Annotated in this window: 46 protein-coding genes; 12 read left to right on the forward strand and 34 right to left on the reverse strand. The window is 45.9% G+C overall.

The features are described from left to right. Nucleotides 1-231 precede the first annotated feature (231 nt). The 8 genes from fusA to fkpA form a co-directional block, all read right to left on the reverse strand. Nucleotides 232-2,331 carry an elongation factor G gene (gene fusA, locus R8N47_RS21805; protein WP_005382794.1) on the reverse strand — a complete coding sequence of 700 codons (2,100 nt, stop codon included), beginning with the start codon at nt 2,329-2,331 and terminating at the stop codon, nt 232-234. Between the two features lie 75 nt (nt 2,332-2,406). Next, nucleotides 2,407-2,877 (reverse strand): 30S ribosomal protein S7, encoded by a 471-nt coding sequence (gene rpsG / locus R8N47_RS21810; RefSeq protein ID WP_005382796.1) that lies wholly within the window; start codon nt 2,875-2,877, stop codon nt 2,407-2,409. A 101-nt stretch (nt 2,878-2,978) separates the two neighbouring features. Continuing rightward, nucleotides 2,979-3,353: a 30S ribosomal protein S12 gene (rpsL, locus tag R8N47_RS21815; protein WP_004399892.1), complete on the reverse strand. Its 375-nt coding sequence runs from the start codon at nt 3,351-3,353 to the stop codon at nt 2,979-2,981. A 177-nt stretch (nt 3,354-3,530) separates the two neighbouring features. Then, the gene (gene tusB / locus R8N47_RS21820) at nt 3,531-3,806 is read right to left on the reverse strand and encodes a sulfurtransferase complex subunit TusB (RefSeq protein WP_005382799.1); all 276 of its coding nucleotides are present in this window, start codon (nt 3,804-3,806) and stop codon (nt 3,531-3,533) included. Nucleotides 3,807-3,813: 7 nt separating this feature from the next. After that, nucleotides 3,814-4,170: a sulfurtransferase complex subunit TusC gene (tusC, locus tag R8N47_RS21825; protein WP_064354366.1), complete on the reverse strand. Its 357-nt coding sequence runs from the start codon at nt 4,168-4,170 to the stop codon at nt 3,814-3,816. Continuing rightward, entirely contained in the window at nt 4,167-4,562 is a 396-nt protein-coding gene (gene tusD / locus R8N47_RS21830) for a sulfurtransferase complex subunit TusD (RefSeq protein ID WP_017633744.1), read from the reverse strand. The genes tusC and tusD overlap by 4 nt, the downstream gene beginning before the upstream one ends. Continuing rightward, nucleotides 4,559-5,281 (reverse strand): transcriptional regulator, encoded by a 723-nt coding sequence (locus R8N47_RS21835; RefSeq protein ID WP_005382804.1) that lies wholly within the window; start codon nt 5,279-5,281, stop codon nt 4,559-4,561. The genes tusD and R8N47_RS21835 overlap by 4 nt, the downstream gene beginning before the upstream one ends. A gap of 143 nt (nt 5,282-5,424) precedes the next feature. After that, complete coding sequence (gene fkpA / locus R8N47_RS21840) at nt 5,425-6,207, reverse strand: FKBP-type peptidyl-prolyl cis-trans isomerase (protein WP_017821751.1); 783 nt, start codon at nt 6,205-6,207, stop codon at nt 5,425-5,427. Nucleotides 6,208-6,335: 128 nt separating this feature from the next. Between fkpA and R8N47_RS21845 the strand changes: the two genes are divergently transcribed. Further along, entirely contained in the window at nt 6,336-7,322 is a 987-nt protein-coding gene (locus R8N47_RS21845; protein ID WP_017633742.1) for a WD40 repeat domain-containing protein, read from the forward strand. After that, on the forward strand, nt 7,319-7,546 hold the full coding sequence (locus tag R8N47_RS21850; protein ID WP_005381455.1) for a SlyX family protein: 228 nt from the start codon (nt 7,319-7,321) through the stop codon (nt 7,544-7,546). Before R8N47_RS21845 ends, R8N47_RS21850 begins: the two co-directional genes overlap by 4 nt. 83 nt (nt 7,547-7,629) lie before the next feature. On the opposite strand, the gene R8N47_RS21855 is transcribed toward R8N47_RS21850, so the two are convergent. From R8N47_RS21855 to kefG, 5 genes are all read right to left on the reverse strand, one after another. After that, nucleotides 7,630-8,571 carry an isoaspartyl peptidase/L-asparaginase family protein gene (locus R8N47_RS21855; RefSeq protein ID WP_031812779.1) on the reverse strand — a complete coding sequence of 314 codons (942 nt, stop codon included), beginning with the start codon at nt 8,569-8,571 and terminating at the stop codon, nt 7,630-7,632. Nucleotides 8,572-8,702: 131 nt separating this feature from the next. Then, complete coding sequence (gene slyD, locus R8N47_RS21860; RefSeq protein WP_005381451.1) at nt 8,703-9,254, reverse strand: peptidylprolyl isomerase; 552 nt, start codon at nt 9,252-9,254, stop codon at nt 8,703-8,705. Nucleotides 9,255-9,346: 92 nt separating this feature from the next. Further along, nucleotides 9,347-9,547, reverse strand: a complete 201-nt coding sequence (locus R8N47_RS21865) for a YheV family putative zinc ribbon protein (protein WP_005381449.1) — start codon at nt 9,545-9,547, stop codon at nt 9,347-9,349. A gap of 33 nt (nt 9,548-9,580) precedes the next feature. Beyond that, nucleotides 9,581-11,377, reverse strand: a complete 1,797-nt coding sequence (gene kefB, locus R8N47_RS21870; protein ID WP_017633740.1) for a glutathione-regulated potassium-efflux system protein KefB — start codon at nt 11,375-11,377, stop codon at nt 9,581-9,583. Then, nucleotides 11,361-11,954 carry a glutathione-regulated potassium-efflux system ancillary protein KefG gene (kefG, locus tag R8N47_RS21875; RefSeq protein WP_064354367.1) on the reverse strand — a complete coding sequence of 198 codons (594 nt, stop codon included), beginning with the start codon at nt 11,952-11,954 and terminating at the stop codon, nt 11,361-11,363. Before kefG ends, kefB begins: the two co-directional genes overlap by 17 nt. Nucleotides 11,955-12,163: 209 nt before the next feature. Between kefG and R8N47_RS21880 the strand changes: the two genes are divergently transcribed. The 6 genes from R8N47_RS21880 (at nt 12,164) to crp (ending at nt 17,777) form a co-directional block, all read left to right on the forward strand. Continuing rightward, nucleotides 12,164-14,083 (forward strand): ABC transporter ATP-binding protein, encoded by a 1,920-nt coding sequence (locus R8N47_RS21880; protein ID WP_064354368.1) that lies wholly within the window; start codon nt 12,164-12,166, stop codon nt 14,081-14,083. After that, on the forward strand, nt 14,080-14,568 hold the full coding sequence (locus R8N47_RS21885; RefSeq protein WP_005381440.1) for a TIGR02444 family protein: 489 nt from the start codon (nt 14,080-14,082) through the stop codon (nt 14,566-14,568). Before R8N47_RS21880 ends, R8N47_RS21885 begins: the two co-directional genes overlap by 4 nt. An 87-nt stretch (nt 14,569-14,655) precedes the next feature. Further along, the gene (locus R8N47_RS21890) at nt 14,656-15,663 is read left to right on the forward strand and encodes a hydrolase (protein ID WP_064354369.1); all 1,008 of its coding nucleotides are present in this window, start codon (nt 14,656-14,658) and stop codon (nt 15,661-15,663) included. Between the two features lie 33 nt (nt 15,664-15,696). Continuing rightward, nucleotides 15,697-15,909: a YheU family protein gene (locus R8N47_RS21895; protein WP_005382815.1), complete on the forward strand. Its 213-nt coding sequence runs from the start codon at nt 15,697-15,699 to the stop codon at nt 15,907-15,909. A 125-nt stretch (nt 15,910-16,034) separates the two neighbouring features. After that, a complete protein-coding gene (locus R8N47_RS21900) occupies nt 16,035-16,904 on the forward strand; it encodes a phosphoribulokinase (RefSeq protein WP_005381434.1) in 870 nt (289 codons plus the stop codon). Nucleotides 16,905-17,144: 240 nt separating this feature from the next. Continuing rightward, nucleotides 17,145-17,777 (forward strand): cAMP-activated global transcriptional regulator CRP, encoded by a 633-nt coding sequence (crp, locus tag R8N47_RS21905; RefSeq protein ID WP_005381432.1) that lies wholly within the window; start codon nt 17,145-17,147, stop codon nt 17,775-17,777. A 136-nt stretch (nt 17,778-17,913) separates the two neighbouring features. On the opposite strand, the gene R8N47_RS21910 is transcribed toward crp, so the two are convergent. The 6 genes from R8N47_RS21910 to R8N47_RS21935 form a co-directional block, all read right to left on the reverse strand. Then, a complete protein-coding gene (locus R8N47_RS21910) occupies nt 17,914-18,705 on the reverse strand; it encodes a DUF1338 domain-containing protein (protein WP_064354370.1) in 792 nt (263 codons plus the stop codon). Between the two features lie 248 nt (nt 18,706-18,953). Continuing rightward, nucleotides 18,954-20,411, reverse strand: coding sequence for a succinylglutamate-semialdehyde dehydrogenase (astD, locus tag R8N47_RS21915; RefSeq protein WP_064354371.1), 1,458 nt, complete (start codon nt 20,409-20,411; stop codon nt 18,954-18,956). Nucleotides 20,412-20,439: 28 nt separating this feature from the next. Next, complete coding sequence (astA, locus tag R8N47_RS21920) at nt 20,440-21,459, reverse strand: arginine N-succinyltransferase (protein ID WP_005381422.1); 1,020 nt, start codon at nt 21,457-21,459, stop codon at nt 20,440-20,442. Nucleotides 21,460-21,568: 109 nt separating this feature from the next. Then, a complete protein-coding gene (locus R8N47_RS21925; RefSeq protein WP_064354372.1) occupies nt 21,569-22,780 on the reverse strand; it encodes an aspartate aminotransferase family protein in 1,212 nt (403 codons plus the stop codon). A 361-nt stretch (nt 22,781-23,141) separates the two neighbouring features. Next, entirely contained in the window at nt 23,142-23,729 is a 588-nt protein-coding gene (locus R8N47_RS21930; RefSeq protein ID WP_031780782.1) for an aminodeoxychorismate/anthranilate synthase component II, read from the reverse strand. Between the two features lie 189 nt (nt 23,730-23,918). Then, nucleotides 23,919-26,873, reverse strand: a complete 2,955-nt coding sequence (locus tag R8N47_RS21935) for an ExeM/NucH family extracellular endonuclease (RefSeq protein ID WP_064354373.1) — start codon at nt 26,871-26,873, stop codon at nt 23,919-23,921. A gap of 544 nt (nt 26,874-27,417) precedes the next feature. Here R8N47_RS21935 and R8N47_RS21940 point away from each other — a divergent pair. Further along, a complete protein-coding gene (locus tag R8N47_RS21940) occupies nt 27,418-27,792 on the forward strand; it encodes a hypothetical protein (protein WP_064354374.1) in 375 nt (124 codons plus the stop codon). A 56-nt stretch (nt 27,793-27,848) separates the two neighbouring features. Here the strand turns inward: R8N47_RS21940 and trpS are convergent, their stop codons facing one another. The 5 genes from trpS to nsrR all read right to left on the reverse strand — a co-directional run bounded on the left by trpS (nt 27,849) and on the right by nsrR (nt 33,638). Further along, nucleotides 27,849-28,865: a tryptophan--tRNA ligase gene (gene trpS, locus R8N47_RS21945; protein ID WP_005381398.1), complete on the reverse strand. Its 1,017-nt coding sequence runs from the start codon at nt 28,863-28,865 to the stop codon at nt 27,849-27,851. A 116-nt stretch (nt 28,866-28,981) separates the two neighbouring features. Continuing rightward, on the reverse strand, nt 28,982-29,668 hold the full coding sequence (locus tag R8N47_RS21950) for a phosphoglycolate phosphatase (RefSeq protein ID WP_005382834.1): 687 nt from the start codon (nt 29,666-29,668) through the stop codon (nt 28,982-28,984). A gap of 110 nt (nt 29,669-29,778) precedes the next feature. Beyond that, nucleotides 29,779-30,522 (reverse strand): 23S rRNA (guanosine(2251)-2'-O)-methyltransferase RlmB, encoded by a 744-nt coding sequence (rlmB, locus tag R8N47_RS21955; RefSeq protein WP_064354375.1) that lies wholly within the window; start codon nt 30,520-30,522, stop codon nt 29,779-29,781. Nucleotides 30,523-30,589: 67 nt separating this feature from the next. Then, complete coding sequence (gene rnr / locus R8N47_RS21960) at nt 30,590-33,097, reverse strand: ribonuclease R (RefSeq protein ID WP_017821742.1); 2,508 nt, start codon at nt 33,095-33,097, stop codon at nt 30,590-30,592. Between the two features lie 115 nt (nt 33,098-33,212). Then, nucleotides 33,213-33,638: a nitric oxide-sensing transcriptional repressor NsrR gene (gene nsrR / locus R8N47_RS21965; RefSeq protein ID WP_017633731.1), complete on the reverse strand. Its 426-nt coding sequence runs from the start codon at nt 33,636-33,638 to the stop codon at nt 33,213-33,215. A 157-nt stretch (nt 33,639-33,795) separates the two neighbouring features. Here nsrR and hmpA point away from each other — a divergent pair, with 157 nt between their 5' ends. Continuing rightward, nucleotides 33,796-34,980 carry an NO-inducible flavohemoprotein gene (hmpA, locus tag R8N47_RS21970; protein WP_025768792.1) on the forward strand — a complete coding sequence of 395 codons (1,185 nt, stop codon included), beginning with the start codon at nt 33,796-33,798 and terminating at the stop codon, nt 34,978-34,980. Between the two features lie 80 nt (nt 34,981-35,060). Here the strand turns inward: hmpA and motX are convergent, their stop codons facing one another. Both motX and R8N47_RS21980 read right to left on the reverse strand, forming a co-directional pair. Continuing rightward, nucleotides 35,061-35,696 (reverse strand): flagellar protein MotX, encoded by a 636-nt coding sequence (gene motX / locus R8N47_RS21975; protein ID WP_005381388.1) that lies wholly within the window; start codon nt 35,694-35,696, stop codon nt 35,061-35,063. A gap of 216 nt (nt 35,697-35,912) precedes the next feature. After that, a complete protein-coding gene (locus R8N47_RS21980; protein WP_005381385.1) occupies nt 35,913-37,229 on the reverse strand; it encodes an adenylosuccinate synthase in 1,317 nt (438 codons plus the stop codon). 172 nt (nt 37,230-37,401) lie between these two features. Between R8N47_RS21980 and R8N47_RS21985 the strand changes: the two genes are divergently transcribed. Then, on the forward strand, nt 37,402-37,587 hold the full coding sequence (locus R8N47_RS21985) for a DUF2065 domain-containing protein (protein ID WP_005381383.1): 186 nt from the start codon (nt 37,402-37,404) through the stop codon (nt 37,585-37,587). A 64-nt stretch (nt 37,588-37,651) separates the two neighbouring features. Here the strand turns inward: R8N47_RS21985 and hflC are convergent, their stop codons facing one another. The 8 genes from hflC to tsaE form a co-directional block, all read right to left on the reverse strand. Next, nucleotides 37,652-38,632 carry a protease modulator HflC gene (gene hflC / locus R8N47_RS21990; RefSeq protein WP_005381382.1) on the reverse strand — a complete coding sequence of 327 codons (981 nt, stop codon included), beginning with the start codon at nt 38,630-38,632 and terminating at the stop codon, nt 37,652-37,654. A gap of 2 nt (nt 38,633-38,634) precedes the next feature. Beyond that, complete coding sequence (hflK, locus tag R8N47_RS21995; RefSeq protein ID WP_005381381.1) at nt 38,635-39,840, reverse strand: FtsH protease activity modulator HflK; 1,206 nt, start codon at nt 39,838-39,840, stop codon at nt 38,635-38,637. Between the two features lie 45 nt (nt 39,841-39,885). Then, nucleotides 39,886-41,175: a ribosome rescue GTPase HflX gene (hflX, locus tag R8N47_RS22000; RefSeq protein WP_005381380.1), complete on the reverse strand. Its 1,290-nt coding sequence runs from the start codon at nt 41,173-41,175 to the stop codon at nt 39,886-39,888. A 38-nt stretch (nt 41,176-41,213) separates the two neighbouring features. Further along, nucleotides 41,214-41,477, reverse strand: a complete 264-nt coding sequence (gene hfq / locus R8N47_RS22005) for an RNA chaperone Hfq (protein ID WP_005381379.1) — start codon at nt 41,475-41,477, stop codon at nt 41,214-41,216. Between the two features lie 194 nt (nt 41,478-41,671). After that, nucleotides 41,672-42,604 carry a tRNA (adenosine(37)-N6)-dimethylallyltransferase MiaA gene (miaA, locus tag R8N47_RS22010; protein ID WP_005381378.1) on the reverse strand — a complete coding sequence of 311 codons (933 nt, stop codon included), beginning with the start codon at nt 42,602-42,604 and terminating at the stop codon, nt 41,672-41,674. Further along, complete coding sequence (mutL, locus tag R8N47_RS22015; RefSeq protein ID WP_054575295.1) at nt 42,601-44,613, reverse strand: DNA mismatch repair endonuclease MutL; 2,013 nt, start codon at nt 44,611-44,613, stop codon at nt 42,601-42,603. Before mutL ends, miaA begins: the two co-directional genes overlap by 4 nt. Nucleotides 44,614-44,631: 18 nt before the next feature. Continuing rightward, a complete protein-coding gene (locus R8N47_RS22020; protein ID WP_005381374.1) occupies nt 44,632-46,341 on the reverse strand; it encodes an N-acetylmuramoyl-L-alanine amidase in 1,710 nt (569 codons plus the stop codon). Continuing rightward, a complete protein-coding gene (tsaE, locus tag R8N47_RS22025) occupies nt 46,335-46,799 on the reverse strand; it encodes a tRNA (adenosine(37)-N6)-threonylcarbamoyltransferase complex ATPase subunit type 1 TsaE (RefSeq protein WP_005381372.1) in 465 nt (154 codons plus the stop codon). The genes R8N47_RS22020 and tsaE overlap by 7 nt, the downstream gene beginning before the upstream one ends. A gap of 276 nt (nt 46,800-47,075) precedes the next feature. Between tsaE and queG the strand changes: the two genes are divergently transcribed. Continuing rightward, nucleotides 47,076-48,203, forward strand: a complete 1,128-nt coding sequence (queG, locus tag R8N47_RS22030; RefSeq protein ID WP_064354376.1) for a tRNA epoxyqueuosine(34) reductase QueG — start codon at nt 47,076-47,078, stop codon at nt 48,201-48,203. Nucleotides 48,204-48,899: the final 696 nt, after the last annotated feature.

Consider the following 48,899-nt stretch of genomic DNA (forward strand, 5'->3'; position numbering starts at 1 on the left):
TGTTTTACCGTGGTCAACGTGGCCGATAGTACCAACGTTAACGTGCGGTTTCGTACGTTCAAATTTTTCTTTAGACACGATCGTGTTCCTTCCTAGTTATGATTCGTCGTGATCATTATTGATCGACGACGCGCCAGAAATTGTTATTTTATGCGCCAACGCCCGTTAGCGCAATATTTGGACGCCCTGATCTCGCAAAAAGTCGTAAACTTTTTGCAGTTCAATCGTCAATTAGTAACCACGCTCTGCAATAATTTTATCTGCGAAGTTTTTCGGCACTTCAGCGTACTCGTGAAACTCCATAGAGTAAGACGCACGGCCTTGAGTTGCAGAACGTAGATCAGTTGCGTAACCGAACATTTCGGATAGTGGTACTTGAGCACGGATGATCTTAAGACCAGCCACACCTTCGTCCATGCCTTCAATGATACCGCGACGACGGTTTAGGTCACCAACAACGTCACCCATCCAGTCTTCCGGAGTGGTTACTTCGACATTCATCATAGGTTCTAGAATCACAGGTTGTGCTTCTAGTGCACCTTTCTTGAATGCCATCGAGCCAGCGATCTTAAACGCCATCTCGCTTGAGTCTACATCGTGGTAAGAACCATCAAATAGTGTAGCTTTAATATCTAGTACAGGGTAACCCGCTAGAACACCACTATTCATTTGCTCTTCGATACCTTTCGATACCGAACTGATGTATTCCTTAGGAATCACACCGCCCACGATTTCGTCTACGAATACGAAACCTTCACCAGGCTCAGAAGGCTCAAGTTTGACCCAAACATGACCGTATTGACCACGACCACCTGATTGACGAACAAACTTACCTTCAACTTCCGCTTTACCACGAATGGTTTCACGGTAAGCAACCTGAGGTTTACCAACGTTACAATCAACGCTGAATTCACGCTTCATACGATCAACGATAATGTCTAGGTGAAGTTCACCCATACCTGAGATCAGAGTCTGACCTGATTCGTCGTCCGTTTCCACGCGGAATGATGGATCTTCCGCTGCTAGTTTACCTAGCGCGATAGCCATTTTCTCTTGGTCTGCCTTAGAACGAGGCTCTACAGCAATCTGAATAACTGGTTCAGGGAACTCCATGCGCTCTAGAATCACTTTGTGGTTCTGATCACACAGCGTGTCACCTGTGGTTACGTCTTTCAGACCGATAGCAGCTGCAATATCACCAGCGCGAACTTCTTTCACTTCTTCACGCTTATTCGCATGCATCTGAACGATACGACCGAAACGCTCTTTCTTCTCTTTTACTGAGTTGTAAACAGCGTCACCCGAGTTTACAACACCGGAGTAAACACGCATGAAAGTTAACGTGCCCACGAATGGGTCAGTCGCAATCTTAAACGCTAGCGCAGAGAAAGGTTCGTTGTCGTCAGCATGACGCTCAACTTCATTTTCTCTTTCGTCGACACCTTTAATTGCAGGTACGTCAACTGGCGATGGCAAGAACTCAACTACTGCATCCAGTACCGCTTGAACACCTTTGTTCTTAAACGCACTACCACAAGTAGCCAGTACGATTTCGTTATTTAGTGTGCGAGTACGTAAAGCTTGTTTGAGCTCAGCTTCAGTCAATTCACCTTCTTCAAGGTACTTGTCCATCAGCTCTTCGCTAGCTTCAGCAGCGGATTCAACCATGTGGTTGCGCCACTCTTCAGCAAGTTCAATCATGTCAGCTGGGATGTCTTCGTAAGTAAACGAAGTGCCTTGATCGGCATCATTCCAGTTGATCATTTTCATCTTGATAAGGTCGATGACACCTCTGAACTCATCTTCCGCACCAACGTTCAGCTGGATTGGAACAGGAGTCGCACCAAGACGATTCTTAATTTGGTTCACAACGCGTAGGAAGTCTGCGCCCGCACGGTCCATCTTGTTTACAAATACCAAACGTGGAACGTGGTATTTGTCTGCTTGACGCCATACAGTTTCAGACTGAGGTTCAACACCAGATGAGCCACAGAACACAACCACAGCACCATCAAGTACACGAAGAGAACGCTCTACTTCGATAGTAAAGTCAACGTGTCCAGGGGTATCAATGATGTTTACGCGATGCTCAGGGAACTGTGCTTCCATACCACGCCAGAATGTAGTAGTCGCAGCGGATGTGATAGTGATACCACGCTCCTGCTCCTGCTCCATCCAGTCCATGGTTGCTGCACCATCGTGAACTTCGCCGATTTTGTGAGAAAGGCCAGTGTAGAACAGAATACGCTCAGTTGTGGTTGTTTTTCCTGCATCTACGTGAGCACAGATACCGATATTACGGTATAGCTCAATAGGAGTTTTACGAGCCACGATTGTATCCTCTTACTAAGGTGTACCTTAGAGTATAGAAAAGTGCTGCGAGAGAACCTCGCAGCACAGAAGGTATTACCAACGGTAATGAGCGAACGCTTTGTTTGCGTCAGCCATGCGGTGAACGTCTTCACGTTTCTTAACCGCAGTACCTTTGTTCTCAGACGCGTCTAGCATTTCAGCAGCTAGGCGTTGAGCCATAGATTTTTCACCACGCTTGCGCGCAGCTTCAACCAACCAACGCATAGCAAGTGCGTTACGGCGAACCGGACGTACTTCTACAGGTACTTGGTAAGTTGAACCACCAACACGGCGAGATTTAACCTCTACCGCTGGGCGAACGTTTTCAAGAGCTTCTTCAAAAATAGCTAAGTGGTCTTTACCAGACTTTTCAGCCATAGCATCTAGTGCAGTGTAAACGATTTTCTCTGCAGTAGATTTTTTACCGTCAACCATTAGGATGTTAACGAATTTTGCCAGCAATTCAGATTTGAATTTTGGATCTGGAAGGATCTTACGCTGACCAATGACGCGACGACGTGGCATGGATTTATCTCCGTTGTCTTCTTCAGGTTTTATCCAAAACTTTTCAGTTTTTTCAAAAAATTAAAAATAATTTAGTGTTTGGCCTTACTTAACGGAATCCATTAAGACTTAGGACGCTTCACACCGTACTTAGAACGACCTTGTTTACGGTCATTTACGCCAGCACAGTCTAGTGCGCCGCGAACAGTGTGGTAACGCACACCTGGAAGGTCTTTAACACGACCACCACGGATTAGAACAACTGAGTGCTCTTGAAGGTTGTGACCTTCACCGCCGATGTACGATGTAACTTCGAAGCCGTTTGTCAGACGTACACGACAAACTTTACGAAGTGCTGAGTTAGGTTTTTTAGGTGTAGTAGTGTAAACACGAGTACATACACCACGTTTTTGTGGGCACGCTTCTAGTGCAGGCACGTTGCTTTTAACAACTTGCTTTGCACGTGGCTTACGTACCAACTGGTTAATAGTTGCCATTAACTAGCTCCTGATTTACTTGAAAGTAAGCTTTGTGAAAAATCTATCCCCAACTGCCAATGCAGTTAGGGACGCAAAATTCTATGCAGCAGTGAGAGGTGTGTCAAGAAATATACGGATCTTTTTTGTTCAATTAGAACAATTCATCCGTAAAGCTTTGTCGACAGCAAATCTTGTTCAATCCCAAGTTAGGGATTTATCCTGTTTTGCTGTTAGTTCAACGAAGCCTGAGTAATTCACAATCGTCAGGGATGGACTGATACGATTTGCAATACCGCGAGCTTGCGCATCGCTCTCCAACACAAATACGCTGCGGTTTTTTAGATGGGAAAATGCTTTATGTTGCGAGTTAGCAGCGTACACTGCATCTTCTATAAGTAAGATGTCATCCTGTTCACTGCATAAGGGCATGGCGTCTTCTAGAGCAGAGACTGTTTTTATGATGTGTAACATAACTTCCTCAAAAAGACAGTAGCTTGCCAGCGTGTTGTAACTTATCTTTGAGCTGTTCTGAGCTTAACGCTTGGGCTTCAAGGACTAAATCCGCTTGCGCCAAACCTCGCTGGGTTAACGACTCTGAACACACAAAGACTTGTTCGATGTCGTATAAATCGAAAAGCTTTAACATCGGCGCGTAATCTTTACTCAAAATATTGTTGGGGTCTTGTCCGAGTAGAAGCTGGTATACCCCGTCACCCATGAAAATGACGCTGATATCTTCACAGTAAGCCGACGCGGCTAACAGTGCATCCACACCTTCACGACCAGCTGCACTGCCATGTGGCGCACTACGAAATAGATAAGTTAACTGACTCAAAACTGTACCACTCTGTCTTGGGTTAACATCGCTTCAGCTAGGCTACCTAAGCCTGCTTGTTCAAAACCATCGGCTAGATTGTTCTGAACCAAACCATGTTGATTCGCTTCTTCTTCACTTACAATCCCGCGACGCAAAGCGGCCGCGACACAAGTTTCTAGGCGAACACCATGCTCTTTAGCCAAAGACTGCCACGCCTTATTGAGATCAAATTCATCGTTGGCTGGCACACTCAAAGCAGTACCATTAGTCACACCATCTTGATAAAAGAAGACGCTCACTAGCTGATGGCCTTGCTCTATCAACGCTTTGGCGAACTGATAAGCACTGCGCGCTGACTGGCTGCCATAAACGGGACCATTCACCACTAACGTGTAAGTCAGTTTACTCACCTTTCATCATCCTCGGTTTTACGTTGACGAATGTACAAGTAAACGGTGTGTTTTGAAATATTAAGGCGATCCGCAACACGGTTGATGGCATCTTTAATATCGAAGATACCTTTGTCGTACAACTCCATCACGATCTGGCGATTTTTGGTGTTGTTAGACACGGATTTATCCGCATTGATCTCTTCGATGGTGCGTTCAACAGTTTGGTCCACCAGCTCTTCTACGTCACTAGCAAAGTTGACCGAGGAAGCCGCTTCTTTCGCTTCTTGCGTCGGCATGAAAGACTGAAGAACTTGCGAGAAAGGCGCATCCAAGTTGACGTTGATACACAACAAACCAATCACGCGATTTTCGCCATTACGAATGGCGACAGTAATCGACTTCATCAACACGCCACCTTTTGCACGGGTAAAGTACGAACGTGAGAAGTTGCGCTCCGAGCCTTCGATGTCTTTTAGCATCTTAAGCGCTAAATCAGTGATTGGTGAGCCGACTTGGCGCCCCGTATTTTCACCGTTAGCGATTTTAATTGCAGAGGTATTTAAGTCTTCTAGAGAGTGAAGAACGATTTCACAAAATGGACCTATCAGGCTGGCGATACCATCCACGACCGCCTCATAAGATCTTAAAATGATTTTGTCGTGCTCGGTAAACGGCATCACGTTAACGGATTCCATTTCGAGCAACATCTCCGCGTTTATTGTTTCTGTAGTTGTCATAAGCCTTCGAGCGAAAAATCAACAAATTGGTGTAAGTTTATCAGAAAATTTGAAAAGCAACCTAGCAAACTCACCAACTAGTGACCTAGAACAAAAAAGGCCCGTTAAACGGACCTTTTTCAATAACTTATCGCAGCTTATTGTTATTGCTCTGCGTTGTCGTTCTCAACTTTTAGCAGCTCAACTTCAAATACTAGCGTTGAGTTAGCAGGAATGCTTGGTGTGTCTTGGTCACCGTATGCTAGCTCTGGCGGGATAACGAATTTGAATTTAGAACCCACAGGCATTAGCTGAACACCCTCTGTCCAACCTGGGATTACACGGTTAAGTGGGAACGTTGCAGGTTCACCACGATCGTATGAGCTGTCGAACTGAGTACCGTCGATCAGAGTACCTTTGTAGTGTACTTGAACCGTATCAGTGTCTTTTGGCTTCTCACCTTCAGCTGGTGTCATTACTTGGTATAGAAGACCTGTATCTGTCTTCACTACGCCTTCTTGCTTCTCAAACTCAGCTCGGAAATCATCGCCAGCTTTTTTCGCTTCAGCTGCTTTCTCAGCCGCTTGTGCTTGCATCTTTTCTGCAACACGCTTGTCTAGAGATTCTAGTGCTGCACGTGTTTCTTCTTCATTCAATTCAGCATTGCCTTTGAAGACGTCTTCGATACCTTTTAGTACCAAATCTTTGTTAAGATTAATGCCGATTTCGCTTGGCTTGTCGATGCTTGTGCTTAGGTAGTTAGCAAATGAAACACCGATTGCGTATGCCGCTTTGTCGTCGTCGGTTTTAAAGTGAACCGCTTTACCGGTTTCTGCTTGAACTTGTTCTGCTTGAGGTGCGGTTTCTGTTTTAGTTTCTTCTTTCTGACAACCTACCGCTAGCATAACTGTTGCAGCAAGTAGCGACACTTTTAAAACTGATTTCATTAAATTCTCCCAATAATGGCTCTGCCATTGGTTGTTGTGCACAAATCTTCTATGAGACTAGTGAAGACAATCGTTATACCAATATACTAGCTATATGTCTTAAGACACAAACCGGATTATTAGATGTGATGCAAAGAATTTTTCATTTATTCCTATATTTAATTGTCATCACCACGTTAAATGGTTGCTTTTTCGCCGAGCGTGAAGTGCAGCGTTGGCCGATAGAACCTCAAGGTGCGACGAGCTTCGCACTTAGCAGAGATGGACGGTTTGCTCTGCTCTATTCTCAACAACGTCATTTGATGTTGTGGGACCTAGAGCAAAATGAACAACTAGCCAATCTGGGTGAACTCGATGCCGATGCCAATGTGGTTTCCCATATCCGCATATCTGACAATGGTCGCTACGCAATTACAGCAAGCCAAATGAACTTCGCAGTTTGGGACCTAGGCTGGACGCAATCCGAAGGCCTTTGGTCTATCTCTGATGCGCTCATTCGCGACGTTGATATCACCAGTAATGGTGAACAAGTTCTGCTTGGGTTATCCAACGGTAAAGCAATTTATGTCAACTTAGTCACCGGGCGTCGCATGGAGTTCCTTGCGCATCGTGAAAAAGTCAATTCCGTGGCCATTTCTCCTAATGGGCGCTTCGCCCTAACCGGAGGTAATGACTATAAAGCGTATCTGTGGGATACCGAAACCGGACAAGTACTACGAACCTTCGAACATGAACAACGAATTGTTCGCGTGGCCCTGCAAAGAGATGGAAAATTAGCAATGACATCTGATGGCGGAAACCAAGCGATTGTTTGGAATTTAAAAACTGGACAAGAAGTCACACAGTTGAGCAGTTGGTCACGCCAATTAATTTTCTCTACCGCACGATTTTCTGACGACGGGACTCAACTAGTCACAGGAAGCCCTTCTGGCCGTGTGTCGATATGGGATACTCAAACCGGAAAACGAATGAGTGGATTTGAAGTGGAGCCCAAAAAAGACACTCGCCCTCCCCGTGCGGTCGTGTATGATGCAGCCTTTGATTCAAAACAACGTGTAATTACTGCTACTTCAGCAGGTATTGCCCAAGCTTGGCAGTTAGAGAACGGATCATGACAGAAAAAATCATTCAGCAATTGGAAGCACGCATTAATGACTTAGAATGTCAGCTTGCGTTCCAAGAACAGACTATTGAAGATCTGAACGGAGCTTTATCGCAGCAACAACTGCAAATTACCAAGATGCTCGATCAGATGAAATATGTGGTAGGTAAAGTAAAAAATATGGACTCGTCGAATTTAGCCGATCCGTCAGAAGAAACCCCACCACCGCATTATTAAAATGCAGGCTCAAATAGCATAAAGCCCAGAACATGTTCTGGGCTTTGTTGTATTAATTACTTAAGAAGGTACTCAAGAGGAAGCTATTCGTCGGCGTAGATTTTAACGCTCAGCTCGCCTTGCGTATTAATGCCTGCTCGGTACATGCCAGAACTGTTCATCGCAAAGTGCATCTCACCTTTAGCATCAATGGCAATCAAACCGCCCTCTCCGCCCATCTGTTTGAGATCACCTTGGATAATGTGTTCACAAGCCGTATGAATATCTTCTTGTAAGTAACGCATACGTGCTGCAACGTCTTCCGCAACACGTTTACGAATAAAGAACTCGCCGACACCCGTAGTGGAAACTGCCACGACGCCATTTTCGGCCACCGTACCACAACCAATAAGAGCCGAATCTCCGACTCGGTTGTATTTCTTATTCGTCACGCCACCCGTACTGGTGGCAGCGGCTAAGTTGCCTTGTTGATCTAACGCTACCGCACCAACCGTACCGTGCTTACGGTCATCTGGGTAACGAGATTCCGACAAAGCAAACAGTCCTTTCTCACGCATAGACAGCAACTGCTCATAACGGCGATCAGTAAAGAAGTAATCTTGCTCGGTATACTCATGGCCTTGCTCAAAAGCAAACTTCTCTGCGCCCTCACCCACCAACAGCACATGATTGCTGTTTCGCATCACGTCACGAGCGAGCTCAATTGGGTTTCTGATATGACGAACCCCAGCGACCGCGCCTGCTGCAAGGTTTCGCCCATCCATCACAGAAGCGTCCATTTCAACCATTTCGTTGTTGGTCAGCACTGAGCCTTTACCCGCATTAAAGTTAGGAGAGTCTTCCAATACTTTCACTGCCGCTACGACGGCATCTAAGGCTTCACCGCCCGTGTCTAGAATTTGATGTCCCGCTTTTACCGCAGCTTCTAAATCCGCCAAGATGGATTGTTGCAGCTCATCGCTCATCTGTTCACGCAAGATGGTGCCCGCACCACCATGAATGGCAATCGAGAAAGGTTTCGTCATCGCTTTGTCCAACTGTTATTCCTTGTATGGTTGGCACTACACCTTAGATAAACAAAAAGCGCAAGTTGAAAACTCAACTTGCGCTTTTCAAAGCTTTGCTAGATAAGATTATCTAGTGAAGGAGCTTATGATTAGTGAGAACCACAGCTACCGCCGCCACAGCAGCCGCCTTCTTCTTCGTGATCGTGGTCATGATCGTGACCACCACAACAGCCACCACCTTGGTGGATGTGACCGTGTTCGATCTCTTCTGCTGTTGCTTCACGTGTAGACATAACTTCTACTTCGAAAGTTAGTGTTTGACCAGCTAACATATGGTTACCGTCAACAACCACTTCGTTGCCGTCAACTTCTGTTACTTCAACAGGGATTGGACCTTGGTCAGTGTCAGCTAGGAAGCGCATGCCCACTTCGATTTGCTCAACGCCTTGGAACACGTCCGCAGGAACGCGCTGTACTAGCGCATCGTTGTGCTCACCGTAAGCTTCTTCAGGAGCTACCGTTACTGAGAACTTGTCGCCAGCCACTTTACCTTCAAGTTCTTTTTCAAGACCTGTGATTAGGTTGTTGTGACCGTGAAGGTAATCTAGAGGTGCTTCTGCTGTTGATTGATCAACAACGACACCGTCTTCCATCATTACTTTGTATGCAAGGCTTGCAACAACGTTCTTTTCAATTTTCATACTAACTCCAGGGAGATTAATTGACTTAACCTGAATGGGGTTAAGTACTGAGATATCTGGGTGTATTATGGGGATCAATTATCGAAGTTCAATTACTCCGGCTTAAAAATTCCGATCATTTCCTGATCTGAGTGTTTATTTTTCTCTACAGATTGTGGTTTACGCTGCTCTGTAAACTCACACTCGACACACTCAACTAATTCGATGTTATTTTCAATCCACCAGCGCAGGGTATCTTGCTGGCTGCAATTTGGGCAGCTAGCGCCGGCAATAAAACGTTTCTTGATTTTCACGCTATTTCCTTAGCTTGAGTCTTGGCTCAAGTACTACTTCCAATGATTAGGTGACTGATGGTCGCTCTCCATTTCACGACCAAATATTTCTTCTAGCTCTTTGCGGGCCTCTTTCGCTCTTTGAGCTAATTTCTTATCTTCATTGTGTTGAGGCAATAAGTCCTTAAGCATAGCATTATCTAACTTGCGAAAATGTGCTTCTGCCCGCTTTGCTTGATAAGGATGCATACCCAGTTCTACGAGCGCTTGGCGACCGAGATCTAGCGCCCCTAAAAATGTTTCACGAGAGTAATTCTCTACACCATGACTCATTAACTGGTAAGCCTCGACACGGCTTCTTGCTCGGGCTAACAACTTAAGTTTCGGGAAGTGCACGCGACAAATGTCCACGATGGCCATCACCTCATCAGGTGAATCAGTACAAATAATCAATGCTTCCGCTTTATCAGCGCCAGCAGCCCTCAATAGGTCAATTTGTGTAGCATCGCCATAAAACACTTTGTAACCATACTTACGTAATAGGTGGATTTGGCTGGCATCACTTTCTAATACTGTCACTTTGATTTTATTGGCATACATTAAACGTCCGACGATCTGACCGAAACGTCCAAAGCCTGCAATGATAACGCGTGGTCGGCGATCCACGACTTTCGTGGTCATGCCCTCTTCTTCTTGATTCAGGGTATGAGCAAACCACTTCTTTTGTCCCATCAGCAAAAGAGGAGTCGTCACCATGGATAGACTGACCACCACCAACAGAAACGCCACTTGCTCTTTGGACAAAATGCCCTCTTGGCTCGCCGCGGTAAATATGACAAAGGCAAACTCACCGCCTTGGCTCAAAATTGCAGCCATACGGCTTCTCGCTTTGGCTCCGACACGGGCAGCTCTCGCCAATGCATACAAAACCAAACCCTTAACCACGACCAAAGCCACCACCGCACCGAGAATCTCTAAAGGATGTAATGCCAATAACCCCAAGTTTACCGCCATGCCCACCGCAATAAAGAATAACCCCAACAACAGACCTTTAAATGGCTCGATAGCGATTTCCAACTCATGGCGATACTCACTCTCTGCCAGCAAAACGCCTGCTAAAAAAGTCCCCAATGCCATCGAAAGGCCGAGCTTTTGCATCACGACCGAAATGCCAAGCACGACTAAAAGTGCAGCAACGGTAAAGAGCTCACGAACGCCGCTCATCACGACAAAACGAAATAGCGGACGTAGTAAAAAGTGACCTCCAATCAACAGTGCTACCACACTGCCTAAAATAGTGAAGACATCCAACCAACTTCCACCACTATGCCCGCCTGCTAGCAAGGGCAACATCGCCAGCATCGGGATCACTGCAATATCTTGAAAGAGCAGCACCGCAAAACCAGATTGCCCCGTTTCGGTACCATTAAGCCCTTGCTCTTCAATGACTTTAAGCGCAATCGCCGTCGAGGACAGCGCCAACCCCATCCCGATCACTAAACTCACTTGCATGCTTACGCCAAACATACTGACGACACTACCAATCACGGCGGTCGTGACCACAACCTGCGCACCGCCTAAACCTAAAATCGGCCCTCGCATCTGCCACAATTTTTTAGGGTTTAATTCCAGCCCTATCAAAAACAGTAACAACACAACCCCAAGCTCGGCAAAATGCAAAATGGCATCAACGTCGCTAATTAAGCCAAGCCCCCATGGGCCAATCAACACACCAGCGAGTAAATAACCTAAAACCGAGCCAAGCCCGAGGCGCTGAGCAATCGGCACCGCAATAACCGCAGCCGAAAGAAAGACCACACTGCTTTGAAGAAACTCACTGGTGATCGCCATACTGACCTCCTCGATCTGCCGCTTGCCCGTTTTCAAGTGGGTTACTCAGCCATCCACGGTATAACTCGGCATGTTCGTAGCGTTCAATATCCGAAACATTTCTTGACCAATACAACACCAGAGGTTCAATCCAGTGCATTTGGCATAGGGCTGCCGTCAGTTCAAACGGTTGCAAGATTTGCTCAAGTGGGTATTTGTTGTACCCCTTCGCGCTGAAGGCTTCTTCTTTACCACCTGTTGTAATGACACTGCGCCAGTATTTTCCTTCTAGCGCCGCACCTCCGCCAAACGCAAAGCCTTTACCTAACACTCGGTCTAGCCACTCTTTTAATAGGGCTGGACATGAATACATATAAAGTGGATGGTGAAATACGATCACATCGTGAGCGAGCAACAACTCATGTTCGTAATTCACATCAATAAAGAAATCAGGGTAAACACCGTAAAGATCGTGCACAGTGACGTGATCAAGCGACTGAGCTTTTTTTATCATCACTTGATTGGCAATCGAGTTATGTGGCTCTGGATGAGCATAAATGACCAGAACTTTTGGGAGAATAGACGGTGCAACAGCCAAATGGTCGTCCTTGTGGTTATTTTTATCCGTTATCAAATTGTTATACTTTTTTGTACAGCATAATGCAATTAAAGCGAATCAATCGACTTTTCCGGCCAATACCCCTACTATTCACCGCTAGATATATACCCAAGTGGCTTTAAAAACGATTGAAACCACTTCGCTATGTAACCAAGCAACGCGCACTGCGCAAAGTGAATGAAAACTTTATGATTACCTTCTCTGATATTCAGTTACTGCGTGGCGGTAAACCTCTTTTAGACCAAGCTTCTGCGACTATTCACCCTGGCGATAAAGTCGGTCTTGTGGGCAAAAACGGCTGCGGTAAATCAACGCTGTTTGCCCTACTGAAAGATGAACTGTCAATTGATGCTGGCTCATTTAGCCAACCTCAACACTGGGAGTTGGCCTGGGTCGCACAGGAAACGCCTGCGCTAGAGCGCACTGCACTGGAATACGTCATTGATGGTGATCGCGAGTACCGAGCACTCGAAAAGCAGTTGGCTAAAGCAGAAACACAAGACAACGGAACCCTAGTTGCCGAGATACACGGTAAAATTGAAACCATTGGTGGTTACAGCATTCGCGCTCGCGCGGCAGAACTGCTCGATGGTTTAGGGTTCAGCCAAGAGCAAATGAGTTGGAGTTTGACCCAATTCTCGGGTGGTTGGCGTATGCGTCTTAACTTGGCTCAAGCGCTATTGTGTCGTTCTGATCTACTGCTACTCGACGAACCAACCAACCACTTGGATTTGGATGCGGTAATGTGGTTAGAGCGTTGGCTACAAAACTACCCTGGCACGCTGATTCTGATCTCGCACGACCGAGACTTCCTTGATCCAATTGTTGGTCGCATCATTCACATCGAGAATCAGCAGCTGAACGAATACACGGGTAACTACTCGTCATTCGAAAACCAACGTGCGCAAAAAATGGTGTTACAACAAGCGATGTTTGAAAAGCAACAGAAGCAGATGTCGCACATGCAAAGCTACATCGACCGCTTCCGTTACAAAGCATCAAAAGCACGCCAAGCCCAAAGCCGTATCAAAGCTTTGGAGCGCATGGAAAAAGTACTGCCAGCTCAATTCGATAACCCATTTAGCTTTCAATTCCGTGAGCCAGCTGCGCTGCCAAACCCAATCATGATGATGGATGAAGTATCTGCAGGTTACGGTGACAACCTCATCTTAGAGAAGATCCGCTTGAACTTGGTTCCTGGCAGTCGTATTGGTCTACTCGGCCGTAATGGTGCGGGTAAATCGACATTAATCAAGCTGCTCTCTGGTGAACTTAACGCGCAAGGTGGTGACCTAACTTACTCACAAGGCGTGAAAATTGGTTACTTCGCTCAGCACCAGTTAGAAACGCTTCACCCTGAAGAAACACCGCTGCAACACATGATGCAAATCGCACCCGATCAAACCGAACAGCAGCTACGTGATTACCTAGGTAGCTTTGGCTTCCAAGGTGACAAAGCACTAGAAAAAGTTGCGCCGTTTTCTGGTGGCGAAAAAGCCCGTTTGGTATTGGCTTTAATTGTGTGGCAAAAGCCAAACCTGTTGCTACTTGATGAACCAACCAACCACTTGGATTTGGACATGCGTCAGGCATTGACGATGGCACTGCAAACGTTCGAAGGTGCAATGGTGATTGTTTCGCACGACCGCTATTTACTGCGCGCTACGACCGATGACTTGTATTTAGTGCATGATCGACAAGTTGCTCCGTTCGACGGTGACTTAAATGACTATTACAAATGGTTAACCGAACAACAAAGAGCGGAACGCAAAGAAGCGCAGGCCGCGCAGCCAAGCAAAGATACGGCCAACAGCGCAGCTGCGAAGAAAGAGCAAAAACGTCGCGATGCAGAGTTTCGAAAACAGACAGCGCCAATTCGCAAAACGCTGACACAACTAGAAAATAAAATGGATAAGTTAGGTGCTGCACTGGCCGAAGCTGAAGAACAATTGGCGGACAACTCACTGTATGCGGCCGAAAATAAAGCTAAACTTAACCAAGTGCTGGCACTTCAAGCTTCTAGTAAGGCTGAGCTCGAAGAAATTGAAATGGAATGGATGTCTGCTCAAGAAACGTTGGAGCAGATGGAGCTAGAGTTTAATCAATGAGTAATCAACACGCTGAATACACACTCACCCTAGAACACCTTTGGCAGTTTAGTCTGCAGTTTTATGGTGTGCGAGAAGTGAAAGAGGCGTGCTTATCATTGCAAAACAACTACCACGGTAACGTGAACCTACTCCTGCTGCTCAGATGGCTCGATGAGCAGCAACTCATTTTCCAAGAAAAAGACTGGCCCTTGGTGCAAGACTGTCTAGGTAGAAGCGAAACTTTACTTCACTCCTTTCGCGACCTTCGTCGCCACCTTAAGTCTCAAGTCAATGACGCTTTGTATCGTGAGACCTTGCAGTTTGAGCTGCAACTAGAAAAGCAGCAACAAGCGGATTTGGTGGACTGCATTAACTCACTTACACTACTCAAAAATGATGGTGACCCACTGACGTTGAGATACTGTCGTCAACTCGGTGGGGAGCATTTGCAGCAAGCCTTTGCTATTCCGGTGCCAAACATTCAACCACCAAAACGCCCATAAATCTGTAGAATACCTATAATCTTTATAAAGGATTATATTAATAAGTTCTTCAACGGACACCGAAGGACCGCATAAGAGCAGTTAGGTATGACACAATTTTTCGCAGCCGCCGGGATCAAAAACCCGCATCTCCAAACACTTTTGCCGCGTTTTATTCGCAAAAAAGCGTTATTTACGCCGATTTGGCAAACCCTCGATACATCCGATGGCGACTTTCTCGATCTCGCGTGGAGCGAGAACCCAACCCAAGAGCCTGCACAAAAAAAGCCGATTTTTGTTTTATTTCATGGATTAGAGGGGTGCTTCTATAGCCCTTATGCCAATGGGTTAATGAATGCATTTGCTCAATCTGGATGGCTGTCGGTGATGATGCATTTTCGTGGCTGCAGCGGTAAACCAAACAAAAAAGCACGAGCTTACCACTCGGGTGAAGTGACGGATGCTCGTTACTTCCTAGAGCACCTTGAACAACGTTTTCCTGATAATCCCAAAGTTGCAGTTGGTATTTCTCTTGGCGGTAACATGTTGGCGAATTATTTAGCCCAATATAAAGACCACCCTATTTTGAATGCAGCGACTATTATCTCAGCGCCTTTAGACCTAGCGGCGTGTGCAAACCGTATAGAACAAGGCTTTTCAAAAGTGTATCGCCGTTATCTGCTTTCTTCACTGAAACGTAACGCGTTACAAAAGCATCATCTACTGCATGGCGAGCTTGCGCTGTCCTACAACTCAATAAAACGTGTCACACGATTGTATGAATTCGATGATTTGATTACCGCACCATTGCATGGCTTCAAAGACGCACAAGATTATTACGACCAATGCTCTGGCTTAAGTAAACTACAGCAAATCACGCTACCCACACTGATCATCCATGCCAAAGACGATCCGTTCATGACCGACGATGTGATCCCGAAGTTTGTTCTGCCAGATAACATTGATTACCGTCTCTTTGAACACGGTGGCCATGTTGGCTTCCTGACAGGAACGGCGTTAAAACCTAAGTTTTGGTTGGAGGAAGCGCTGCCCGCGTATTACGAAAGTATCGCCGCAGATTACCTTTCTGCTGTATCCAAGCAACGAACGCAGTAAACTAGCCGCTCATCATAAAAGTTAGAGGTATTTATGATCATTCCATGGCAAGACATTGCGCCGGAAACATTGGAAAACTTAATTCGTGAATTCGTCTTACGCGAAGGAACGGATTACGGAACCGTCGAGGTTTCTTTGCAAGACAAAATTGATCAAGTCAAAGCTCAATTGGAAAAAGGTGAAGCGGTTATCGTGTTCTCTGAGCTACACGAAACCGTCGATATTCAACATAAAACAAAATTTTAGACCCTTCACATTTTACCGTATCCCACTCGATGACAAGGTATTGTTACGTGCTATAGTGGGATATCGACCGTGCAGTAGTAACTCTACTGCACATTACAGGTAAGTAATTTTCGACAAGGTTTGTCATGTCAGCTAAACACCCAATTATTGCGGTTACTGGTTCGTCCGGTGCCGGCACGACCACTACATCTGAAGCCTTCCGTAAAATGTTCAATATGATGAACGTTAAACCCGCATGGGTTGAAGGCGATAGCTTCCATCGCTTTACTCGCCCAGAGATGGACATCGAAATCCGCAAAGCCCGCGAGCAAGGTCGACACATTAGCTACTTTGGCCCACAAGCTAATGACTTCCCGGGATTAGAAGAGTTTTTCCGTAAGTTCGGGCATGACGGCACTGGCAGCGTGCGCCGTTATCTGCACACGTTTGACGAAGCGGTTCCCTACAATCAAATGCCAGGCACGTTTACACCGTGGCAAGACTTACCCGAAAACAGCGACGTGCTGTTTTATGAAGGGTTACATGGTGGCGTGGTCGATGGCGATGTTAATGTTGCTCAACATGTGGATTTCTTAATTGGCATGGTGCCGATTGTGAACTTAGAGTGGATCCAAAAATTCGTACGTGACACTCGCGATCGCGGCCATTCGCGTGAAGCGGTAATGGACTCAATCGTGCGATCCATGGACGATTACCTCAACTATATCACTCCGCAGTTTTCTCGTACTCACATCAACTTCCAGCGCGTACCGACCGTTGATACTTCCAACCCACTTAATGCAAAAGGCATCCCTAGTTTGGATGAGAGTTTTGTGGTGATTCGCCTACGCGGTATCAAGAATGTCGACTTCCCATATCTGCTGGCCATGATTGATGGCTCATTCATGTCACGCCACAACACGATTGTCGTACCCGGCGGTAAGATGAGCTTTGCAATGGAGCTCATAGTTCGGCCTATCCTACAACAGCTCATCGAAACAGGGAAAATTGGCTAAAAACCTGCCTGCGAAGATGTTTACTTTTCATACCGTGATCATGTGCACAGTTTTGCTTACAAAATCTCAATCATGGCACGATTAAAATCAAGAAATCGTTTTCGAAAAAGGATACTATTTCTTACCGAAACACAAGAGAGCTTGCAGCATATAAAAAGTGCTCTTATTCTAGTAGGCCTAATTCAGGCTTAGCTAAAATATGGATAGCGCAAGCGTACCCTGCAGAGGAAGTGAGATATTATGGTTCTAGGTAAACCTCAAACCGACCCAACATTAGAGTGGTTTCTTTCACACTGTCATATTCATAAGTACCCTTCAAAGAGCACGCTAATTCACGCGGGCGAAAAGGCAGAAACTTTGTACTACATCGTTAAAGGTTCTGTTGCGGTTCTTATCAAAGACGAAGAAGGTAAGGAGATGATCCTTTCTTACCTAAACCAAGGAGACTTTATTGGTGAACTTGGTCTATTCGAGGAAGACCAAGAGCGCACAGCTTGGGTTCGTGCTAAATCTCCTTGTGAAGTTGCTGAAATTTCTTTCAAGAAGTTCCGTCAGCTTATCCAAGTAAACCCAGACATCCTAATGCGTCTTTCTGCGCAGATGGCTCGTCGTCTTCAAGTAACTAGCCAAAAAGTGGGTGACCTGGCGTTCCTAGACGTAACTGGTCGTATCGCTCAGACGCTTCTGAACCTTGCAAAACAACCAGACGCAATGACTCACCCAGACGGCATGCAAATCAAGATCACTCGTCAAGAAATCGGTCAAATTGTTGGCTGTTCTCGTGAGACAGTAGGTCGTATCTTGAAGATGCTAGAAGAGCAGAACCTAATCTCTGCTCACGGTAAAACCATCGTGGTTTACGGTACTCGTTAATCTCGAACTAGAGTGACACGAACAAAATTATAAAAGCCACCAATGGCAACATTGGTGGCTTTTTATTTACTCATGACCAAATGAGATAGGGTGCAGCGAACACTAATGAGTAAGCTTAACAGGTTAACCCTAAAACTTAGCCATTCGTACTTTCAAAGATTTTGTCAGCTGAAGCGGCCACGAAACCTGGGTACAAATCACCATTTTCCATCGGATAGCGCTTAGCAAATTCATAAAACCCGCCAGGGATAATTTCAGTGCCTTCGCTAAAACGAACCGCTACTTTATCTGCCATGGTCGATGACTGCTCTAGCAACACCTCAGGAGTGCCCTTCACTTCACCACCATTTTCATTAATGGTAAACCCAGCGGTACGCAGATGATCGTTTACCTGCTTCACTTCTTCATATTCATTGAGCTGGTTAACGCTCACCGTGAAGTGGTTTGCTCCGTAACCATGCGCCGCAAGCCAAGATGCGTACTCACTTTCTTTAGCCAACGTTTGGTAATCAGCAAAGCTTAAATCCCACAAGCGTCCACCATGTAAGAATGCGCTATCTTTCAGCTTGTCAGCATCGATTTGTGCCACCAAATTTTTCACAATCTCTTGTAGCTCAGGCGAGCACTCTTCAACTTTTAGCTCACTAATAAATACTTTAGGTTGCTTCGGATCTGGGTGCTCATAGTGCTTAGCAACCAGCTTTTTGCTTTCGAAAATGTAATCACCACACGCCTTGTAACCAATAGCTACAAATGGCTTAGCTAGAGTTTCAATACCAAGAGGCGCGATATTGAAGGTACGTAAAGCTATATGATCATTAATCAGAGGCTCATCTTCTTGAAGCAGCTGATGCACTTTAGCAGCCGAAGGGCAAAGACGTTGAATGTAATCTTGCCATAGCGATTCAAATAACACATCGGGCGTCATAACGACTCCTTGTTACGAGATGTAGAGTTTAAAGGTAAGCGGAAGTTGGCTGCTCGTTCACAACAAAAGTTGTCCAGAATAATGAACGAGCAACCATCAACCTGTGACGGTAAATGCCAGTCAGTCAACACGCTTTTCCGAGTCTTTGCTCACTTTTCGTGTTCTGCCAACGATCACTACAACCCATACCTAAATGATGCGCCGGCAAGGTGAGCCGCAATGCATAGTTGCGACTCTATTATTAAAACTTATAGTGCTACACCTGGACTCAATGTTGCAGGCAAGACAGTTTCTTGACCTTCCATTGATGCCATTGGGTACGCACAGTAATCTGCTGCGTAGTAAGCGCTTGGGCGCAAGTTACCCGACGCCCCCGGACCACCAAATGGCGCATCACCGCTTGCCCCAGTAAGCTGGCGGTTACGGTTCACGATTCCTGCACGAATGTGGTCAACGAAGTATTCCCATTCTTGGTCGTCGGTTGAAACCAAACCAGCAGATAAGCCAAAGCGCGTATCGTTTGCTAGCGCCACGGCTTTGTCTAATCCTTCGTAGCGCACCACTTGCAGAAGTGGGCCGAAGTACTCTTCATCTGGTAACTCAGCAATGTTCGTTACATCAATGATGCCTGGAGAAACAAACGCCGCCTCTCCTGCTTTCGCTTCAATCAAGCTTTCACCGCCAAGAGACTGTAGATTAGCTTGTGCATCAAGAATAAACTTGGCTGCCGCGACCGAAATTTGCGGTCCCATAAATGGCGCAGGTTCTGCAAATGGTTGGTCTACGCGAATATTGCGTGTCGCTTCAATGAGTGTGGTGATAAGCGCATCGCCTTTTTCACCCAATGGCACATACAAACGACGAGCACACGTACAACGCTGCCCAGCACTGATAAACGCTGACTGGATGATGGTGTAAACCGTGGCATCCAAATCACCATATTTATCAGAGATCACCATCGGGTTATTACCACCCATTTCTAGTGCGAGCATCTTGCCCGGTTGACCCGCAAATTGACGGTGTAATACATGCCCCGTATTCGCGCTACCCGTAAACAGTACGCCATCAATGCCTTTAGCGTCAGCGAGGGCGATACCAGTTTCTTTCGCGCCTTGGACAAGGTTAATCACGCCTTTCGGCAGACCGGCTTCTTCCCATAGCTTCATTGCCAATTCACCCGTCCATGGCGTTTGCTCAGACGGTTTGAAGACTACCGTGTTACCAGCCAATAGCGCAGGCACAATGTGACCATTTGGTAGGTGGCCTGGGAAGTTGTAAGGACCAAACACCGCCATCACGCCCAATGGGCGGTGGCGCAATACGATTTGGTTGCCTGCTGCTTCACGGCTCGCCTCACCAGTGCGGTCATGATAAGCGCGAATAGAAATCGCAATTTTACCTGCCATCGCTGCCGCTTCGGTACGTGTTTCCCAGATTGGCTTGCCGGTTTCTTTGGCAATCACTTCAGCGATTTTTTCGCTGTTCTCTTTTACTTTCTCAGCAAAAGCCAACACGATCGCCTCACGCTTTGCAAATGGACGCTTTTTCCAGTCAATAAACGCTTCACGCGCTGCAGATACCGCCTGGTTCACCTGCTCTGCCGTTGCACCTTTGCCTTGCCAGATTACTTCTTGGTTGTACGGCGACAGAGACGTAAATGCTTCACCCTGACCTTGTACCCACTCACCTGCAATCCAATGTGTCATTGTTTCTATCCTTAAATTCTGTCGTCTGTTACTGCGGAAGAAGGCGAACGAAATCCCCTTCTTCAACCGAAAGTGCATCCGCAACGTCTGGTGCAATCATCACGCTTTGTGTTTCTGCGTCATACGCCGCTTTAGTGACTGTCGCACGGAAGTTCTCGAAAGATGAATTACACATCAAGAAGTCTTGTGTGCTGGAATGTTCAGAGATTTTGACTTGCGCACGGAATGAATGACGTACCGACTCAATATTACGCAGATCACACTCAACCGTTGGGCCACCGTCGAAGATGTCGACGTAGCCTCGGTTGGTAAAACCTTCACGCTCAAGCAGCTTCAGCGCTGGACGCGTGTTGTCATGTACTTGACCAATCACGGCTTGCGCTTCTGGGCTGAGCAGATTGATGTAAATAGGCAGTTTCGGCATCAAGTCGGCGATAAAGCCTTTCTTGCCGATACCTGTCAGGTAATCTGCAAGAGTGAAATCGATAGAGAAGAAATGCTCTTGAAGCCATTGCCAGAATGGTGAATTACCCTCGTCGTCTGAAACGCCACGCATCTCCGCAAAGATCGTTTCAGAGAAGCGCTCTGGGTGCTCTGCCATCATTAGGAAACGACACTTCGACATTAGACGACCATTCAGACCTTGGCGGAATTTCTCACGCAAGAACAAGGTACAAATTTCGCTGTTACCCGTGTAGTTATTACCAAAAGTAAGCAGTTTAACGACGTTGTTAACGCCAAGCTTTGGCGACGAGTGCACAACTTTACTAATGTGATATGAGTAAAATGGGACATCCCAGCCGATAGATGCTTCGATTCCGGTGGTACCCGCAACCTCACCCGTTTCAGAGTCAAAGCCAACCATCAGGTAGCCTTCATCGCCTGGTTCTGCCACATCTGGCTTACCAAAGCTGTACTCTGAATGTTTGATTCGATTGGTTAACAGTTCTTCGTTAACCGGTAGAGATGTAAATCCGTGACCAGACTCCACCGCACAAGTGTGCAGTGCGTCGTAATCCGACATCGCGATAGGGCGAACTACTAGCATCAATACTCCCTCCAGATGCAAGAAGATCCTAACTATATTGTAGGAACAATTCCCCCATCAGAGATCCTTGACGGGGGTGTCTGCGTTGACGTTTAAACTGATATCGCGCTTAAACTAAAGTCGCGATCGCTTTATCCAGTTTCGCCAAGCCTTCTTCAATTTCTTGTTGTGTGATAACGAGTGATGGTGTGAAACGTACGACATTGGCACCCGCAACCAATACCATGAGACCTTGTTTACCTGCAGCAACCAGCACGTCACGCGCACGGCCTTGCCATTCTTCATTTAGTGCAGCGCCAAGTAATAGGCCTTGACCGCGCACTTCTGAGAAGATGTTGTACTTCGCGTTGATCTTCTCTAGACCTTCACGGAACATTGCTTCGCGTTCTAGTACACCAGCCAAAACCTCTGGCTTAGTGACTTCATTTACAACCGCTTCTGCAACCGCACACGCTAGTGGGTTACCGCCATATGTAGAACCGTGAGTGCCCACTTTCATGTGCTCTGCCAATTTTGCTGTCGTTAGCATTGCACCGATTGGGAAACCGCCACCAAGTGATTTCGCAGTACTTAGAATATCTGGCGTGATACCTAAACCTTGGTAAGCGTAGAAGTTACCTGTTCGGCCATTACCAGTTTGCACTTCATCGAAGATCAGTAAGGCGTTGTGTTTGTCACACAGCTCGCGAACCGCTTGAGCGAACTCAGGCGTTGGTGGCACGATGCCGCCTTCACCTTGTAATGGCTCCATCATGACCGCACAAGTACGATCAGACATGTGTGCTTGTAAAGCTTCGATATCGTTGTAAGGAAGGTGTGTCACGTCGCCTGGCTTAGGACCGAAGCCGTCAGAGTATGCCGCTTGGCCACCAACCGTTACGGTAAAGAATGTACGACCGTGGAAACCTTGTTTGAATGCAATGATTTCAGATTTCTCAGTACCATGAACGTCTGCTGCATAACGACGTGCCAGCTTCAAAGCGGCTTCGTTTGCTTCTGCGCCAGAGTTAGCAAAGAACACACGCTCAGCAAAACTCACTTCTGTTAGCTTTTTCGCCAGACGAAGGGCTGGTTCGTTCGTCATAACGTTACTTAAGTGCCAAAGCTTGTTAGCTTGCTCTGTTAGTGCGTTTACCATTACTGGATGACAATGGCCAAGACAGCTCACTGCAATACCACCAGCAAAGTCGATGTATTCATTACCTTCCTGATCCCAAACACGTGAACCTTTACCTTTAACAGGGATCATTTCCATCGGGTTATAGCAAGGTACCATTACCTCATCGAATAAACCGCGCTCTACTTTAATTTCCGTTGTCATTGCACATTCCTTCTTGATACCGCATGCGTAGCAGATAAGCGAATTTAACCGGCTCTCTTTGCCAGCAAATAATGTTTTGCATTTAAGCTATTGCGGCATTGTATTTACATTTAATTAACCATTTCAATAGTGATTTATTCTTTTCGTTCTCGAAAGCAACTTCCATTAATCACTGCTTATGACTATTTATGCATCAAGAAAGTAAAATAGAGAAGTGATTTTTTATAAATGTTATGTAATACAGGGGATAGAAGGTTTAAAAAGACATGAATAGACAAAGAGACTCGAGAGAATCGCATAGTTTTGCAATCTGCTCACCTCAGCAAAAAGATGAATGATTTGTTAAGAAAAGTGATCGCGATCAGATCGCTTTGCGTGCTAAAAAGTTCGCAAGCAACTCGTGACCTTGCTCAGTTTTGATTGATTCTGGGTGGAACTGCACCGCATCAATTGGCAAGGCTTTATGTTGGTAACCCATTATTTCATCCATGCTTCCGTCCGGCAGTTCTGTCCATGCAGTCAGTTCAAACACGTCGGGTAAAGTACCGTTTTTCACCACAAGAGAGTGATAACGGGTTACCGTGAGTGGGTTATTCAGATTTTTAAACACACTACGACCGTTATGACGAATCGGTGAGGTCTTACCGTGCATCACTTGTCGTGCACGTACCACTTCACCCCCAAACACTTGCGCTATCGCTTGATGGCCAAGGCAAACACCCAATATTGGAAGCTTACCAGCGAAGTGTTCTATCGCTTTCAGTGAAATACCTGCTTCGTTCGGCGTACATGGCCCTGGCGAGATCACCAAATGAGTTGGGTTGAGCGCCTCAATGCCTTGGATATCGATTTCATCGTTACGCACCACCTTTACGTCTGCACCAAGCTCGCAGAAGTATTGGTAAAGGTTGTAGGTAAAAGAGTCGTAGTTATCGATGATCAACAACATAAAGGGTCGGTTGCTCCAATCCGTTTTGGCAATGCTTACGTAGTGAATCGCCACGTTCGTGACAATCAAGGGCGGTATTTTGCTATACCAAGCAAGAAAGGCAAGTTTTTGCTGAATAAAAAGGCCAGCATAGGCTGGCCTTTGGTCTTTACAGTTATTTAGGAACTGTTTGTCAGGAAGTAAATTCGCTTAGCGGCGACGACGGAATAAGCCGAGACCTAGCAGCGCAAATAGAGCACCAAAACCAAACGAACCACCATCTGAATCCTTCGACCCTTCTGTTCCAGCTTCAGTTTGCGTCATTGAAACATCACGAACAGAGCTAAACTTCACGATATTACCTGTCGAGTCAGTCACTTTCTCTTCTAACTGATAATTACCTTGCTCTGGCGTTTGTTCAAACTCAATATTCACGCTACGCGCATCAATATCAGCTTGAACTAAGGTTTGGCTAGCCGAGTAAGCTTTCGTATCGCTGCTTGCCGCAGCCGCTTGTGTGGATGGCGTTAAGTTCACCGTAACAATATCGCCCACAACCGCCGTTGGTGGTAAACGGACATCGACGGCTAAGTTGTCACCTGCTTTAGGTAAATCGATGTCATCATCTGGTAAATCAATCGCGATGATCACTGGATCGTGGTCAGAGGCAGAGAACGCATCTTTGTACTTCGGCATATCACCTGTGTACTTGCTGCTGTATTCGAACAAGTTACTCTCTAGTGAGTTGATGTGCCAATCTTCAATTGCTACCACTTTTTGCGCTAGGCTGCTGCTTGCCAATGCGTGGTCCAAATTACCCAGCTCGCCCGAATAGGTGTAAGAAAACGTATCAGTGCCGTGCAGCAACGTGTTTAAATTGTGCAGACCGTAACCTTTTTCAATTTTGGTCTTCTCTACTTGAAGTTCACCATCACCAATGGTTGTGTAAGCAGCAGTATAAATGTCACGGCCGTATTTCTCTTTCGAGTAATCAGTCAGTGTCAGAAGTGGGTCTTCCATGCCATAAGCATTGAGGTCGCCCATGAGCAATACATCGCCTTTCACCTCTTTCAACGCTTCACCCACTGCGTGCGCAGCAGAAACGCGGAAGTTGTTACAGTTGCCTTGCAGATCCGCTGGCTCAGAATCTTCTACACCAGCAATCCACTCTTCAATACACTCAGAGCCTTTCGACTTAAAGTGGTTTACGACAATAGACAAATCTTCACCCGTCTCTTTCACCGTAAAGGTCTGAAGTAGACTGTGGCGTTGGTACTTATCGTAAGCAGGGTTACTTTCTGTGCCCTCTTTACGAGTAATTGTGTTTTCTGCAATGTGCTGCTCTGGCGTGATGATCACTTTTGCAGCGTCTTTTGGCGTTACAGCGTTAGCACGATATAAAATCGCCACCATGATCGCATCACTGCCAAAGTATTCGTCTTGGTATTTGTCTTGCTCTTCGATTTCGACATACGTGTAATGATCTTCAGCGTCATCAATCTCAGCATTTAGGGCATCAACTAAGTTTTGGATAGCACTGCCATCACCAAAGCCGTTGTTTTCCACTTCCATCAAACCAATAACGTCTGCGTCCATCTTGTTCATCGCCGCAACGATTTTCGCTTGCTGGATCAGGAATTCGTCTAGATTAGTCGCACCACGGTTTTGTCCGGTTGGGTTTTCATGACCACTGTCAGCCACGGAGTTGAAGTAGTTCAGTACGTTGAAGCTTGCAATACGCAAATCTGAGTCCGCAATCGCTGGGGCATCTTTACGAGCCACATCGAAACCCTCACCTGAAGTCACAAAGTTGGTGTTATCGACTTCATTGGTCGCAATCAGGCGGTATTCGTTGTAGCTGTAAGCCACCACGCCTTGCAGACCTTCTACTCGCGAACCAAGGCGAATGTGCTGCTCTGAAGAGCCATCTTGGTCTGCATCTTTAGCAAAATCTGGGTAGTATGGGATTTGTCCGTTTGGTGCTTTGCCATCTGATTCTAGGTATACGCGGTTCGCTGCGTTGTCTTTTGCTAGCTTAACGGCTGCATCGCTCTCTGCCGCGTGTAATTGAGTCGGCTTTAACAATGGCGCTTCATGAGAGAGCATCATATTGTTACGACGTGAATCGTAGTCGTAAGAGAAGTTTCGAGTTACAAACAAGTCACTTGCCGAGGTCAACTCAACTTGCATCCCTTCATGACGCTCAAGCGCATCACGTAGTGTCTCACCTTCTTTGATAACAAGATCGGTAACTCGAGGGGTTTCAGAGGTGCCTGTTTTCACATAGCTGTTAGCATCAGAAGCAAGCTGAGTATTGCTGTAATACTCTTGAACTTTACCTTTCACACAAACAACGTCACCAGCTTTCAGCGCCGTGTCTGCCGCGTCAGTATGAATGAACAAGCCTTCTGAGGTCTTGTCGTTGTTGTCGCTTTCTAATGCTTGTAGGTAGAAACCTTTGGTGAGGCCAGTAGTAACAGCAGTCACGACACCCGTTACGAAATGATCTTCGTCAGTAATGTATGGGTAACCATCAATGAATGGAGACGTATCGCCTTCACCTTGAATATCTTGGATGGTAGTGAAGTTAGGTTGCTGACCGTCGACTTCACAAGCGAATGGTGCTGGTGGCTCAGTCGCATTTAGCTCACCAAGGCCGTCAATGTTGTCTTTCTCAAATGCCGTCCACTGAGATGCATCATAAGTAGCAGAAGGGGTTAGTGCATCACTGTTACGAACTAATGTGGTGTCTTTACCAAAATCTACGTCACCCATCACACCGATGATGTCGTGCACTTCACCATCTTTAAGCAGTGCGATCGGGTCGTCACCGTTAAAGTTCGCAACGCTTTTATCTGTGATATCCGAGACAGCTTTGATGGTATCGCTCGCGTCACCATGCGCCAGTACATACACTTGGTTAGCTTGTAGCGTCACTTGGCTAAGGTCGAATGTGCTACCCCAAGTACCACCACCGTTTGATGATTTCGCCAACTCGTAGCCAGTGAGTGTCACCGCAGTATCACCCGTATTAGCGATCTCTACCGCTTTATTATAAGCGCCGCCTTCTACGTATTGGGAAATAATAATCTCTGCGTTCGCGTTTGCACTAAGTGCACTGGCGATGGTTAATGCGAGTATTGAGGGTTTGATTAACGTGTCCATTGTCATACCTGATATTTATGTAAATGCAAACTTAGCTCTGGTTAGAGCCTGCCATTTGCGTCTACTATCAGGTTTATTTATGAAATAAATAAGAATGAGTAATTAAAGCCGTGAAATGAATCACATGTGAATATAAGAAAATATGCCAGAGCATCCCATTCAAACATTTTTTGTAATAAATACAGAGCGCTATTGATAAACAAGTCAGAATTTAGATTGATTACTCAGTTTACTTTTTCACTTCATGTTAAGGAGTAGAAAATACATCACTTGTTGAGTTGCTTATTAACCCAACCGTTCCTGTTACAAATAAAAAATATAATTAGTCACTAATTTAGAATGCTTTAATTTTCACTTGTATCACTGTTCAAGCCCAAGAATCTATTACTCGCTTCGTTCTCTCTTATACAGGCCCCTCATACTTCAAAGTTTTCATGATTTATTCAATAACTTTTCATTACTCACTAGCCAAAAACATACACAAAAGATATAACACCTGCGCGAGACAATAAGATCTCATTAGCTGTAAACCCAGGAACGACAAATGAAAACAATTCAACGCAGTGTGCTAGCTCTCTCCCTACTTGGCTTGATAGCGGGGTGTCAGTTGACCGCCAGTGAGCCACTTCAACCTACGGCGAATCAAGACATCATCGAATCAGCCAAAAATGAACTGGATGGTATTGAAGAGCTAGAAGTCAGTGACGAGGGTGTTATTACCTTTACTCAGCGTCTAAGAACGCCAGGAACCTACTGGATTCCAGCGAGAATTAAAGAACTCAGCTACGATATATCATGCGTACAGCTTAGTTACTTCATTGATAGAGGCATGGTTGTGAAGTCTGCCTTTCTAGGAGCTCGAGGACGTGTTGAATATTACGACATGGAACGCTGTATGAAAGACACACCATTTCAGTAATACAGGCATAAAAAAAGCTCCACCAAAGTGGAGCTTTTCGTATTCGTTCTTAGCAACTATGGGCGAGCTACAAAACCTACTGCTTCGTATGCTTTCTTAAGCGTTTCAGCCGCTCGTGCCGAGGCTTTCTCAGCGCCTTGCTGCATTACCTCGTCCATGTAAGCACGATCAGCGCGAATACGGTGATATTCTGCTTGAATTGGCTCAAGCATTGCTACAACTGCCTCACCAACATCTTTCTTAAATGGGCCATACATTTCTACGCCTTGGTACTTCGCTTCAATCTCTTCGAAGCTCATGCCTGTCGCCGCAGAGTACAGACCCATTAGGTTAGCAATGCCCGCCTTGTTCTCGATATCATGACGGATACTTGGTGGCGTTTCGGTATCGGTTTGCGCTTTGTTGATCTTCTTAAGGATCGACTTAGGCTCTTCCAGCAGCGTGATAACGTTCTTACGGTTGTCATCAGATTTAGACATCTTCTTCGTTGCGTCTTGAAGGCTCATTACACGCGCATTTACTGTCGGAATGTAAGGCTCTGGAACTTGGAAGATTGGCTGCTCTGGCGAGTAAATATTGTTGAAACGCGTTGCGATATCGCGCGCTAATTCTAGATGTTGCTTCTGGTCACTGCCTACAGGTACTTGGTGCGCACCGTAAAGCAAAATGTCAGCAGCCATCAACACCGGGTAGTCAAATAGACCGACGTTTACGTCATTCGCGTAACGTGCCGATTTGTCTTTAAACTGAGTCATACGGCTCAGCTCACCCATTTGAGTGTAGCAGTTAAGAAGCCAACCTAATTGAGCATGCTCTGGTACATGTGACTGAACAAATAGCGTGCTCTTCTTCGGGTCAACACCAACTGCCAGACAAATTGCCAGTGCGTCTAGAGTTGCTTCATGCAGCGCTTTAGGGTCCTGACGAACCGTAATCGCGTGAAGGTCTACCACACAATATTGGCAATCATAATCGTCTTGCATCTGCTGCCATTGACGTAGAGCACCCAAGTAGTTACCGATACTTAGTTCACCTGAAGGTTGAACACCACTCAATACAATGGGTTTGCTCATTAGAATGATTCCTTTGACTTCTTAATCTAATTAAATGAAAAAAACCGTGCAGTAATAGGTGCACGGTTTACTCAGTGTACTCATTAACGAGTATTTTGGAAGCTCTTTTGTAGCCGTTATGCAGAAACCGCTACAACGTCCAATAATTCTGCCAAACTGTCAGCGACGAAATCTGGATTTGATGCTGAAATAGGTTCACCGTGGTTGTAACCATATGTCAGACCAAATGAGGCACAGCCTGCATTCTTTGCTGCGAGAATGTCGTTTTTCGAGTCGCCAACCATCAGCATTTCACTTGGTTGGATTTGGTGCTTTTCCATTAGCCAGTTCAATGCTACTGGGTTTGGTTTTTTCTCTGGGAATGCATCACCGCCAAGGACATCAACGAAGTATTTTGCGATGTCGTGCTTTTCCAAAACGTCAGGCACAAACTTTGAAGGTTTGTTAGTCACCAACGCCATAACAAAGCCCGCTTTGTGCAGCTCTGCTAGTGTCTCTTTTACCGTTGGGTAAAGATGACTTAGCTTGTGACCGCTTTGCTCGTAGTAATCATCAAACAATACACGCGCTTTAGCACGAAGCTCTTCACTCAGCTCTGGGTTGATGGTCAGGCTTTGGCTTAATGAGCGACCAATAAGCACGTCTGCGCCGTTACCCACGTAATCACGAACTTGTTCTTCTGAAACCGATGGAAAGCCAAGCGCCTGTACTGCTTGGTCTGCCGCGACAGCTAGATCTGGCACGCTATCAAGCAAAGTGCCATCTAGATCGAAGGCGATGAATTTAATGTCTTGTTGAGTCATAACTTCCCTGAGGATTTTTATTTATAAATCGGTGAAAACGACAAAGGATGGCACCCCATCCTTTGTTTTTATCATTATGTCTGATTCGACAGTAACTGTTTGTTTCGTCGTTACTTTGCAGCAATACGCTGACGAACTGCCTCAAACAAACAGATGCCGGATGCCACAGATACGTTCAAGCTTGAAACGCTACCAGCCATTGGGATCTTAATCAAATCGTCGCAGGTTTCACGAGTCAGACGACGCATACCGTCACCTTCTGCCCCCATTACGATAGCAAGGGGTCCAGTCAGTTTGGCTTGGTAGATGTCGTGCGTTGCTTCACCCGCAGTACCAACAAACCAGATGCCTTTCTCTTGCAATGTACGCATAGTACGAGCCAAGTTCGTTACTCGGATCAATGGTACGACTTCAGCTGCACCACAAGCGACTTTACTTACCGTCGCATTCATTGGCGCAGAACGATCTTTCGGTACGATGATCGCCGCAGCACCTGCCGCATCTGCGTTACGTAAACACGCACCAAGATTGTGTGGATCGGTCACTCCGTCTAACACTAATAGCAGTGGTGATTCGTGCTGCGCCAGGATGTCATCTATATCGTTCTCATTCAGCTGCTTCGCTGGTTTCACACGAGCGATGATGCCTTGGTGATTTGCACCGCGCGCTTTGTCATCCAAAGTTCTACGTGTCATCTGCTGAATAGAAACACCACAAACCTGAAGATCATTTAGGATTGGCATTAGGCGATCATCTTGACGACCTTTTAAAACGTACGCCTCGATAAAACGCTCTGGTTCGCGCTCCAATACCGCCTTCACTGCGTGAATGCCGTAGATAAATTCGTTACTCATTGTTTAACCTGTTGTTCTGGTCGTATTGCCTGCGCCAACCGAGTTTGAACTAAGTTGGCGCTTCAACCTACTGCGCTTCTTTTTTAGTGCGCTTGGTTTTCTTCGGCTTACTGTGCGGCTTCTTTTTACGTGCTTTTTTCACTTTAGGCTTCTCGTTGCCTTCGGCGTCACCACGTTTTGGGCCATTACGCTTACTCGTTGCGCCCGTTTCTTCTGGGCGTTTAGTTGGCTCTATCGCAGGAACTGCACGAGCCGCGCCACCTTCTTTCGATGAAGAGCGAGTCGCAGCACGTTTTTTATCTTTCGCTTTGCGTTTTGCTTCCGCTGCGCGTTTCTTCGCAGTCTTACCTTCGCCGCGTAGCTTACGACTTGTTTCGACCAATTCAAAGTCAATTTGCTTATCATCGAGGTTAACAGCCAGTACTTTTACTTTTACTGCATCACCTAAGCGGTAGATGTTACCGAAACTTTCACCAATAAGTCGTTGACCAATCGGGTCAAATTGATAGTAGTCGTTCGCAAGGGTAGAAATATGCACCAAACCATCGATGTGCAAATCCGTTAAACGTACAAAGAAGCCAAAGCTAGTGACATTAGCAATAACACCGTCTAGTTCGTCACCGACGTGGTCTTGCATATATTCACACTTCAGCCAATCCGCAACATCACGTGTTGCATCATCAGCACGGCGCTCTGTCATCGAACATTGTTCGCCGTAAAAATCCATGTCGTCAAACGAGTAATGATAGCCACCTGTTGGTGTCCAGCGATCTTGATTACGACCTTCTTCTTTAGCAATCAGATACTTGATTGCACGGTGAAGTAACAAGTCAGGGTAACGACGAATTGGCGACGTAAAGTGCGCATAGCGTTTCAATGCCAACCCAAAGTGCCCCGCGTTATCTGCGTTGTATACCGCTTGCTTCATTGAGCGTAGCAGCATGGTCTGAATCAACTCTTGATCTTGACGCCCGGAGATTTGACGTGCGAGATCAGCATAGTCCGTTGGTGAAGGCTCTAAACCACCTTTTAGCTCAAGACCAAGTTCACTTAAGAAGTCACGGAAACCTTGCAGGCGTAATTCACCTGGAGATTCGTGGATACGATAAAGCGCGGGCTCTTTCGCTTTTTCTACCAGCGATGCCGAAGCAATGTTGGCTAAAATCATACATTCTTCGATGATCTTATGCGCGTCATTACGAATTACTGGCTCAATACTTTCGATTTTGCGTTCCGCATTGAAAATAAATTTGGTTTCAACGGTTTCAAATTCGATTGCACCGCGTTGATCTCGTGCTTCTTTCAGCACTTTGTACATCTTGTGCAACTCTTCTAGATGAGAAACAAGCGGCTGGTAGCGCTCACGTAGTTCTTCATCCCCTTCTAGAATCGCGCTCACTTTGCTATATGTGAGACGAGCGTGCGAGTTCATCACCGCCTCGTAATGCTTGTAACCAGACAGCTTACCTGTATCGGAAATGGTCATTTCGCACACCATACACAAGCGATCTACTTGCGGGTTAAGCGAACATAGACCGTTCGACAGTACTTCTGGCAACATCGGCACAACTTGCGACGGGAAATATACTGAGTTACCACGATTGATCGCTTCTTTGTCCAACGCAGAGTCAGGACGAACGTAGTAACTGACGTCAGCAATCGCTACCCATAAACGCCAACCACCTTCTTTGTTCTTTTCACAGTAAACGGCATCATCAAAGTCTCGTGCGTCTTCGCCGTCAATGGTCACTAGTGGCAAATCACGTAGATCCACACGACCAACTTTCGCTTCTTCTGGTACTTCTTCGCCTAAGTTTTCGATTTGTTTATCGACGGCTTCTGGCCATTCGTGAGGGATTTGGTGTGTACGAATCGCAATTTGTGTTTCCATACCTGGTGCCATATTTTCACCAAGGACTTCAACCACTTTACCCATCATGCCGCGTGAGCGTGAGCCACGATCAGTAATTTCAATTACGACTACGTTACCCATGCGTGCACCCGCTTTGTGCTCATTTGGGATCAGGATATCTTGGCTGATACGCGAGTCATCTGGGACAACATAGGAGTATCCATATTCAAGGAAGAAACGACCAACGATTTGATCATTGCGCTCCTCTAGCACACGCACCAAACGTCCTTCACGGCGGCCGCGCTTGCTGTTGTCTGTCGGTTGCACTAAGACAAAATCACCGTGGATGATGTTCTTCATCTGATGGTGCGGTAACAGAATATCATCATCCTTGCCGACGCTGCCTTCTGGACGTACCCAACCATGGCCATCACGATGACCAATCACGTAACCTTTCACCATTTCAAGTTTTTCAGGCAATGCATAGCACTGACGGCGGGTAAACACCAGTTGGCCATCTCGCTCCATCGCACGTAGCCGACGACGCAACCCTTCGTATTGCTCTTCGCCCTCAAGCTTTAGTGCCTCAAACAAGTCGTTACGATTCATTGGAACGCCCGCTTGCTCTAGAAACTCGATGATAAACTCTCGGCTTGGAATTGGATTTTCGTAATTTTTGGATTCACGATCTGCAAAAGGATCGTTTGGAATATTGTCTGACATAGGCACGCCTATCTAGCAAGGAAGGTATATGGCTAGTATATCTGAGTCTCTCGATAAGCTACAGAATTGCTTTGAAAAAAGAATGATCGAGATCGACTCTAGGCATGCAAATGAGTTAAGGACGAGCCAGCAAGATCAAAAGTTCAGAATTGTCACTGAGCAAGGATTCAATCGTGCAGTTATCCAACTCCGCCAGAAAGGCACTTTTTGCTTTCGCCAATTTATCTTTGAGGCGGCAAGCAGGGGTAATATGGCAAAAATCCACACCACAGTTGACTAAATCTAACGGCTCTAAATCGCGCACAACACCACCGACTGTGATTTCAGACGCTGGCTTCATCAGCCGGATACCACCGTTTTTTCCGCGCACGGTATGGACATAACCCAACTGTCCTAACCGATTGATAACTTTAACCATATGGTTGCGCGACACACCAAATAAATCCGTCACTTCGGTAATGCTGGTTAACTCATCTTCCGGCAACGAAGCCAAGAAAATTAAGGTTCTCAACGCATAATCAGTGAAACTAGTTAACTGCATACTCTCTCCCAAAGTGCGACTCAATAACCCGCTGGTGATGCTAAAACCCCAAACTTGAGCTATCGATAAAAGTGTAAATCTTTTCTTGATCGAAAGATACATTTGAGATACAACTTTAAACATGCATTATAAATACAACTTAAAGTAGGAAGCCCTTATGCTCAGCAATCAAACTATCGAGATCGTCAAAGCGACCGCACCACTCATCGCCGAAACAGGACCAAAACTGACCGCGCACTTTTACGAGCGTATGTTTACTCATAACCCTGAGTTGAAAGATATTTTTAACATGAGTAACCAGCGTAACGGCGATCAGCGTGAAGCATTATTCAACGCTATCTGTGCCTATGCTGCCAATATTGAAAATTTGCCAGCTCTGCTTGGCGCAGTAGAGAAAATTGCGCATAAGCACACGAGCTTTTTGATCACAGAAGATCAGTACCAAATCGTTGGTAAGCATTTACTTGCGACAATCGATGAGCTTTTTAATCCAGGTCAAGAGGTGTTGGATGCTTGGGCTGAGGCTTACGGCGTACTTGCGAATGTATTTATTCAGCGCGAAGAACAAATTTACCAACAAAATGAAGCTTTGGAAGGCGGCTGGCGCGGTCTACGCGAATTTGAATTAGTCGATAAAAAGATTGAGAGCGAACACATTTGCAGCTTTGTGCTAAAGCCAACCGATGGTCAAAAAGTGGCGCCGTATAAACCGGGACAATACCTTGGCATCTACATCAACAGTGACCAGTTAGAAAACCAAGAAATTCGCCAATATAGCCTGTCTTCTGCGGTCCAAGAGAACACCTACCGTATCTCAGTAAAACGTGAAGAAGGCGGAAAAGTGTCGAACTACCTGCACGATAGCCTGAACATTGGCGAAAAAGTGCAGCTTGCAGCCCCTGCCGGTGATTTCTTTATGGATGCCGAACCACAAACACCCGTTGTTCTAATTTCTGCTGGTGTGGGACTTACTCCAACGCTGTCAATGCTAGAAAGTCTCTCAGCACATCAAGCACCTGTAACTTGGGTTCATGCAACCGAAAATGGCCAACAGCATGCTTTCAAGCAACACGTAAACCAACTCGTTGCAGAAAAAGAAAATATGAACGCGCTCGTTTGGTATAACCAACCAACGGCAGAAGACAAGCTAGGTGAAGACTTCCACTTCACGGGCTTTGTCAATCTGTATGAAATTGAAGCTGCATTAAAGCAAGATAACGTGCAGGTGTACTTCTGTGGTCCTGTAGGATTTATGCAGCACGTAGCGAAACAGCTATTAGAACTTGGCGTACCAGAAGAGCAATTCCATTACGAATGCTTCGGTCCACACAAAGTGGTTTAAGCGCTACCAACTATCGGGAAAACAACAAAGCCCACGTGACGTGGGCTTTGTTGTATGAAGTTGTTTGCAATATTGAAGCGTTACCAAAAGGTGTCTCGCCGTTTAGCTCGAGCAATAACGTTTTGTGGCATGCGCTGTTCAAGGCCGTTTCTCAATACAGTTATGCGCTTATGCTGCCGCTTATCTGCTGTGACAGAGTTATATAACCAACGATACGCATCTTCGTAATCGAGTGGACTGCCATAATCACGTAAAAGCAACTCGGCCAGATGAATACGCGCGTTTAGGTTTCCCATTGACGCAGCTTCTCGCAAATATGGAATTGCACGTTCTTTATCTTGCTGTACTAAAGTGCCACGCGAATAGTATCGGCCAATCTGCTCTAGTGCAGCTGGTAACCCCTGATGCGCTGCATTTTCGATGTAGTAAAGACCCAGTTCGACATCTTGCTCGACACACACCCCCCAAGCCAACATATCTCCGTACAGAAATTCATAAGCGGGTAAGTTAATTCGAGTCGCACGAGCTACGATATCCTCCACCAGCTGGCAGTTATCAGCGCGCACACGTTGTAAGTGCTTATTTTGCTCAATAAGCTTTATCAGCTCTGCTTCGGTATAGATCGGAACTGGTGCCCCCACATCAGCAACATTGGCTTTCACTGTGGTAGCAACCAAGGTCAACAACAGTGAAGCAGCCACTGTTCGTAACTTCATAAACGTACCCTTAAGGTATCTAAGAAACCAAAGATCGGTGAAGGATCTCCTCTGCTTGATAACCTTATCGGCAAAAAACAGCTAAGCTTTAGACAATTTTTGCCTCTGATTTAGGCTCAGCGGCAAAAGCTTGCCATATGAGAGTCACGCTGTTTTTGTTCAGATACAAAAAAGCCGACCATAAGGTCGGCTTTTGCAATCTTTAACGGCTATCAATTAAGCTTCGAATGGGTGAACTTTGATGATAGTTTCGTTACGGTCAGGACCTGTAGAGATGATGTCTACTGGAACGCCAGTTAGCTCTTCAATACGCTTGATGTAGTCAAGAGCGGCTTGTGGTAGAGCATCTAGTGACTTAGCACCAAATGTGTTCTCAGACCAACCAGGCATTGTTTCGTAGATTGGCGTTGCTTTTTCGAATGCTTCAGCAGCCATCGGAGAAACTTCTAGCACAGAGCCATCTTCCATCTTGTAACCAGTACAGATTTTTAGCTCTTCTAGACCATCTAGTACGTCTAGTTTAGTTAGACAGAAACCAGATACAGAGTTGATTTGGATTGCACGACGCATAGCAACAGCATCGAACCAACCTGTACGACGTAGACGACCAGTTGTCGCACCGAACTCGTGGCCAACTTCACCTAAGTGCTTACCAATTGGATCTTGCTTATCTAAACCGTCGTATAGTTCAGTCGGGAATGGACCAGCACCAACGCGAGTACAGTACGCTTTTGCGATACCCAAGATGTAACCGATGTGACGAGGACCAAAACCAGAACCTGCAGCAACACCACCAGCAGTCGTGTTAGAAGACGTTACGTACGGGTAAGTACCGTGGTCGATATCAAGTAGTGTACCTTGTGCACCTTCGAACATGATCTTGTCGCCGCGCTTACGTGCTGCGTCTAGTTCGTCAGTTACGTCGATAACCATTGACGTTAGTAGTTCAGCGTAGCCTTTAGCTTGCTCAAGTACTTCTTCGTAGCTTACTGGCTCCGCTTTGTAGAAGTTAACTAGTTGGAAGTTATGGAACTCCATGACTTCTTTTAGCTTCTCTGCGAAAGTCGCCATATCGAATAGGTCGCCAACGCGTAGACCGCGACGAGCAACTTTATCTTCGTATGCTGGACCGATACCACGACCAGTAGTACCGATAGCTTTTTTACCGCGAGCGATTTCGCGAGCTTGGTCCATTGCAACGTGGTAAGGAAGAATTAGCGGACATGCTTCAGAAATGAAAAGACGCTCGCGTACTGGAATACCGCGCTCTTCAAGAGGCTTCATTTCTTTAAGTAGAGCTTCAGGTGATAGTACAACACCGTTACCGATAACACATTTTACGTTATCGCGAAGGATACCTGATGGAATTAAGTGAAGAACGGTTTTTTCACCGTCAATTACGAGAGTGTGACCTGCGTTGTGACCGCCTTGGTAGCGTACCACGTATTTTGCATCTTCAGTTAAAAGGTCTACGATTTTACCTTTACCTTCGTCACCCCATTGGGTGCCTAGAACGACTACGTTATTTCCCATCTTTCCAAGTCTGATTGCTAGTTAAAAATGGATTCTAGCACCGAATCACGCTTCTTGCAGTCATTTTTTGTTCACAGAGTTGCTACCAGAATGTCATCTTGCCGCTTTGTTCATTTTGAAATCAGCATATCACTGATAGTATTTAGCTTTCTCTATTCGACTGGAAAGCGCTATGTCTGAATCCATATGGTTGGCGATTGGGCTCGTCTTGATCGTGGAAGGCATTGGGCCACTGATTGCTCCTAACGGTTGGCGGAATATGGTGGCTCAATTAAGTGAACAACCCAACAATCAGCTACGACGCATCGGTGGCTGCCTAGTAGTTGCTGGAGCCGTCATCGCCATCATGATGAGCTAGCACTTAGCATCAGATACAAAAAAAGGCTCCCTAAGGAGCCTTTTATTTCAATGAGACGCGGAGATTATTTCTCCATGCTGCCCTTCGACTGGTTCATGTATTGGAAGAACTCACTCTTCGGATCAAGCACCAGAATATCGCTCTTAGAGCTGAAGGACTTCTCATACGCACGTAGCGAACGTAGGAAGCTAAAGAACTCAGGGTCTTTGTTGTATGCTTCAGCATAAATCTTCGCAGCTTCAGCATCCGCCTCACCTCGTGTCACACGCGCAGTTTTATCAGCTTCAGCTAGAATAGTTGCTACTTCTAGTTCTGCTTGAGCACGAATAACTTCCGCTTTTTCACGACCTTGAGAACGGTGCTTACGAGCAACGGACTCACGCTCCGCACGCATACGACGGTAGATAGACTCACTGATTTCATCAGGCAGGTTGATTTTCTTCATTCGGAAATCAACGACACGAACACCCAAGTCTTTCATTGCGCTTTCACGCGTGTCTTTCAATACTTCAGACATGATTAGGTCGCGTTCACCATCAATCTCAAGCGCCTCACGAGCCGCTTCAGTTGCGACAACATCGGCACTTGCGTCTTCTGGTAGCACATCATCGTTACGTGGACCAGATACGATCTGTTTGATTTCACGAGCACCGATTTCAGAACGAAGCACGTCCGTCACTTTACGCTCAAGTAGTGCCTCTGCCGTTAGCGAGTTACCACCGCCAGTCGCGAGGTAGTAGCGACCAAAATCTTCAATACGCCACTTCACGTAGGTATCAATGATAACGTCTTTTTTCTCAGACGTTACGAAACGGTCTGCACGGCCATCCATTGTTTGGATACGTGCATCAAGTTGTTTCACACGGTCAAACAAAGGCATCTTGAAATGCAGACCAGGCTCGTAAATTCGAGTGATGTCGTTGTTGTCTTTCAAGACACGACCAAATCGAACCACGATACCGCGCTCACCTTCAGGAATCACAAACAAAGACATCAACATTAATGCCAGTGCGATTACCAGTACAGGGATCATTAACTTACGCATTCTTAGTATCTCCCTTGACGTGAACCTGTTGAACGAGACTGCGAGTTCGAAGTGTCTTCTTGTGTACGATCAGACTCAAGTTGAATTTGATCATAGGTTGAAGATGACTTCGATTTACGTTTGGTATCTGCTTTGCCCTCTTGTCCCGCCAACTTATCAATTGGAAGGTAAAGAAGATTGCCGCTTGATTCCGAGTCAATCAACACTTTCGAAGTGCTTGAGTACACCTCTTCCATTGCGTCAATGTACAGACGATCACGCGTTACACCAGGCGCTGCTTGGTATTCTGGTAGTAGTTTTTCGAACTGTGCTACCTGACCAAGAGCCTCGTTAGTGACACGCTCATTGTAACCTTGTGCTTCTTTCTTCAAACGCTCTGCACGACCCGTTGCCTTAGGCAAGATTTCGTTCTTGTATGCTTCAGCTTCACGAATGAAACGCTCTTCATCCTCACGTGCTGCGATTGCATCATCAAACGCATCTTTCACTTGCTCTGGTGGACGAGCAGACTGGAAGTTCACATCAACAAGTACCAGACCCATATCATAGCTATCAATGATTTGGTTCAGTGTTTCTTGCGTAGTTTGACGAATTTGCTGACGACCACTGGTTAGAATGCTATCCATCAATGAGTCACCAATTACTGCACGTAGTGCAGAATCCGTTGCTTGACGCAAGCTGTCGTCTGCATTGGTTACACGGTACAAGTATTTGTATGGGTCAGTCACTCGGTACTGAACATCCATCGCAACTGTTACAACGTTTTCATCTTTGGTCAGCATTAGACCAGATGCACGTAGTGAACGAATCGCTTGTACGTTTACCGCTTCGTACTCATCAATAAAGCGAGGACGCCAGTTAAGACCTGGGTCTACGATACGATCGTATTTACCTAAACGCAGTACAACACCACGCTCTGCTTCACCGATGGTGTAAAAACCAGCGAAGAACCAAACTGCAACAGCAATCAGAGCAATCACGCCAAAGCCAATTGCACTACCACCACCGCCGCCGATTGGAGAACCACCGCCGCCTTTTTTACCAAACTTGCCGCCCAGCTTTTGACTCAGTTTGTTGAACACTTCATCTAAATCTGGCGGACCTTGATCTCGGCCACCAGGACGCTGGCCACCACGATTATTATTACCCCAAGGGTCATTATCGCGGCCATTGTTGCCGTTGTTATTTCCAGGCTCATTCCACGCCATTAGAAAGCTCCATCATTTGATATGACGTTATACTGTAGCAGTCCTTTAAGTGACTATAAAGCCAGTCAAAACTGCCCCTTCTCTTTTTTCAAGTCTAGACCAATCTACTTGCTGCATTCGAATATCGATCAACAAGTTACCATCCTGGTCATATTCCTCACGTTGAATACACTTCATTTGGAAGAAGGTACTACGGAATCGTCCTTGATACTGTGGAGGAATTCGCAACTGATGCTCGACCATTTGTGACGCCAGACGTTCCGTCAGAGCCTCAAACAGGACATCAATGCCCAACCCATCCATTGCTGAAACCCAAACTGCGCGAGGTACGCCTTCCTCGTCTCGTTCTATACGTGGTTTCTGCGAATCTAGATTGTCGATTTTGTTCATGACAACCAGAGTCGGCACTTCATGCGCGTCGATCTCTTCTAGTACTTCATGAACAGCTTGAATATTCTCACGAAAACGCTCATCACTGGCATCAACAACATGTAACAAAATGTCAGCTTCTTGCGTTTCCTGCAAGGTTGCCTTGAAGGCCGCAACCAAGTCGTGTGGCAAATGTCGAATAAAACCAACCGTGTCTGCCAAGATGGCAGGACCAACATCTGCTAACTCTATCTTACGTAAAGTCGGGTCCAAAGTAGCAAATAATTGATCAGCCGCGTACACGCCAGCTTCTGTAATACGGTTGAAGAGTGTCGACTTACCCGCGTTGGTGTAACCCACAAGTGAAACCGTTGGGATTTCAGCTCGATTTCGGGCGCGGCGCCCTTGTTCACGCTGCTTCGCTACTTTGTCTAAGCGTCGCAGGATGGCTTTGATTCTGTCACGCAATAAGCGACGGTCGGTTTCCAGCTGGGTTTCACCCGGGCCACGTAAACCGATACCACCTTTCTGCCTTTCAAGGTGCGTCCAACCACGAATCAAACGAGTAGAGATATGACGAAGTTGAGCCAGCTCTACCTGTAGCTTACCTTCGTGTGTTCGAGCTCGTTGAGCAAAGATATCGAGAATAAGACCAGTGCGGTCGAGAACTCGACATTGGCACAGTGCTTCGAGGTTACGTTCTTGGGCAGGAGAGAGGGCGTGATTAAAAATCACAATTTCGGCACCCGTTGATTGTACCGCTGTAGCAATCTCTTGGGCCTTACCCTCTCCGACATAGTATTTCGGGTGTGGGGATTGACGACTACCAGTTACCACTTGTAGCGCCTCTACCCCAGCAGAAGAAACCAGCATTTCGAACTCAGCCAGATCTTCCCATTCACCTTCTTGCGTGAAGTTGATATGAACAAGTACGGCTCGCTCACCGGATTCATAACGGTCAAACAAGCAATCAACTCCTTATTTTAAAAATACTCGATGAAGAATTAATCTTCTGATTTCTCTTGTGGACGCTCACCTTGTGGACGTTCACCGCTGTGATGGCTCACTGGACGAGCCGGCACAACTGTTGAGATCGCGTGCTTGTACACCATTTGGTTAACAGTATTCTTCAGCAGGATCACAAATTGATCGAATGATTCGATCTGACCTTGTAGTTTAATACCATTCACAAGGTAGATAGATACCGGGATACGCTCACGACGTAGCGCGTTTAGAAATGGGTCTTGTAGAGATTGCCCCTTAGCCATTTTTATTTTCCTTATTTAATTTGTAGTTGTAATTATTTAGCTAGTGGTGCAATGCAAAAGATACGGCTTTTGCATCTGAGCTAAACGAATCAAAAATGCACTCTAAGTAATTAGCAGCATAGTATAAAAACCGCCAACAACAGATCCTTTGAGAGTGCGTTCACGCAAAAACGATCACATTATACACAGCTATGTCAATCAGATGCTATTGCTTCCGACATCGTTTCTAATGCCTGTTCAATGTTCTCGCTATCCAACCAAGTTAAATCATCCCAGCTGCGTAACCAGGTGATTTGACGCTTGGCCAATTGACGAGTCGCGCATACGCCACGAAATACCGCTTCGTCACGTGTACACTCCCCATCTAAATACTCCCACATCTGTCGGTAACCGACGCATCGTATGGAAGGAAGATCGGGGTGAAGATCTTTTCGCGAATGTAACGCTTTCATTTCTTCTTCAAAGCCCGCTTCCATCATCTTCTCGAAACGGAGTTCAATCCGACGGTGAAGTTCTGCCCTATCCTTGGGAGCTATTGCAAACTGCTTGACTCGGTATGGTAGGCTTTCACCTTTCGTTTGAGTCAATTCAGTCAAAGTTTTACCTGAAATGCGAAATACTTCCAATGCCCGAGATAAACGTTGGGGATCATTGGGATGGATTCTCGCGGCTGACACAGGATCAACCTCTTTGAGTTCATCGTGCAACACTGACCAACCTTTAGTCAATGCCTCTTGTTCAATTTGCTGACGAATTTCAGGATTTGCAGCAGGAAGTGGTGATAAACCTTCAAGTAACGCCTTGTAATACAGCATTGTTCCACCCACAAGAAGTGGAATTTTTCCTTCTGCAACAATATCATCCATCGCTTTCAATGCATCTCGACGAAAGTCGGCAACAGAGTAAGATTCACTTGGATCCAAAATATCTATCAAGCGATGAGGCGCCAAACTTAACTCTTTTTCATCCGGTTTCGCCGTACCGATATCCATCCCTTTGTAGATCAAAGCAGAATCAACACTGATGATCTCAATCGGAAATTTTTGACGAAGACGAATCGCCAGCTCAGTTTTTCCTGATGCAGTTGGCCCCATTAAAAATAGCGCCAAAGGTAGTTTATCTGTCATGGTTTTAATTTGGCTATCGTGGCAGAGAAATCAACAGCGGATACGAATTTTGTATCTTCTAATGGCAATTGACCATGTCTTAGCTGTTCAAGTTCCGCAATAATTTGAATGGCTTCAGAAAAAGTATAGTGACTCTTCACTGTCGTGACCTGTAATGCGAGCCAATCTATCAACTCAGACAGCATCTGAGCCGCTGCTATACCTTCGTTCACACAAGATTGCGCGTAAGATAACAGATCTGGTACTAAATTTTGTAAGTTTTGTTGACGCAGCGGAGCTGGGACGCCCATCACCATTAAGGCGTGCTCGTTTCTCGCTTTCAATTGAATACCAAGCAATGCCAAATCTTGTTGATAATCTTGGGCCAGTCTCACTAATTCGGCCTCTAACTTAATAGATAGAGGAACAAGCAGAGGTTGTGCCTTGAGTGCACCATCGCTTGGAGAAAGCTGGCCTTTTACACGATAAAATTCTGCTCTAGGTAACGAGACTAACGCCGCCCCACTGTCACTGCTCATCAAAACAAATTGTTCATCGACCACCATCAGCGCTTTGCCTAATGCAGTAATCGATGGCATTGATGTGTGCGAAGTTATCGTTTGGGGCGCTATTGGAGTGACTGCCTGAGCCTCAAACTCTGGCGTTTTCAACAGCTCGTGATAAGCGCGTACTTCTTGTTTAGTTGGCGCTGGTTCTACGTGGCGCTCTTTACTGTGACTTGGCTTTGGTGCGGGTTTGGATTCCACCCAATCATTACGTTTGAATGACTCCACTACGCGCGCCTCTCGCACGGAGGTTTCACTAGGACCGCTATTACGAGGCTTCACTTCATAATCACTGCGTCCAGGATAAGCCGGTGTACTATCTATCGCTTGATAAACCCGCTCTGGTACTGGTGAAGATGCTGGCTCTTGTACTTTTTCAGGCTCTGGCGAATGCTCAATCTCTTCGGACTCAGTCGGTTCCACGCGATGAAATGCCGATTCATTCACCTGTGGTTTATCAATCACGGCGCTTTGTGAAAGTGCATCCGTCAAAGCTTGATAGATGAAATCATGCACCAAACGAGCTTGGTGGAAACGCACTTCATGCTTAGCAGGGTGAACATTCACATCTACTTGGTGCGGATCTAGCTCAATAAAGAGCACATACGCAGCAAACTGATCTGGCTTTAAGCTCATTTCATAGCTTTGACGAATCGCGTGATTGATTAATTTGTCACGCATCATTCGGCCATTCACATAGCAATATTGTAAATCGCTTTGCTGCCTTGCTCCCTCTGGTGTGGTAATCCACCCATGTAACTTTAACCCTTGATGCTCAAGCTCGATTCTGAGCATATGCCGCACAAACGCATTACCGCAGACAGCAGCAATACGCTTTTCGGTTTGAAGCTGATTTTTCGCCGCGCGATATTGACGGATGATCTTGCCGTTATGACGCACATTGATGGTGACATCAAAGCGGCTTAACGCAATGCGTTTCAATAACTCATCAATATGAGCAAATTCGGTTTTCTCCGTACGAAGAAACTTGCGACGCGCTGGAGTATTAAAAAATAAGTCCAACACCTCAACAGTCGTGCCAATCGGGTGCGCTGCTGGCTTAAGCTTCACCTGCATATCACGCCCTTCGGAGTAGGCACTCCAGGCTTCTTCTTGTGCCGCAGGACGCGACGTGAGCGTCAAACGCGAGACTGAGCTAATACTGGCTAACGCTTCACCGCGAAAACCTAGACTCATAATGGCTTCGAGATCATCTAAGGTATGTATCTTAGATGTCGCATGACGACTGAGCGCTAAGCCAAGTTCATCTTTCGCGATACCTTTTCCGTTATCACGAACACGAATCAGCTTTGCGCCTCCTTTCTCGATATCGATATCGATTCGAGTTGCGCCAGAATCAAGACTATTTTCAACCAGCTCTTTAATCACAGAAGCAGGTCTTTCGACCACTTCCCCTGCGGCGATTTGGTTTGCAAGTCTGGCTGGCAAAATTTTAATCGTCATAATGAGTTAGAAGCTCACCTACTTGTTTGGAATGATCAGGACTTGCCCAACCGCTAGCTGATCAGAGCGTAAGTTATTCGCTTTACGAATGCTCGATACGCTAACGCCGTATTTGGACGCTATTTTGCCAAGGAACTCACCCCGAGAAACCTTGTGCTTACGAATCGGTTTATCTTTTACCGCGACCGTTATCTTCAACTTTTGCCCTACCCACAAGGTATCTGACTTCAAGTTATTCTCTCGGCGGATATCTGAAACCTTCACTTTATAGTGATTCGCAATCTTACCTAAGAACTCACCAGACTTAACCTTGTGCGTAATGGTTTCTGTCTCAACAGTAATCGGTTTACTTGGCACTTTAATCGTACCAGCAGAAGGAATGTTGAGCTTCTGACCAATTGCCAAGCCTGTCGACTTCAAGTTGTTTGCCGACATCAGCGCTTTAGAGCTAAGCCCATATTTGTTCGCGATCACCGATAATGACTCGCCACGCTTTACAATATGTACCATTGGCTTCGCTGAAGGCGAGAACACCGTACCCTCTGGTGGGTTATCTTTTAAGTACTTGACGACCGCCTTAGTGATAGCCTGAGCTAACTTATCTTGGTGCGCTCGTTGAAACAGTAATCGCTCTTCTGTTGGGTTAGAAATAAAGCCCGTTTCCACTAGCACAGACGGAATCTGTGGAGAGCGTAAAACCGCAAGGCTGGTGTTGATCGGTTTGGTGTTATGCAGGTGCGCAACACGTCCCATCTCACCTAGGATTTCTGTTGCCAGCTTATAGCCTTCTTTTTGTGAATGACTAAACTGCAAGTCCAACAAAGTTTGGTTCACGTTACGATCTTTTGTCTTCGTGAAGAACGCATTACCCGAGCCGCCCAATAACTCAGACTGTTTCTCATGGTTCTCGACCCAACGAGCAATTTCGGTATTTGCACGACGAGTATTTAGTACGAAGACCGATCCACCGCGAGGCTTCGGTGAAGTAAACGCATCTGCGTGAATGGAAATCAGCAAGTGCGCATCATTTTCACGAGCAATCGCGACACGACGGTTTAAGTTTACAAAATAATCTCCCGTACGAGTCATGCGCGTTTTAATACCAGGAGTCGCATCGAGCTGAGCAGCAATTTTTCTTGAGATACTCAATACCGCATCTTTCTCGTACTTACGACGTGAAGGGCCAATAGAGCCAGGGTCTTCCCCACCGTGACCAGGGTCGATAACAATTAACACTTCTTGAGCTCGTTGAACTGAACTCATGTCTTTGCTGGCCGCCGCTGGCTTACTCGGTTTAGAGGTCGATGCCTTCTTACCGTGCGGTAAATCAATCACCAAGCGGTGACCATACTGCCCACCTGGTGTTGGGCTTAATTTAAATAATTCCGCTTGAACGCTCTTTTTTAGTTCAAACACCAAACGATAAGTGCCCTTCTCTGGAGGCGAGCTTTTTCGTACCAGTTTTAAAACAGGGCTATCCGTAACAGTAACAGGCAGTTTGGCCTGCATCGTCGTGCTTTTTAAATCCACGACAAGGCGATCCGGCCCTGATAAAGAGAAATAGGAATAGTCAGCTTCCGAGCCTAAATCGATGACAACACGTGTTTCATCAGGTGAAGGCCAAACTCGAAAACTCTTAACGACGTTAGCAAATGCTAAATTGGGGATGAGAAGGAGAAAAGTGGCGACAAACGTCGCCACTACTCTAAAATTTGAAAAACTCAACATAGCTCCAATCGACTGAGTAACTGCACACCATAATCATTATTAGCTGTTAGTTCGGCTACACGTTGCTCACCTTGGTAGCGAATGTTTACATCAAGATCCGGTTGTGGCAGTAAGCCATGCCCTTTTTCAGGCCATTCAACCAAGCAAATCGCATCGTCTGTGAAATAGTCTCGAATCCCCATAAACTCAAGCTCTTCAGGATCCGCAAGACGATAAAGGTCGAAGTGATATACTTGCCACTGATCCAACTGGTACGGTTCGACTAGAGTATAAGTTGGACTTTTCACGTTACCTTGATGACCAAGAGCACGGACAAAACCACGACTAAAGGTTGTTTTACCTGCACCCAAATCACCATGCAGATAAATTGTGGTTTGCTGGGAACAAAGCTGAGCCAAAGCGGTGCCTAGTGCAACCGTTTCATGCTCATCTTTTAAATTGAATTGTTTCGTGCTCATTGATGCTTCTCTAACTAATGATCGTTGACTATATAAAAATCAAAAGAACAGGAATAGTAAACCGTGTTGGTTTTGAGAGACAAGCTTTCAAATGTCATATGTGCGAAAAAAGTATCCAATAAACGGTATCTTAATCATCTTAGTATCGACCTAGATTTAGAATATATGCAAATGACTTCAATAAGCAGTATTCACAACATCAAAAACGTACCTAACTGGGTAGCACCAAAGCCAGAGATCCGTTAAGATCCGCCCCCCTTTATTCCGGTGGTTAACATGAACTACGAACAACTCGCACAACAAATCAAAGTTTGGGGAAAAGAACTCGGCTTCCAAAAAGTTGGGATCTGCGACGTTGATCTGAGTGAACATGAAGCAGCACTACAAAAATGGCTTGATGCAGGCTATCACGGCTCAATGGATTGGATGGCTCGTCACGGTATGATGCGTGCTAGACCCCATGAGCTACTCCCGGGAACCGTTCGCGTTATCAGCGTCCGGATGGACTATCTGCCACCAGAGGCTCAATTCGCTTCGAACCTCGCGAATAAAAGTCATGCCTATATTAGCCGCTACGCACTAGGGCGCGATTATCACAAGCTCGTCAGAAAGCAGCTAAATAAGCTCGGCAAACTTATTGAACAAGAGGTTGGTCAATATGGTTACCGACCTTTCGTTGATTCCGCACCAATATTAGAGCGACCTCTCGCCCAAAAAGCGGGCTTAGGTTGGACAGGGAAACATTCCCTGATTTTAGATCAAGACTGTGGATCGTGGTTCTTTTTAGGTGAACTACTTATCGACTTACCACTACCCGTTGATGAGCCAAGCGTTGATCAGTGCGGTAAATGCAAAGCATGCATTACATCATGCCCAACACAAGCCATCGTTGAAGACAAAGTTGTCGATGCCAGGCGTTGTATCTCTTATCTCACCATCGAGTTCGATGGCGTGATTCCTGAAGAGTTTCGAAAGCCAATGGGTAACCGCATTTATGGTTGTGACGACTGTCAATTGGTTTGCCCATGGAACCGCTACGCCGACATAACGGAGCAAGATGATTTCCACCGTCGTGACAGTTTCAAAAACCCTGACCTCGTCGACATGTTTAACTGGGATGAAGCGACTTTTCTAAAAAATATGGAAGGCTCCGCTATCCGTCGTATTGGTCATATACAGTGGCTACGTAACATCGCTGTCGCACTTGGTAATGCAGAATATAGTCAGCGAATCATAGATGCGCTGGAAAGTCGGCAAGGTGAAAATAAATTACTTGATGAGCACATTAAATGGGCTTTGACAGAGCAACAGAATCAACTCCCCACTGAGAGTAATTCATCTATAGAGACGAAAAAGCAACGCTTAATAAGGATAGTCGAGAAGGGACTGCCGAGAGACGCATAGAGCGTAGTCTATATGCAAGAGATTGAAAGTACTTTTGCATGTTCAATTCATGACCTTGTTCTCAATTTTGTAATGTGGAAAAAAATTTGAGATTCAAGAAAAACAAGCTAGCAGAAAAAAGTTAAACACAGCTCGGAGAAATGACTAGGATCAAAAAAACACCAGTTAATGATCGTATTTTAACGTACTCGATCCAACAAAAAACTTATTTTTTCCTTATATAACAATGAGTTAATTGATATTTCTTTGTTGTTTCCACTTCACTTTAGAGAAAAGATCTTTCTTCCCCATCATAAAAAGTCAAGCTAAAAACACTTTATCAACCAACTTATCCACAGAACGACGTATGTGGATAACTCTGTTAATTAAAGTAGATAAAACACGCGAAGCCTCATCATACTTGTACGTCAGCCGATTCATATCGTGTTTTAAACACAAACGAAATCGTCCGACATCATATGATGCGGATAAAAGTTTAGCTTTTGGGGATTCATGCTTCGCAGCATTATGAAAAGAGCGATGTGATTGGTTGCGAGAAGCAGGCGTTGAATCAAGCGGCGCATCCGTAGACGACTTAACAATTGTATACTAAATAAGTACTCAATCTATCGTCTTGTATTTGGTTGCGGGGGCCGGATTTGAACCGACGACCTTCGGGTTATGAGCCCGACGAGCTACCAAGCTGCTCCACCCCGC

The sequence above is a fragment of the Vibrio sp. 2132-1 genome, from assembly GCF_033344315.1.

What these genes read in the sequence shown, in the direction of transcription:
- trpS (WP_005381398.1), bottom strand. Translation starts at nt 28,865, where the DNA reads ATGAGCAAACCCATTGTATTGAGTGGTGTTCAACCTTCAGGTGAACTA.
- mutL (WP_054575295.1), bottom strand. Translation starts at nt 44,613, where the DNA reads ATGACGATTAAAATTTTGCCAGCCAGACTTGCAAACCAAATCGCCGCA.
- rnr (WP_017821742.1), bottom strand. Translation starts at nt 33,097, where the DNA reads ATGTCAGACAATATTCCAAACGATCCTTTTGCAGATCGTGAATCCAAA.
- kefB (WP_017633740.1), bottom strand. Translation starts at nt 11,377, where the DNA reads ATGGCGATCACCAGTGAGTTTCTTCAAAGCAGTGTGGTCTTTCTTTCG.
- tusB (WP_005382799.1), bottom strand. Translation starts at nt 3,806, where the DNA reads ATGTTACACATCATAAAAACAGTCTCTGCTCTAGAAGACGCCATGCCC.
- astA (WP_005381422.1), bottom strand. Translation starts at nt 21,459, where the DNA reads ATGCTAGTAGTTCGCCCTATCGCGATGTCGGATTACGACGCACTGCAC.
- queG (WP_064354376.1), top strand. Translation starts at nt 47,076, where the DNA reads ATGAACTACGAACAACTCGCACAACAAATCAAAGTTTGGGGAAAAGAA.
- hmpA (WP_025768792.1), top strand. Translation starts at nt 33,796, where the DNA reads ATGCTCAGCAATCAAACTATCGAGATCGTCAAAGCGACCGCACCACTC.
- R8N47_RS21890 (WP_064354369.1), top strand. Translation starts at nt 14,656, where the DNA reads ATGACACAATTTTTCGCAGCCGCCGGGATCAAAAACCCGCATCTCCAA.
- tsaE (WP_005381372.1), bottom strand. Translation starts at nt 46,799, where the DNA reads ATGAGCACGAAACAATTCAATTTAAAAGATGAGCATGAAACGGTTGCA.
- nsrR (WP_017633731.1), bottom strand. Translation starts at nt 33,638, where the DNA reads ATGCAGTTAACTAGTTTCACTGATTATGCGTTGAGAACCTTAATTTTC.
- R8N47_RS21940 (WP_064354374.1), top strand. Translation starts at nt 27,418, where the DNA reads ATGAAAACAATTCAACGCAGTGTGCTAGCTCTCTCCCTACTTGGCTTG.
- R8N47_RS21880 (WP_064354368.1), top strand. Translation starts at nt 12,164, where the DNA reads ATGATTACCTTCTCTGATATTCAGTTACTGCGTGGCGGTAAACCTCTT.
- R8N47_RS21835 (WP_005382804.1), bottom strand. Translation starts at nt 5,281, where the DNA reads ATGACAACTACAGAAACAATAAACGCGGAGATGTTGCTCGAAATGGAA.
- R8N47_RS22020 (WP_005381374.1), bottom strand. Translation starts at nt 46,341, where the DNA reads ATGTTGAGTTTTTCAAATTTTAGAGTAGTGGCGACGTTTGTCGCCACT.
- R8N47_RS21885 (WP_005381440.1), top strand. Translation starts at nt 14,080, where the DNA reads ATGAGTAATCAACACGCTGAATACACACTCACCCTAGAACACCTTTGG.
- R8N47_RS21900 (WP_005381434.1), top strand. Translation starts at nt 16,035, where the DNA reads ATGTCAGCTAAACACCCAATTATTGCGGTTACTGGTTCGTCCGGTGCC.
- R8N47_RS21925 (WP_064354372.1), bottom strand. Translation starts at nt 22,780, where the DNA reads ATGACAACGGAAATTAAAGTAGAGCGCGGTTTATTCGATGAGGTAATG.
- slyD (WP_005381451.1), bottom strand. Translation starts at nt 9,254, where the DNA reads ATGAAAATTGAAAAGAACGTTGTTGCAAGCCTTGCATACAAAGTAATG.
- rpsL (WP_004399892.1), bottom strand. Translation starts at nt 3,353, where the DNA reads ATGGCAACTATTAACCAGTTGGTACGTAAGCCACGTGCAAAGCAAGTT.
- R8N47_RS21850 (WP_005381455.1), top strand. Translation starts at nt 7,319, where the DNA reads ATGACAGAAAAAATCATTCAGCAATTGGAAGCACGCATTAATGACTTA.
- R8N47_RS21895 (WP_005382815.1), top strand. Translation starts at nt 15,697, where the DNA reads ATGATCATTCCATGGCAAGACATTGCGCCGGAAACATTGGAAAACTTA.
- miaA (WP_005381378.1), bottom strand. Translation starts at nt 42,604, where the DNA reads ATGACAGATAAACTACCTTTGGCGCTATTTTTAATGGGGCCAACTGCA.
- R8N47_RS21985 (WP_005381383.1), top strand. Translation starts at nt 37,402, where the DNA reads ATGTCTGAATCCATATGGTTGGCGATTGGGCTCGTCTTGATCGTGGAA.
- fkpA (WP_017821751.1), bottom strand. Translation starts at nt 6,207, where the DNA reads ATGAAATCAGTTTTAAAAGTGTCGCTACTTGCTGCAACAGTTATGCTA.
- rpsG (WP_005382796.1), bottom strand. Translation starts at nt 2,877, where the DNA reads ATGCCACGTCGTCGCGTCATTGGTCAGCGTAAGATCCTTCCAGATCCA.
- hflK (WP_005381381.1), bottom strand. Translation starts at nt 39,840, where the DNA reads ATGGCGTGGAATGAGCCTGGAAATAACAACGGCAACAATGGCCGCGAT.
- hflC (WP_005381382.1), bottom strand. Translation starts at nt 38,632, where the DNA reads ATGCGTAAGTTAATGATCCCTGTACTGGTAATCGCACTGGCATTAATG.
- crp (WP_005381432.1), top strand. Translation starts at nt 17,145, where the DNA reads ATGGTTCTAGGTAAACCTCAAACCGACCCAACATTAGAGTGGTTTCTT.
- R8N47_RS21980 (WP_005381385.1), bottom strand. Translation starts at nt 37,229, where the DNA reads ATGGGAAATAACGTAGTCGTTCTAGGCACCCAATGGGGTGACGAAGGT.
- rlmB (WP_064354375.1), bottom strand. Translation starts at nt 30,522, where the DNA reads ATGAGTAACGAATTTATCTACGGCATTCACGCAGTGAAGGCGGTATTG.
- R8N47_RS21910 (WP_064354370.1), bottom strand. Translation starts at nt 18,705, where the DNA reads ATGACGCCCGATGTGTTATTTGAATCGCTATGGCAAGATTACATTCAA.
- R8N47_RS21950 (WP_005382834.1), bottom strand. Translation starts at nt 29,668, where the DNA reads ATGACTCAACAAGACATTAAATTCATCGCCTTCGATCTAGATGGCACT.
- R8N47_RS21845 (WP_017633742.1), top strand. Translation starts at nt 6,336, where the DNA reads ATGCAAAGAATTTTTCATTTATTCCTATATTTAATTGTCATCACCACG.
- R8N47_RS21935 (WP_064354373.1), bottom strand. Translation starts at nt 26,873, where the DNA reads ATGGACACGTTAATCAAACCCTCAATACTCGCATTAACCATCGCCAGT.
- astD (WP_064354371.1), bottom strand. Translation starts at nt 20,411, where the DNA reads ATGACACATTGGATTGCAGGTGAGTGGGTACAAGGTCAGGGTGAAGCA.
- R8N47_RS21930 (WP_031780782.1), bottom strand. Translation starts at nt 23,729, where the DNA reads ATGTTGTTGATCATCGATAACTACGACTCTTTTACCTACAACCTTTAC.
- R8N47_RS21855 (WP_031812779.1), bottom strand. Translation starts at nt 8,571, where the DNA reads ATGACGAAACCTTTCTCGATTGCCATTCATGGTGGTGCGGGCACCATC.
- motX (WP_005381388.1), bottom strand. Translation starts at nt 35,696, where the DNA reads ATGAAGTTACGAACAGTGGCTGCTTCACTGTTGTTGACCTTGGTTGCT.
- hfq (WP_005381379.1), bottom strand. Translation starts at nt 41,477, where the DNA reads ATGGCTAAGGGGCAATCTCTACAAGACCCATTTCTAAACGCGCTACGT.